At 54.9% G+C, this 57,275-nt stretch carries 53 protein-coding genes; 34 read left to right on the top strand and 19 right to left on the bottom strand.

Annotation, left to right across the window (positions count from 1 at the left end; all coding sequences use genetic code 11):
- Window positions 1-6 precede the first annotated feature (6 nt).
- Window positions 7-1,368 (bottom strand): lysine-sensitive aspartokinase 3, encoded by a 1,362-nt coding sequence (lysC, locus tag RT197_RS15725; RefSeq protein WP_312952090.1) that lies wholly within the window; start codon window positions 1,366-1,368, stop codon window positions 7-9.
- A gap of 497 nt (window positions 1,369-1,865) precedes the next feature.
- Between lysC and pgi the strand changes: the two genes are divergently transcribed.
- From pgi to psiE, 6 genes are all read left to right on the top strand, one after another.
- The gene (pgi, locus tag RT197_RS15720) at window positions 1,866-3,515 is read left to right on the top strand and encodes a glucose-6-phosphate isomerase (RefSeq protein ID WP_312952089.1); all 1,650 of its coding nucleotides are present in this window, start codon (window positions 1,866-1,868) and stop codon (window positions 3,513-3,515) included.
- A gap of 336 nt (window positions 3,516-3,851) precedes the next feature.
- A complete protein-coding gene (gene yjbE / locus RT197_RS15715) occupies window positions 3,852-4,094 on the top strand; it encodes an exopolysaccharide production protein YjbE (RefSeq protein WP_312952088.1) in 243 nt (80 codons plus the stop codon).
- 65 nt (window positions 4,095-4,159) lie between these two features.
- Window positions 4,160-4,798 (top strand): YjbF family lipoprotein, encoded by a 639-nt coding sequence (locus RT197_RS15710; RefSeq protein WP_312952087.1) that lies wholly within the window; start codon window positions 4,160-4,162, stop codon window positions 4,796-4,798.
- The gene (locus RT197_RS15705) at window positions 4,795-5,532 is read left to right on the top strand and encodes a capsule biosynthesis GfcC D2 domain-containing protein (protein WP_312952086.1); all 738 of its coding nucleotides are present in this window, start codon (window positions 4,795-4,797) and stop codon (window positions 5,530-5,532) included. Before RT197_RS15710 ends, RT197_RS15705 begins: the two co-directional genes overlap by 4 nt.
- Complete coding sequence (locus RT197_RS15700) at window positions 5,532-7,628, top strand: YjbH domain-containing protein (RefSeq protein ID WP_312952085.1); 2,097 nt, start codon at window positions 5,532-5,534, stop codon at window positions 7,626-7,628. Before RT197_RS15705 ends, RT197_RS15700 begins: the two co-directional genes overlap by 1 nt.
- Window positions 7,629-7,762: 134 nt before the next feature.
- Window positions 7,763-8,173, top strand: a complete 411-nt coding sequence (gene psiE, locus RT197_RS15695; RefSeq protein WP_312952084.1) for a phosphate-starvation-inducible protein PsiE — start codon at window positions 7,763-7,765, stop codon at window positions 8,171-8,173.
- An 84-nt stretch (window positions 8,174-8,257) separates the two neighbouring features.
- Here the strand turns inward: psiE and malG are convergent, their stop codons facing one another.
- The 3 genes from malG to malE form a co-directional block, all read right to left on the bottom strand.
- Window positions 8,258-9,148 (bottom strand): maltose ABC transporter permease MalG, encoded by an 891-nt coding sequence (malG, locus tag RT197_RS15690; protein ID WP_312952083.1) that lies wholly within the window; start codon window positions 9,146-9,148, stop codon window positions 8,258-8,260.
- A 13-nt stretch (window positions 9,149-9,161) separates the two neighbouring features.
- Window positions 9,162-10,706, bottom strand: a complete 1,545-nt coding sequence (malF, locus tag RT197_RS15685; protein WP_312952082.1) for a maltose ABC transporter permease MalF — start codon at window positions 10,704-10,706, stop codon at window positions 9,162-9,164.
- A gap of 119 nt (window positions 10,707-10,825) precedes the next feature.
- Window positions 10,826-12,016 carry a maltose/maltodextrin ABC transporter substrate-binding protein MalE gene (malE, locus tag RT197_RS15680; protein WP_312952081.1) on the bottom strand — a complete coding sequence of 397 codons (1,191 nt, stop codon included), beginning with the start codon at window positions 12,014-12,016 and terminating at the stop codon, window positions 10,826-10,828.
- A 368-nt stretch (window positions 12,017-12,384) separates the two neighbouring features.
- On the opposite strand from malE, the gene malK reads away from it, so the two are divergent.
- From malK to ubiA, 5 genes are all read left to right on the top strand, one after another.
- Window positions 12,385-13,494 carry a maltose/maltodextrin ABC transporter ATP-binding protein MalK gene (gene malK / locus RT197_RS15675; protein ID WP_312952080.1) on the top strand — a complete coding sequence of 370 codons (1,110 nt, stop codon included), beginning with the start codon at window positions 12,385-12,387 and terminating at the stop codon, window positions 13,492-13,494.
- A 74-nt stretch (window positions 13,495-13,568) separates the two neighbouring features.
- Window positions 13,569-14,903, top strand: a complete 1,335-nt coding sequence (locus tag RT197_RS15670) for a maltoporin (protein WP_312952113.1) — start codon at window positions 13,569-13,571, stop codon at window positions 14,901-14,903.
- Between the two features lie 107 nt (window positions 14,904-15,010).
- The gene (gene malM, locus RT197_RS15665; protein ID WP_312952079.1) at window positions 15,011-15,952 is read left to right on the top strand and encodes a maltose operon protein MalM; all 942 of its coding nucleotides are present in this window, start codon (window positions 15,011-15,013) and stop codon (window positions 15,950-15,952) included.
- A gap of 178 nt (window positions 15,953-16,130) precedes the next feature.
- A complete protein-coding gene (gene ubiC / locus RT197_RS15660; protein WP_312952078.1) occupies window positions 16,131-16,667 on the top strand; it encodes a chorismate lyase in 537 nt (178 codons plus the stop codon).
- Window positions 16,642-17,514, top strand: a complete 873-nt coding sequence (ubiA, locus tag RT197_RS15655; RefSeq protein WP_312952077.1) for a 4-hydroxybenzoate octaprenyltransferase — start codon at window positions 16,642-16,644, stop codon at window positions 17,512-17,514. The genes ubiC and ubiA overlap by 26 nt, the downstream gene beginning before the upstream one ends.
- A gap of 271 nt (window positions 17,515-17,785) precedes the next feature.
- Here the strand turns inward: ubiA and plsB are convergent, their stop codons facing one another.
- Complete coding sequence (plsB, locus tag RT197_RS15650) at window positions 17,786-20,206, bottom strand: glycerol-3-phosphate 1-O-acyltransferase PlsB (RefSeq protein WP_312952076.1); 2,421 nt, start codon at window positions 20,204-20,206, stop codon at window positions 17,786-17,788.
- A gap of 129 nt (window positions 20,207-20,335) precedes the next feature.
- Here plsB and RT197_RS15645 point away from each other — a divergent pair, with 129 nt between their 5' ends.
- The 3 genes from RT197_RS15645 to RT197_RS15635 all read left to right on the top strand — a co-directional run bounded on the left by RT197_RS15645 (window position 20,336) and on the right by RT197_RS15635 (window position 21,838).
- Window positions 20,336-20,704 (top strand): diacylglycerol kinase, encoded by a 369-nt coding sequence (locus RT197_RS15645; RefSeq protein WP_312952075.1) that lies wholly within the window; start codon window positions 20,336-20,338, stop codon window positions 20,702-20,704.
- A gap of 101 nt (window positions 20,705-20,805) precedes the next feature.
- Window positions 20,806-21,414, top strand: coding sequence for a transcriptional repressor LexA (gene lexA / locus RT197_RS15640; RefSeq protein WP_312952074.1), 609 nt, complete (start codon window positions 20,806-20,808; stop codon window positions 21,412-21,414).
- Between the two features lie 214 nt (window positions 21,415-21,628).
- A complete protein-coding gene (locus RT197_RS15635) occupies window positions 21,629-21,838 on the top strand; it encodes a CsbD family protein (protein WP_072570189.1) in 210 nt (69 codons plus the stop codon).
- A gap of 77 nt (window positions 21,839-21,915) precedes the next feature.
- Here the strand turns inward: RT197_RS15635 and zur are convergent, their stop codons facing one another.
- Window positions 21,916-22,431: a zinc uptake transcriptional repressor Zur gene (gene zur, locus RT197_RS15630; RefSeq protein ID WP_312952073.1), complete on the bottom strand. Its 516-nt coding sequence runs from the start codon at window positions 22,429-22,431 to the stop codon at window positions 21,916-21,918.
- A gap of 210 nt (window positions 22,432-22,641) precedes the next feature.
- Between zur and RT197_RS15625 the strand changes: the two genes are divergently transcribed.
- The 4 genes from RT197_RS15625 to pspG all read left to right on the top strand — a co-directional run bounded on the left by RT197_RS15625 (window position 22,642) and on the right by pspG (window position 24,942).
- Window positions 22,642-22,944, top strand: a complete 303-nt coding sequence (locus RT197_RS15625; RefSeq protein ID WP_312952112.1) for a type II toxin-antitoxin system RelE/ParE family toxin — start codon at window positions 22,642-22,644, stop codon at window positions 22,942-22,944.
- A 111-nt stretch (window positions 22,945-23,055) separates the two neighbouring features.
- A complete protein-coding gene (nadS, locus tag RT197_RS15620; RefSeq protein WP_312952072.1) occupies window positions 23,056-23,352 on the top strand; it encodes a NadS family protein in 297 nt (98 codons plus the stop codon).
- 199 nt (window positions 23,353-23,551) lie between these two features.
- The gene (gene dusA / locus RT197_RS15615) at window positions 23,552-24,565 is read left to right on the top strand and encodes a tRNA dihydrouridine(20/20a) synthase DusA (protein WP_312952071.1); all 1,014 of its coding nucleotides are present in this window, start codon (window positions 23,552-23,554) and stop codon (window positions 24,563-24,565) included.
- A gap of 134 nt (window positions 24,566-24,699) precedes the next feature.
- Window positions 24,700-24,942, top strand: coding sequence for an envelope stress response protein PspG (gene pspG / locus RT197_RS15610; RefSeq protein ID WP_312952070.1), 243 nt, complete (start codon window positions 24,700-24,702; stop codon window positions 24,940-24,942).
- 166 nt (window positions 24,943-25,108) lie between these two features.
- Here pspG and RT197_RS15605 read toward each other — a convergent pair whose 3' ends face one another.
- Complete coding sequence (locus tag RT197_RS15605; RefSeq protein WP_312952069.1) at window positions 25,109-26,092, bottom strand: quinone oxidoreductase; 984 nt, start codon at window positions 26,090-26,092, stop codon at window positions 25,109-25,111.
- 63 nt (window positions 26,093-26,155) lie between these two features.
- On the opposite strand from RT197_RS15605, the gene dnaB reads away from it, so the two are divergent.
- From dnaB to RT197_RS15575, 6 genes are all read left to right on the top strand, one after another.
- A complete protein-coding gene (gene dnaB / locus RT197_RS15600) occupies window positions 26,156-27,562 on the top strand; it encodes a replicative DNA helicase (protein WP_312952068.1) in 1,407 nt (468 codons plus the stop codon).
- A gap of 38 nt (window positions 27,563-27,600) precedes the next feature.
- Window positions 27,601-28,680 (top strand): alanine racemase, encoded by a 1,080-nt coding sequence (gene alr, locus RT197_RS15595; RefSeq protein WP_312952067.1) that lies wholly within the window; start codon window positions 27,601-27,603, stop codon window positions 28,678-28,680.
- Window positions 28,681-28,897: 217 nt separating this feature from the next.
- A complete protein-coding gene (gene tyrB, locus RT197_RS15590; protein WP_312952066.1) occupies window positions 28,898-30,091 on the top strand; it encodes an aromatic amino acid transaminase in 1,194 nt (397 codons plus the stop codon).
- A 179-nt stretch (window positions 30,092-30,270) separates the two neighbouring features.
- Complete coding sequence (gene aphA / locus RT197_RS15585) at window positions 30,271-30,984, top strand: acid phosphatase AphA (RefSeq protein WP_312952065.1); 714 nt, start codon at window positions 30,271-30,273, stop codon at window positions 30,982-30,984.
- Between the two features lie 109 nt (window positions 30,985-31,093).
- Entirely contained in the window at window positions 31,094-31,510 is a 417-nt protein-coding gene (locus tag RT197_RS15580; protein WP_312952064.1) for a secondary thiamine-phosphate synthase enzyme YjbQ, read from the top strand.
- Window positions 31,511-31,512: 2 nt separating this feature from the next.
- The gene (locus RT197_RS15575) at window positions 31,513-31,866 is read left to right on the top strand and encodes an MmcQ/YjbR family DNA-binding protein (protein ID WP_312952063.1); all 354 of its coding nucleotides are present in this window, start codon (window positions 31,513-31,515) and stop codon (window positions 31,864-31,866) included.
- Window position 31,867: 1 nt separating this feature from the next.
- On the opposite strand, the gene RT197_RS15570 is transcribed toward RT197_RS15575, so the two are convergent.
- The 3 genes from RT197_RS15570 to uvrA form a co-directional block, all read right to left on the bottom strand.
- The gene (locus tag RT197_RS15570) at window positions 31,868-32,206 is read right to left on the bottom strand and encodes a hypothetical protein (RefSeq protein WP_312952062.1); all 339 of its coding nucleotides are present in this window, start codon (window positions 32,204-32,206) and stop codon (window positions 31,868-31,870) included.
- Window positions 32,207-32,209: 3 nt separating this feature from the next.
- The gene (locus RT197_RS15565; RefSeq protein ID WP_312952061.1) at window positions 32,210-32,635 is read right to left on the bottom strand and encodes a hypothetical protein; all 426 of its coding nucleotides are present in this window, start codon (window positions 32,633-32,635) and stop codon (window positions 32,210-32,212) included.
- Window positions 32,636-32,783: 148 nt separating this feature from the next.
- Window positions 32,784-35,606, bottom strand: a complete 2,823-nt coding sequence (gene uvrA, locus RT197_RS15560; protein ID WP_312952060.1) for an excinuclease ABC subunit UvrA — start codon at window positions 35,604-35,606, stop codon at window positions 32,784-32,786.
- A 246-nt stretch (window positions 35,607-35,852) separates the two neighbouring features.
- On the opposite strand from uvrA, the gene ssb1 reads away from it, so the two are divergent.
- On the top strand, window positions 35,853-36,392 hold the full coding sequence (gene ssb1 / locus RT197_RS15555; protein WP_312952059.1) for a single-stranded DNA-binding protein SSB1: 540 nt from the start codon (window positions 35,853-35,855) through the stop codon (window positions 36,390-36,392).
- 56 nt (window positions 36,393-36,448) lie between these two features.
- On the opposite strand, the gene RT197_RS15550 is transcribed toward ssb1, so the two are convergent.
- Window positions 36,449-36,730 (bottom strand): YjcB family protein, encoded by a 282-nt coding sequence (locus tag RT197_RS15550; protein ID WP_312952058.1) that lies wholly within the window; start codon window positions 36,728-36,730, stop codon window positions 36,449-36,451.
- A gap of 850 nt (window positions 36,731-37,580) precedes the next feature.
- On the opposite strand from RT197_RS15550, the gene RT197_RS15545 reads away from it, so the two are divergent.
- A complete protein-coding gene (locus tag RT197_RS15545; protein ID WP_312952057.1) occupies window positions 37,581-39,170 on the top strand; it encodes an EAL domain-containing protein in 1,590 nt (529 codons plus the stop codon).
- Here RT197_RS15545 and soxS read toward each other — a convergent pair.
- A complete protein-coding gene (gene soxS / locus RT197_RS15540; RefSeq protein WP_312952056.1) occupies window positions 39,155-39,484 on the bottom strand; it encodes a superoxide response transcriptional regulator SoxS in 330 nt (109 codons plus the stop codon). The two genes, RT197_RS15545 and soxS, sit on opposite strands and share 16 nt — an antisense overlap.
- An 83-nt stretch (window positions 39,485-39,567) precedes the next feature.
- On the opposite strand from soxS, the gene soxR reads away from it, so the two are divergent.
- The 4 genes from soxR (at window position 39,568) to RT197_RS15520 (ending at window position 44,264) form a co-directional block, all read left to right on the top strand.
- Complete coding sequence (gene soxR, locus RT197_RS15535; protein WP_312952055.1) at window positions 39,568-40,026, top strand: redox-sensitive transcriptional activator SoxR; 459 nt, start codon at window positions 39,568-39,570, stop codon at window positions 40,024-40,026.
- A 51-nt stretch (window positions 40,027-40,077) separates the two neighbouring features.
- A complete protein-coding gene (locus RT197_RS15530; RefSeq protein WP_312952054.1) occupies window positions 40,078-40,746 on the top strand; it encodes a glutathione S-transferase in 669 nt (222 codons plus the stop codon).
- 379 nt (window positions 40,747-41,125) lie between these two features.
- Window positions 41,126-42,475, top strand: a complete 1,350-nt coding sequence (locus tag RT197_RS15525) for an NCS2 family permease (RefSeq protein WP_312952053.1) — start codon at window positions 41,126-41,128, stop codon at window positions 42,473-42,475.
- 142 nt (window positions 42,476-42,617) lie between these two features.
- Window positions 42,618-44,264 (top strand): Na+/H+ antiporter, encoded by a 1,647-nt coding sequence (locus tag RT197_RS15520; protein ID WP_312952052.1) that lies wholly within the window; start codon window positions 42,618-42,620, stop codon window positions 44,262-44,264.
- Window positions 44,265-44,298: 34 nt separating this feature from the next.
- Here RT197_RS15520 and RT197_RS15515 read toward each other — a convergent pair whose 3' ends face one another.
- Complete coding sequence (locus RT197_RS15515; RefSeq protein ID WP_312952051.1) at window positions 44,299-45,186, bottom strand: LysR substrate-binding domain-containing protein; 888 nt, start codon at window positions 45,184-45,186, stop codon at window positions 44,299-44,301.
- Window positions 45,187-45,291: 105 nt separating this feature from the next.
- Between RT197_RS15515 and RT197_RS15510 the strand changes: the two genes are divergently transcribed.
- Together RT197_RS15510 and RT197_RS15505 are read left to right on the top strand one after the other, a co-directional pair.
- Window positions 45,292-45,699 carry a CidA/LrgA family protein gene (locus RT197_RS15510; protein ID WP_312952050.1) on the top strand — a complete coding sequence of 136 codons (408 nt, stop codon included), beginning with the start codon at window positions 45,292-45,294 and terminating at the stop codon, window positions 45,697-45,699.
- Complete coding sequence (locus tag RT197_RS15505; RefSeq protein ID WP_312952049.1) at window positions 45,696-46,385, top strand: LrgB family protein; 690 nt, start codon at window positions 45,696-45,698, stop codon at window positions 46,383-46,385. Before RT197_RS15510 ends, RT197_RS15505 begins: the two co-directional genes overlap by 4 nt.
- Before the next feature lie 37 nt (window positions 46,386-46,422).
- Here RT197_RS15505 and RT197_RS15500 read toward each other — a convergent pair whose 3' ends face one another.
- Window positions 46,423-47,718 carry an ABC transporter substrate-binding protein gene (locus RT197_RS15500; RefSeq protein ID WP_312952048.1) on the bottom strand — a complete coding sequence of 432 codons (1,296 nt, stop codon included), beginning with the start codon at window positions 47,716-47,718 and terminating at the stop codon, window positions 46,423-46,425.
- 95 nt (window positions 47,719-47,813) lie between these two features.
- Window positions 47,814-49,106 carry a Gfo/Idh/MocA family oxidoreductase gene (locus RT197_RS15495; protein ID WP_312952047.1) on the bottom strand — a complete coding sequence of 431 codons (1,293 nt, stop codon included), beginning with the start codon at window positions 49,104-49,106 and terminating at the stop codon, window positions 47,814-47,816.
- A gap of 47 nt (window positions 49,107-49,153) precedes the next feature.
- Between RT197_RS15495 and RT197_RS15490 the strand changes: the two genes are divergently transcribed.
- The gene (locus RT197_RS15490; RefSeq protein WP_312952046.1) at window positions 49,154-50,716 is read left to right on the top strand and encodes a hypothetical protein; all 1,563 of its coding nucleotides are present in this window, start codon (window positions 49,154-49,156) and stop codon (window positions 50,714-50,716) included.
- A 283-nt stretch (window positions 50,717-50,999) separates the two neighbouring features.
- Here the strand turns inward: RT197_RS15490 and actP are convergent, their stop codons facing one another.
- The 3 genes from actP to acs all read right to left on the bottom strand — a co-directional run bounded on the left by actP (window position 51,000) and on the right by acs (window position 54,986).
- Window positions 51,000-52,649 carry a cation/acetate symporter ActP gene (gene actP, locus RT197_RS15485; protein ID WP_312952045.1) on the bottom strand — a complete coding sequence of 550 codons (1,650 nt, stop codon included), beginning with the start codon at window positions 52,647-52,649 and terminating at the stop codon, window positions 51,000-51,002.
- Window positions 52,646-52,960, bottom strand: coding sequence for a DUF485 domain-containing protein (locus RT197_RS15480; RefSeq protein ID WP_312952044.1), 315 nt, complete (start codon window positions 52,958-52,960; stop codon window positions 52,646-52,648). Before RT197_RS15480 ends, actP begins: the two co-directional genes overlap by 4 nt.
- A gap of 67 nt (window positions 52,961-53,027) precedes the next feature.
- On the bottom strand, window positions 53,028-54,986 hold the full coding sequence (acs, locus tag RT197_RS15475) for an acetate--CoA ligase (RefSeq protein WP_312952043.1): 1,959 nt from the start codon (window positions 54,984-54,986) through the stop codon (window positions 53,028-53,030).
- A 415-nt stretch (window positions 54,987-55,401) separates the two neighbouring features.
- On the opposite strand from acs, the gene gltP reads away from it, so the two are divergent.
- The gene (gltP, locus tag RT197_RS15470) at window positions 55,402-56,715 is read left to right on the top strand and encodes a glutamate/aspartate:proton symporter GltP (RefSeq protein ID WP_312952042.1); all 1,314 of its coding nucleotides are present in this window, start codon (window positions 55,402-55,404) and stop codon (window positions 56,713-56,715) included.
- A 62-nt stretch (window positions 56,716-56,777) separates the two neighbouring features.
- Here gltP and RT197_RS15465 read toward each other — a convergent pair whose 3' ends face one another.
- Window positions 56,778-56,930 carry a Hok/Gef family protein gene (locus RT197_RS15465; RefSeq protein WP_312952041.1) on the bottom strand — a complete coding sequence of 51 codons (153 nt, stop codon included), beginning with the start codon at window positions 56,928-56,930 and terminating at the stop codon, window positions 56,778-56,780.
- Window positions 56,931-57,275 lie beyond the last annotated feature (345 nt).

Below are 57,275 nucleotides of genomic sequence, written 5' to 3'. Positions count from 1 at the left end.
TTTTTATTATTCAAACAAATTGAAATGCAGCTTCTGGACTACCTGCTCGGCTTCGGCACCGGGGACAAGGAAGCACAGGTTATGGCTTGATGCGCCATAGCAAATCATGCGGATGTTAAACGGCTCCAGCACGCCAAATACCTCTTTGCCCACGCCGCAGGCTTTCGACAGGTCGTTGCCGATCAGCGCGACCAGCGCCAGGTTTTCTTCAACTTCCACCCGACACAGAGCCGACAATTCCATCAGCAGAGACTGGGTGAGCAGCGTATCGCCGGTGGAGGTCGATCCGGTCGTGTCGAGGGTTAACGCCACGCTGACTTCAGAGGTGGTGATCAAATCGACCGAAATGTTATGGCGTGCCAGAATGCCGAACAGCTCCGCCAGGAAGCCGCGCGAATGCAGCATATTCAGGCTGTGCAAGGTTAGCAGCGTTTGTTTCCGGCGCAGTGCCAGCGCGCGGAACAGCGGCGGGTTTTGCGTCTCATTGCAGACCAGCGTGCCGCCCGCTTTTGGATCTTTGCTGGAGCCGACAAACACCGGGATATCGCTGCGCACGGCGGGCAGCAGCGTCGCCGGGTGCAGGACTTTTGCGCCGAACGTTGCCATTTCCGCCGCCTCTTCAAAGGCGATTTCATCAATACGTTTTGCCGCAGGCACTACGCGCGGGTCGGTGGTGTAAATGCCCGGCACATCGGTCCAGATATCCACGCGGGTCGCGTGCAGCGCTTCTCCCAGCAGGGCGGCAGTATAGTCGCTGCCGCCGCGTCCCAGCGTGGTGGTACGGCCTTTGCCTTCGCTGCCGATAAATCCCTGGGTGATCACCAGACCTTCGTGCAGGCGCGGAGAGAGCAACTGGTTGGTCAGTTCCGCGAGCGCCGCCACGTCCGGCTCGGCACGGCCGAAACGGTCGCTGGTGCGCATGACTTTACGCACGTCAAACCACTGTGCCTGCACCTTGCGCTCACGCAGGATCTCGACGAACAACAGGGTAGACATCAGCTCGCCGTGGCTCACCAATTCATCGGTGAGGGCGGCAGAGGTCGCCAGCGACGCCGCCTCTGCCAGAGTGGTAATATTTTCCAGCAGGCGATCAATTTCTTCACGGATGATATTTGGCTGCGTCAGACGTTCGAGGATATCGAACTGAATTTTGCGGATCGCATCCAGTTTGACGAAGCGTTCGCTCGCCTCCAGCCCTTCGGCCAGCGCCACCAGCAAATTGGTCACTCCCGCCGACGCGGAAAGCACCACCAGATGTACGCTGGGATCGGAAAGCACCACGTCCGCGCTGCGGTTCATGGCATCAAAATTGGCCACGCTGGTGCCGCCAAATTTGGCGACAACAAGCGGGGAAACGGCAGTAGTCATAGCAACCTCGTGTCTGAGAATGAAAATAGCGACCCCGGCACAAGGGCAGAACGTTGACCGGTCCATGTGCAAGCACCTTATACCCGTAATATTTCACGTTGCCTGTGTGCTGGCTGCGCTCACTCACCCCAGCCACTTACTGGCGTAAGTTCCCGGGGCTTCCCTCGCTGCCGCGTTGATGCAACTCGAATTATTCAGGGTATATTCATAAATAAAAGGTGAGCCGGATGATGTCAACGCTGGGGTTATGCGGATTTTTCATGCAGCGCAGCCCATCAGAAAAAACACTTATATCCTCGTCATGCTTCAGGTTGCCCGATCGCCGTCTCCTTCGCCTGTCACTCGAATGATCCAGGGCATAAACGCTATACTTTCCCTGTTCTTTTGACCGTTATTGTCGCTCCACCAGGGCAATGGCATAAAAACCATCACAATTTTGCGTTACTGGCGCTACAATCGACCGCAGTTATAGTTCTCATATCTGAAGAGTATTGCTCATGAAAAACATTAATCCGACGCAGACTTCTGCCTGGCAGGCATTACAGAAACACTATGATGAAATGAAAGACGTGACGATCGCGGACCTGTTCGCGAAAGACAGCGATCGTTTCAGCAAATTCTCCGCCACGTTCAATGATTCCATGCTGGTGGACTTCTCCAAAAACCGCATCACCGAAGAGACGTTGGCAAAACTTCAGGATCTGGCGAAAGAGACCGATCTGGCTGGCGCGATCGCGTCCATGTTCTCCGGCGAAAAAATTAACCGCACTGAAGACCGCGCCGTGCTGCACGTCGCGCTGCGTAACCGCAGTAATACGCCGATTATCGTCGACGGCAAAGACGTGATGCCGGAAGTGAACGCGGTGCTGGAGAAGATGAAATCTTTCTCCGAAGCGATTATCTCCGGCGAATGGAAAGGCTACACCGGCAAGCCGATCACCGACGTCGTGAACATCGGTATTGGCGGCTCCGACCTCGGCCCGTTCATGGTGACCGAAGCGCTGCGTCCGTACAAAAACCATCTGAATATGCACTTTGTGTCTAACGTCGATGGCACCCACATCGCCGAAGTGCTGAAAAAAGTCAGCCCGGAAAGCACCCTGTTCCTCGTGGCGTCTAAAACCTTCACCACTCAGGAAACCATGACCAACGCCCACAGCGCGCGCGACTGGTTCCTGAAAACCGCCGGTGATGAAAAACACGTAGCGAAACACTTTGCCGCGCTGTCCACCAATGCGAAAGCCGTCGGCGAGTTTGGTATTGATACCGCCAACATGTTCGAATTCTGGGACTGGGTGGGCGGTCGTTACTCCCTGTGGTCGGCGATTGGCCTGTCAATCATCCTGTCCGTGGGCTACGACAATTTTGTGGAACTGCTGTCCGGCGCGCACGCGATGGATAAACATTTCTCCACCACCGCCCCTGAACAGAACCTGCCGGTACTGCTGGCGCTGATTGGCATCTGGTACAACAATTTCTTCGGCGCAGAAACCGAAGCGATCCTGCCGTATGACCAGTACATGCACCGTTTCGCGGCCTACTTCCAGCAGGGCAATATGGAATCCAACGGTAAGTACGTTGACCGTAACGGTAACGCCGTGGATTACCAGACTGGCCCTATCATCTGGGGTGAGCCGGGCACCAACGGCCAGCACGCGTTTTATCAGCTGATCCACCAGGGCACCAAAATGGTTCCGTGCGATTTCATCGCCCCGGCGATCACCCACAACCCGCTCTCCGATCACCATCCGAAGCTGCTGTCTAACTTCTTCGCCCAGACCGAAGCGCTGGCGTTTGGTAAATCCCGTGATGTGGTTGAGCAGGAATATGCCGATCAGGGTAAAGATCCTAAAACCCTGGAGCACGTGGTGCCGTTTAAAGTGTTTGAAGGCAACCGTCCGACTAACTCCATTCTGCTGCGCGAAATCACTCCGTTCAGCCTGGGGGCGCTGATCGCCCTGTACGAACATAAAATCTTCACCCAGGGCATCATCCTGAACATCTTCACCTTCGACCAGTGGGGCGTTGAGCTGGGCAAACAGCTGGCTAACCGCATTCTGCCGGAACTGAAAGAAGACGACGCTATCGACAGCCATGACAGCTCCACCAACGGTTTAATTAACCGTTATAAAGCGTGGCGCGGCTAAGATAATAGCCATAAAAAATACCGGCAAATTGCCGGTATTTTTTTATCAGATAATTCTTCTTGTGACCTAATATTCGCTATCGGTATTTGTGAGCATAATCTGAAAAAGAATTACGCTACGAGCGTCCCAAATCCAAATTTTAAGAAAATACGTATATTAGATTTTCTTTTACTCATTGAATTTTATCGATATTTTATTTTAAATATCCGTGCATTATTAAATTTAGTTAAATCCATTTTATATTTCCTCACGATATTCCTTGTATCGGGGTTGTGTATACTCGAACGCGCCTGGATATTTCAGGCACCTCCATTCATTCAATGAAGGGAAATTGATATGCGTAAAATCCTGTATGGCATTTTTGCCATTACCGCATGCGCGGCAACGTCCGCGTATGCAGCACCGGTTCAGGTCGGTGAGGCCGCAGGTTCGGCGGCGACGTCTGTTTCAGTGGGAAGCTCCACTGCAAGTAGCGTTAGCCCCGTAAGCTCGGCCGTGGGTGTCGCTCTGGCGGCTACGGGTGGTGGTGATGGTTCCAATACCGGGACCACAACTACCACGACCACCAGTACCCAGTAACAGCGGGTATTTTAACCATAACCACACTTCGGTGTGGTTATTTTGCCCCTTCGGAGAGAAGAGTCGTGAAGCGACCTGCACTCATTATGATTTGCCTGCTGCTCCAGGCCTGTTCGTCAACCACAAAAGGGTTAGGAGACTCATTGTGGGACAGCGTGTTTGGTACCCCTGGTGTTCACCTCACTGACGATGATATTCAAAACATGCCCTATGCCAGCCAGTATGTTCAGCTTAACGAGGGACCGCAGCTGTTTGTGGTGCTGGCCTTCGCCGAAAACGGGCAGCAAAAATGGGTGACGCAGGATCAGGCAACCCTGGTGACGCAGCACGGGCGTCTGGTGAAAACCCTGCTTGGCGGGGACAACCTGCTGGAAGTGAATAATCTGGCCGCCGATCCTCTGGCGAAGCTTGACCAAATTATTGACGGCGCGCAGTGGACGCGCACGATGGGCTGGACCGAATACCGCCAGGTGCGCTACGCCACCGCCCGCTCCGTCTTCCACTGGAACGGGACCGACAGCGTGACGCTGGGCGGTGAAACCACCCCAGTCCGCGTTCTTGATGAAGAAGTCGAAACCGACCAGGCCCGCTGGCATAACCGCTACTGGATCGATAGCGAAGGGCAAATTCGCCAGTCGATACAGTATCTCGGCGGCGATTACTTCCCGGTCAAAACCACGTTAATCAAGGCGGCGAAATCATGAAAAAACAGCTCATCGCCGCGCTGATGCTGGCGCTGACGTCCTCTCTGGCGACGGCAGCGGGAACGGTGCAGGTTTATTCGCCGCCCGGCGCGCAGCCGAAAACGCTGACCGGGGCTGAACATCTGATTGATCTTGTGGGCCAGCCCGCGCTGGCAAATAGCTGGTGGCCGGGCGCGGTCATCAGCGAGCGGCAGGCTACGGCGGTCGCGCAGCAACAGCATCAGGCATTGCTGGCGCGTCTGGCCGTTGCGGCCAGTGAAGAAGGCGGTGACGACGGCGCGGCGATTAATGCCCTGCGCCAGCAGCTACAAAACCTCAGCGTCACCGGCAGGCAGCTTATCAACCTCGACCCGGATCGCGTGCGGGTGAGCAGCAGCGGCAATCCGCCATTGCAGGGCGAATACAGCCTGTGGGCCGGGCCGCGCCCCTCCACGGTAACGGTGATGGGGCTGGTCAGCCAGCCGGGGAAAAAAGCGTTTACGCCGGGCCGCGATGTCGCCAGCTATCTCGAAGGCAACAGCCTGTTAAGCGGAGCGGATCGCAGCTATGCGTGGGTGATTTACCCGGACGGGCGCGCGCAGAAAGTCCCGGTGGCGTACTGGAATCATCGCCACGTTGAACCGATGCCGGGCAGCACGATTTTTGTCGGTTTAGACGGATCGTTATGGCGTCGCACCCCGGATGAACTCAATGCGGATGTTGTTCACTCCCTGACGCAGCGGATACCCGAATAATGAAAAAAACTTATCTTTATAGCCTGCTGGCGCTGGGTGTGAGCGCGGCCTGCCACGCAGAAACTTATCCGGCTCCCATCGGCCCGTCGCAGGGTGACTTTGGTGGCGTGGGGCTGCTGCAAACGCCAACTGCCCGCATGGCGCGTGAAGGCGAGCTGAGCCTTAACTACCGTGATAACGATCAGTACCGCTACTATTCTGCATCGGTACAGCTGTTCCCATGGCTGGAAACCACGCTGCGTTACACCGACGTGCGGACAAAACAGTACAGCTCCGTTGATGCGTTCTCCGGCGATCAGACCTACAAAGATAAAGCCTTTGACGTCAAGCTGCGCCTGTGGGAAGAGAGCTACTGGCTGCCGCAGGTTTCGGCGGGCGCGCGCGATATCGGCGGGACCGGGCTGTTTGATGCCGAATATCTGGTGGCGAATAAAGCCTGGGGACCGTTTGATTTCTCGCTCGGTCTGGGCTGGGGCTACCTCGGCACCAGCGGCAACGTCAGCAATCCGTTCTGCTCGTATAGCGATAAATACTGCCATCGCGACAACAGCTACAAGCAGGCGGGATCGATGGATACCGGCGAAATGTTCCGGGGTCCGGCATCCCTGTTTGGCGGCGTGGAGTACCAGACGCCGTGGCAGCCGCTGCGCCTTAAGCTGGAGTACGAAGGCAATAACTATCAGCAGGATTTTGCGGGCAGACTGGATCAGAAAAGCAAATTTAACGTCGGGGCCATTTATCGCGCCACCGACTGGGCCGACGTCAACGTCAGCTACGAGCGCGGCAACACGCTGATGTTTGGCGTGACCTTACGCACCAACTTCAACGACCTGCGCCCGAACTACAACGACAATGCGCGTCCGCAATACCAGCCGCAGCCGCAGGATGCGATCCTGCAACACTCGGTGGTATCGAATCAGCTCACGCTTTTGAAATACAACGCGGGCCTGACCGATCCGCAAATTCAGGTCAAGGGCGATACGCTGTACGTGACCGGCGAGCAGGTTAAATACCGCGATTCGCGTGAAGGTATCGAGCGGGCCAACCGCATCATCATGAACGATCTGCCGGACGGTATTCGCACGATCCGCGTGACCGAAAACCGGCTGAATATGCCGCAGGTCACTACCGAAACCGACGTTGCCAGCCTGAAACGGCATCTGGAAGGCGAGCCGCTGGGTCAGGAAACGGCGCTGGTACAAAAACGCACTGCGCCGATCGTGCCGGAAAATACCGAGCAGGGCTGGTATTTCGACAAATCGCGCTTTGATTTCCACCTCGATCCGGTGCTCAACCAGTCCTTTGGCGGGCCGGAAAGTTTCTACATGTACCAGCTTGGGGTGATGGGTACCGCCGATCTGTGGCTGACGGATCACCTGTTAACTACCGGTAGCGTGTTTGCCAACCTCGCCAATAACTACGACAAGTTTAACTACACCAATCCGCCGAACGATTCGACGCTGCCGCGCGTGCGTACCCGCGTGCGTGAATACGTGCAAAACGATGTCTACGTTAACAACCTCCAGGCCAACTACTTCCAGTACCTCGGCAATAACTTCTATGGTCAGGTCTACGGCGGTTATCTGGAGACGATGTATGGCGGCGCGGGTGCGGAAGTGCTTTATCGTCCGGTAGACAGCAACTGGGCGGTGGGTCTGGATGCCAACTATGTGAAGCAGCGTGACTGGCGCAGCGCGCAGGACATGATGAAATTCACTGATTACAACGTGAAAACCGGGCATCTGACCGCTTACTGGACGCCGCCGTTTGCCCAGGACGTGCTGGTGAAAGCCAGCGTCGGTCAGTATCTGGCCGGGGATAAAGGCGGCACGCTGGATATCGCCAAACGCTTCGACAGCGGCGTGGTGGTCGGCGGGTACGCCACTATCACCAACGTTTCGGCGGATGAATACGGGGAAGGGGACTTCACCAAAGGCGTGTACGTTTCTGTGCCGCTGGATATCTTCTCTTCCGGCCCGACACGCAGCCGCGCCGCGATCGGCTGGACGCCGCTGACGCGCGACGGCGGACAAATGCTGGGCCGCAAATACGAGCTTTACGGCATGACCAGCGACCGGAACATCAATTTCCGCTAACCCTGCCACGCCCGGTTTGCGCAATGCAGCCGGGCGCTTTACCTTCGCTGACGTAAACCAGGATAAAAAATGTAGATCTGGATCACACTTTTGCGCTATACAAGAGCCACGTCTCTTTAGCAAAAGGTGCTGCTATGACATCGCTACCCCGCCCGCGCGTTGAGTTTATCTCCACCATTCTTCAGACCGTGCTCAATCTGGGCTTGCTCAGCCTGGGGCTAATCCTGGTCGTGTTTCTCGGCAAAGAGACATTACATCTGGCGGATGTGCTTTTCGCACCTGAACAAACGAGTAAATACGAGCTGGTCGAAGGGCTGGTGGTGTATTTTCTTTACTTCGAGTTTATCGCGCTGATTGTGAAATATTTTCAGTCCGGTTTTCATTTCCCGCTGCGCTACTTTTTGTACATCGGGATCACTGCCATTGTGCGGCTGATCATTGTCGATCACACCTCGCCATCGGATGTGCTGATCTACTCCGGGGCGATCCTGATTCTGGTCGTGACCCTCTGGCTGTGTAACTCGAAACGGCTGAAGCGCGAATAAAAAAAGGGCGCTCCGAAGAGCGCCAAACAAAGGTCACAAGATCAATGATAAGTTGAGGGTTACAGCGGCTTCGAACGATGAAACTTAACCTTTTACCCCGCCTGCCGTCAGACCGTTGACCAGCCAGCGCTGGGCCAGCAGGAACACAGCAGTGATAGGGATGGCGGAGAGCACCGCCGCAGCGGCAAAGTCGCCCCACAGATAGTTTTGCGGGTTGAGATATTGCTGCATTCCGACCGCCAGGGTGTAGCTGTTCACGTCGCGCAACAGCAGCGAGGCGACCGGCACTTCAGTAATCGCGGCGATAAACGACAGAATAAAGACCACTGCCAGAATCGGCACCGACAGCGGCAGCAGTACCAGACGGAACGCCTGCCACGGCGTTGCCCCATCCAGCGCGGCGGCTTCTTCCAGCGAGCTGTCAATGGTTTCGAAATAGCCTTTAATCGTCCAGACGTGCAGCGCGATCCCGCCCAGATAGGCGAAGATCACCCCGCCGTGGGTATTCAGGCCGATAAACGGAATGTACTGACCGAGGCGGTCAAACAACGCGTACAGCGCGACCAGCGACAGCACCGCCGGGAACATCTGGAAAATCAGCATCCCTTTCAGCAGCGTCGCCTTGCCGGAAAAGCGCATCCGCGCAAAGGCATAGGCGCAGGTGGTGGAGAGCGCCACAATACCGACCGCCGTGATCCCGGCAATTTTTACCGAGTTCCACAGCCACAGCAGCACCGGGAAAGGCGGCGGCGTGACGCGACCATCCGCATGTTCCACGCTAAAACCGAGCGCCAGCCGCCAGTGCTCCCAGGAAATCTGTTCCGGGATCAGACTGCCGGTGGCGAAGTTGCCCTCGCGCAGGGAGATGGCGATCACCATCAGCAGCGGGAACATAATTGCGGCGATAAACGCCAGCAGTAGCAGGTGCGTCGTCAGCAGCCGCAGCTTTTGTGATTTGGGTTGAACCATAGCCATTGTTATTTCTCCCTTAATCAAACTTCATGCGCGTGGCTTTCAGATTCACAATGGCCAGTGCGCCGACCAGCAGGAAAATCAGCGTGGCGATGGCGGCCGCCAGGCCAAAGTCCTGACCGCCGCCGCCTTCAAAGGCGATGCGGTAGGTGTAGCTCACCAGCAGGTCGGTATACCCGGCCGGCGTGGTCGTACCAAGGCGATCCGGGCCGCCGTTGGTCAGCAACTGGATCAGCACGAAGTTATTAAAGTTAAACGCAAAGCTGGCGATCATCAGCGGCGTCAGCGGTTTGATCAGCAGCGGCAGCGTGATCTTAAAGAAGTTCTGGAACGGTCCCGCGCCATCCATTGCCGAGGCTTCGTACAGATCGTCAGGAATCGCTTTCAGCAGTCCCATGCACAGGATCATCATGTACGGGTAGCCCAGCCAGGTGTTAACGATCACAATCATCGAACGCGCGGTGGTCGGGTCGCTGAACCATGCCGGTTTCACACCGAACAGCGTGCCCAGCAGCATGTTGATTTCCCCAAAGCTCTGGTTAAACAGCCCTTTGAAAATCAGAATCGAGATAAACGACGGCACGGCGTAGGGCAGGATCAGCAGCACGCGGTAAATCGCTTTGCCTTTCAGCGATTCCCACTGCACCACACAGGCCAGCACCATGCCTACCGCGACGGTTAAAATGACGGTAAGTATGGAGAAGATCACCGTCCAGACGAAAATCGCGAAGAACGGCTTCTGAATGCCTTCGTCGGTAAAGACGCGCATAAAGTTGTCCCAGCCGATGGTCACGGTGTAGCCAGGGCTTAATTTTTCATCGCCCCAGGCGCCGTCCGCATTGATCGCCTGCCAGAAGCCTGCGTCGTTATTAGGGCGGTATTTCACGCCGCTCTGGTTGTTGGTCAGCGTGCTGTCATCCGCCAGCGAGTACAGAGGGCGCGTGCCGGAGAACTGACGCAGCGAACTCATGATCACTTTACTTTCGTCGGGCAGCACCGCCGTCAGTTGGGTCAGCGCCTGACGATTCTGGGTGATGATGCGTAAGTTAGCGCGCTCGCGGGTCGGCAGAGAGGCGATCTCTTTCAGCGCGACTTTCTGCTCGCCGCCAAAAGTGAAGGCGTCGGAGAGATAATTTTTGCCGGTTTCGCCGTCGGTCAGCGCCAGTTGCCATTGATTCTCCGCCGGATAGAGTCCGAAGTTATAGGTTTTACCCGCCTGATATGAGCGGTCCATCAGCACCTGCTGCGCGCGCTCCTGGGTGAGCTGGTTGGTGCTGCTGTAGTTGGTAAAGGCGATGGCGATGGTGCAGACCAGCGGGAAAAGGACAAACAGCCCCATCCCGGCCATGCCAGGGTAGACATAGCGCCACGCGTAGGCTTTGCGATTAGCGAAAATATACAGGCCAGCCGAGCTTAAAATCAGCGTCATGATGGCAAACAGGTACTCCCCCTGGGCGTACATTAAAACAACAAGGTAACCCACCAGCAGCCCCAGCAACCCTATCGCTGACCATTTCAGCGTGTCGCTTTGCCACCCGTGTTTCTTTTTAACGGCATCCATGGGGATTGTCCTCTACAACGATTAAACAACCCTCACCCCAGCCCTCTCCTCAAGGGAGAGGGGCGGTTTCTCCTTCTCCCTTAAGGGAGAAGGCCGGGATGAGGGGGTTACAACACGTCTTACTTGGTAATGCGGCCCTGCGCATCTTTCAGTGCGGCATCGACCGTCTGACGACCGCTGGCAGCGTTGATCACCGCCGTGCGTACTGCGTACCAGAAGGCAGCCATCTGCGGCACGTTCGGCATGATTTCGCCTTTCTGTGCGTTATCCATCGTGGCGGCAATACGCGGGTCTTTCGCTAACTGATCCTGGAAGGATTTCAGCGCGACCGCGCCCAGCGGTTTGTCCTTGTTCACTTCATCCAGACCCTGATCGGTCAGCAGGTAGTTTTCGAGGAACTCTTTTGCCAGTTCTTTGTTCGGGCTGGCGGCGTTAATACCCGCGCTCAGTACCCCAACGAACGGTTTCGACGCTTTGCCTTTAAACGTTGGCAGCAGCGCGACGCCGTAATTGATTTTGCTCTTGTCGATGTTCGACCATGCCCACGGACCGTTGATGGTCATCGCGGTTTCGCCTTTGTTAAAGGCCGCTTCGGCGATGGAGTAATCGGTATCGGCATTCATGTGTTTGTTTTTGATCAGATCGACCAGGAAGTTCAGGCCTGCTTTCGCGCCCGCGCTGTCCACGCCGACATCTTTCACGTCGTACTTGCCGTTGGCAAATTTGAACGCGTAGCCACCGTCAGCAGCGATTAACGGCCAGGTGAAGTACGGTTCCTGGAGGTTAAACATCAGCGCGCTCTTACCTTTCGCTTTCAGCGTCTTATCCAGCGCCGGGATCTCTTCCCAGGTTTTTGGCGGATTCGGTACGAGGTCTTTGTTATAGATCAGCGACAGCGCTTCTACCGCAATCGGATAGGCGATCAGCTTGCCGTTATAGCGCACTGCGTCCCAGGTAAAGGGATACAGTTTGTCCTGGAAGGCTTTGTCCGGGGAGATTTCTGCCAGCAGGCCAGACTGGGCGTAGCCGCCAAAACGGTCATGCGCCCAGAAGATGATGTCCGGGCCATCACCGGTCGCAGCAACCTGCGGGAATTTCTCTTCCAGTTTATCCGGGTGCTCAACGGTGACTTTAATGCCGGTGTCTTTCTCGAATTTCTTACCGACTTCCGCCAGGCCGTTATAGCCTTTGTCGCCGTTGATCCAGATTACCAGCTTACCTTCTTCGATTTTGGCGAGAGCCGAGGCGGAAAACATCATTGTTGTCAGTGCGGACAGCGCCAGAATGCGTGCGCCAGTTTTGATATTCATATATCCCGTCCTTATGGTCATTACGTGTGAATACGCTCAGGTGGCTTGACGATGCTCAGTCTCCGGGTTTGACAAGCCCTTTCCATCCTCCCCACCTCTACGCCCCACCGCTGCGTTATGTGATCCGCGTTGCATAAATCTGCGTTATGGGTTCTGGCGCACACAAAATCGCGACGAATTTTGTCGCTCGCATCACGAAAATAGCCTGCGGGCCGTGCCGCCCGTCTCAGCGGTCTCCTCCTCATCCTCCTGACTCCTCCCCCATAAAAAAGGCAGGGGGTGGAGGATTTATCGCTTCCGCGATTGGCACATAGTCAGCCCATCTTGAATGTTTCTGTTGATGACAGGTTGTAACGAAGGGAGTGGGCATGGCGAGCGTACAGCTACGGAATGTAACGAAAGCCTGGGGTGACGTGGTGGTATCGAAAGATATCAACCTCGACATTCATGAAGGGGAATTCGTGGTCTTTGTCGGACCGTCAGGCTGTGGGAAATCAACCCTGCTGCGCATGATTGCCGGGCTGGAAACTATTACCAGCGGAGAGTTGTTCATTGGCGAAACCCGCATGAACGACATCCCGCCCGCCGAACGCGGTGTGGGCATGGTCTTTCAGTCTTATGCGCTCTATCCGCACCTTTCCGTTGCTGAAAATATGTCGTTCGGCCTGAAGCTGGCGGGCGCGAAAAAAGAGGTCATGAATCAGCGCGTGAATCAGGTGGCAGAAGTGCTGCAACTGGCGCATCTGCTGGAGCGCAAGCCAAAGGCACTCTCTGGCGGGCAGCGTCAACGTGTGGCGATTGGCCGCACGCTGGTGGCGGAACCGCGCGTTTTCCTGCTTGATGAACCGCTTTCCAACCTCGACGCCGCGCTGCGCGTGCAGATGCGCATCGAAATCTCGCGCCTGCACAAGCGTCTGGGCCGCACGATGATTTACGTGACCCACGATCAGGTCGAAGCGATGACGCTGGCCGACAAAATCGTGGTGCTGGATGCCGGTCGCGTGGCGCAGGTGGGTAAACCGCTTGAGCTGTATCACTACCCGGCTGACCGTTTCGTTGCGGGCTTTATCGGCTCGCCGAAAATGAACTTCCTGCCGGTGAAAGTGACCGCCACCGCGATCGATCAGGTGCAGGTTGAGCTGCCTAATCGCCAGCACGTCTGGCTGCCGGTGGACAGCGCCAATGTTCAGGTGGGGGCCAATATGTCACTCGGCATTCGCCCGGAACATCTGCTGCCGAGCGATATCGCGGATGTCACCCTGGAAGGCGACGTTCAGGTCGTCGAACAGCTGGGCCACGAAACACAAATTCATATTCAGATCCCCGCCATCCGTCAGAACCTGGTTTACCGCCAGAATGACGTGGTGTTGGTAGAAGAGGGTGCCACATTCGCTATCGGCCTGCCGCCAGAGCGCTGCCATCTGTTCCGTGAGGATGGCTCCGCGTGTCGTCGGCTGCATCAGGAGCCGGGCGTTTAAGCATTCCCATTAAATACGCGGAGCCGGAAAAGGCGAGGCGTAAAAAAAGAAAAGCAATGATCTCAGGAGATAGAATAATGACTACTCTGCGCAAACTTCCACTGGCAATCGCCATCACTGCGGGCATTCTTTCTGCTCACGCCGGTGCTGTCGATTTCAAAGGTTATGCTCGTTCCGGTATCGGCTGGACGGGAAGCGGCGGCGAACAACAGTGTTTCCAGGCGACTGGTGCTCAAAGTAAATACCGTCTCGGTAACGAATGTGAAACCTACGCGGAAATTAAACTGGGCCAGGAAGTGTGGAAAGAGGGCGATAAGAGCTTCTACTTCGACACTAACGTCGCTTACTCCGTCGCACAACAGAATGACTGGGAAGCAACCGATCCGGCCTTCCGTGAAGCCAACGTGCAGGGTAAAAACCTGATCGATGCACTGCCGGGTTCAACCATCTGGGCCGGTAAACGCTTCTATCAGCGTCATGACGTCCACATGATCGACTTCTACTACTGGGATATCTCCGGTCCTGGTGCGGGTATCGAAAACATCGATCTCGGCTTCGGTAAACTGTCTGTTGCCGCAACGCGTTCTCAGGAATCCGGTGGTTCTACCTCCTTTAGCAACAACCATATTTATGACGCAACCAAAGACACCGCTAACGATGTCTATGACGTGCGTTTAGCCGGTCTGGAAACCAACCCGGACGGGATGCTGGAATTCGGTGTCGATTACGGTCGTGCCAATACTACCGATGATTACCGCCTGGCCGACGATGCGTCCAAAGATGGCTGGATGTTCACCGCTGAACATACCCAGAGCATGTTGAAAGGCTTTAACAAATTTGTTCTGCAATACGGCACTGACGCGATGACCGCGCAGGGTAAAGGTATTCCGCAGGGTTCCTGGACGGGTGACGACTTCGCCACCGACCGCCAGGTCAACAACGACGGTTCACTGTGGCGCGTTATCGACCACGGTGCCATCACTCTGGCTGACAAATGGGACCTGATGTACGTCGGTATGTACCAGAAAGTCGATCGTGATGATAACCGTGGTACTGACTGGTACACCGTGGGCGTGCGTCCGATGTACAAATGGACACCGATCATGAGCACCCTGCTGGAAGTGGGCTACGACAACGTGAAATCGCAGGAAACCGGCGATCGTAACAACCAGTACAAAATCACCCTGGCACAACAGTGGCAGGCTGGCGACAGCATCTGGTCACGTCCGGCTATCCGCGTATTCGCGACCTATGCGAAATGGGATGAAAGCTGGGGCTATGCCAAAAACAGCGACGGCGCAATTGGCCGCTCTGCCATCAGCGACTCAACCGGCAACGGTCAGTTCTCCAACAGCCGTGGTGATGACGATGAAATCACCTTCGGTGCACAGATGGAAATCTGGTGGTAATCACGCAGTAATCTGACACAAAGAGGGGCGCAAGCCCCTCTACTTCTTAAAGGTTGGCGCGCTATTGCCTGGCTACCGCTGAACCTATGCAATTTGAGGTGATAACAATGAAAATGACGAAAAGTTTTGTCGCCCTCTGCCTGACAGCGGGCCTGCTGGCAGCGGCTCCGGCCATAACGCTTGCTGAAGTAAACTACGTACCGCAGAACACCAGCGCCGCGCCGTCTATTCCTGCTGGCGCATTGCAGCAGTTGACCTGGACGCCGGTCGATCCATCGAAAGAGCAAAAGACGTCGCTCGCGACCGCCGGGCAGCGCCTGGACGTGGCGGGCATTACCGGTCCGGTTGTCGCTTATAGCGTCCCGGCCAACATCGGTGAGCTGACCCTGACGCTGACCAGTGAAGTGAATAAACAAACCAGCGTTTATGCGCCAAACGTGCTGATCCTCGATCAGAACCTGACGCCGTCCGCCTTTTTCCCCAGCAGCTACTTTACCTATCAGGAGCCGGGCGTGATGAGCGCCGACCGTCTGGAAGGGGTGATGCGTCTGACGCCTGCGCTGGGGCAGCAAAAAATCTACGTGCTGGTCTTTACCACCGAGAAAGATCTGCAACAAACCACCACCCTGCTGGACCCGGCGAAAGCCTACGCCAAAGGGATTGGTAACGCGGTGCCGGATATTCCCGATCCCGTTGCCCGTCATACCACCGATGGCCTCCTGAAGCTGAAAGTTAAAACCAATAACAGCTCCAGCGTGCTGGTTGGCCCGCTGTTTGGTTCATCCAGCCCGTCTACGGTGACGGTCGGCAATACCGCTGCGCCGGTTTACAGCGCGCCCGCCACAGCTACCACAACCGCCGCACCGGCACCCGCTGCGAAAAGCGAGCCGGTACTGAATGACACGGAAGCGTACTTTAATCAGGCCATTAAACAGGCCGTGGCGAAAGGCGATGTCGATAAAGCGTTAAAACTTCTTAACGAAGCAGAGCGTCTGGGGTCAACTTCAGCGCGTTCCACCTTTATCAGCAGTGTAAAAGGCAAGGGGTGATTGTTGCCCCACAATGCTGATGCTTAGGCTTAGCCTTTCGGTGCGCCCCCACGGGCGCACTCTTTTTTCCGGTGCCGCCTCTGTGTTGCATATCTGTTGCGTTTTTGGACGCTAACCCGCCCTCATCTCCTCGTTTCTGCGTTACAATACCTTCAGGTTATGTCCCGGAGAAACAGGCATGTCACATCCTGCGCTAACGCAACTGCGTGCGCTGCGCTATCTTAGTGCTATCCCCCCGCTGGAGCCTGCACTGCTGGAATGGCTGTTGCTGGAAGATTCGATGACCAAACGGTTTGAACAGCAGGACAAAAAGGTCAGCATCACGCTGGTGCGCGAGGCATTTGTCGGGCGGGAGGAGATAGCGGAAGAGCTGGCGCTGTTGCCGGACGAGTCGCGCTACTGGCTGCGGGAAATTATCCTCTGTGCGGATGGCGAACCCTGGCTTGCCGGGCGCACCGTTGTGCCTGAATCCACCTTAAGCGGCCCTGAGCTGGCGCTGCAAACGCTGGGTAACACGCCGCTGGGACGCTATCTGTTTACTTCATCGACGCTGACGCGCGACTTTATTGAGGTCGGGCGTCAGGCCCAACTGTGGGGACGCCGCTCGCGGCTGCGGCTGAATGGAAAACCCCTGCTGCTAACCGAACTGTTTTTACCTGCCTCACCGATATACCAGAAGGAAAGAAGAAATGGAGTGGAGTCTGACGCAGAATAAGCTGTTGGCGTACCATCGCCTGATGCGTACCGACAAACCCATTGGCGCACTGCTGCTGCTGTGGCCGACGCTGTGGGCGCTATGGGTCGCGACGCCAGGGCTGCCGCCGCCGTGGATCCTCGCGGTTTTTATCGCCGGAGTCTGGCTGATGCGCGCGGCGGGCTGCGTGATTAACGATTATGCTGACCGCAAAATTGACGGCCATGTGAAACGCACGGCTAATCGCCCGCTGCCCAGTGGTGCCGTCAGCGGTAAAGAAGCGCGCATACTGTTTGTGCTGCTGGTGCTGTGTTCGTTCCTGCTGGTGCTGACCCTTAATAAAATGACGATTTTCCTTTCGGTTGCGGCGCTGCTGCTGGCGTGGGTCTATCCATTTATGAAGCGTTATACCCATTTGCCGCAGGTGGTGCTGGGCGCGGCGTTTGGCTGGTCAATCCCGATGGCATTTGCCGCCGTCAGTGAAACGCTGCCGCTAAGCTGCTGGCTGATGTTTCTGTGCAACATTCTGTGGGCGGTGGCCTACGACACTCAGTATGCAATGGTCGATCGCGACGACGATCTGAAAATCGGCGTGAAATCCACGGCAATTTTATTCGGACAATACGATCGGTTAATTATCGGGATCTTACAAATAGCGGTACTCGCGCTGATGACGCTTATTGGCTGGCTGAATGGACTCGGCGGCGCATTTTACGCGGCAGTGGCGGTGGCAGGCGTGCTATTTGTCTGGCAGCAAAAACTGATTATTCACCGTGAGCGCGATGCCTGTTTTAAGGCTTTTATGAATAATAATTATGTCGGTCTGGCGCTTTTTGTCGGTCTGGCGGTAAGTTACTGGTATCTTTAATTATTTGCTCGGGCATCTGTGGTGGTTTATGCCATTTAAGCCTCCCGAGAAAAAGCCAAAGCGATGAAGAAGCTTTGGCTTTTTTCTTTCTGTAATAACGGCTTGCGAGTTAACTATCCTGCTAAATCCGTTCTTTTAATTCTCATCTGAAACCCAGTCATTAATAATGTTATCCTGGAGATCAGTTAGCCATAATCTGATAAAAAAAAGCGGGCCATATAGGTGACCCGCTTTTTTTTCTATAAAAACCTCCGGCGATGCCGGAAGATATTTATTCGCCCTGCGCCGCGCTCTCGATAGTCAGGCGCACATCCGACGTAATCAGCTCTGCCAGCATCTGATAAACCTTCATCGTTTGCTCTGGTTCGGCATCGCCGGTATCGCTGATATAGCCTTCATCGCGCAGGGTCAGCACCAGCGAACTGAATACCGCTTTATCGAAGAATTCCGGGGCGTTAATACCGTGCAGCACGGAGAGACGTTGCGCCACGGTACGGCTTTCTTTCTCCAGCGTGCCACGGTTAATCGACGGATTCGCGCTAAGCAGCCAGAAAGTGATGGCATAGCGTTGCAGCGTTTCGCGCGCGCCTGCGGCCAGCAGTTGCAGCGTGTGTGCGCGTGCCGGATTAATGCGGTACTCGGTTTCATTAAGGCTAATCAGCCCCTGACGCGTCATTTCTGCGGCCAGCGCATCAATAACGCCTGCGATTTCCGTGCTGTCCCAGCGCAGGAACAGTTCGGCCTTGAGCATCGGGTAAAGCAGTTCGATGTGATCCAGCAGCGCTGCACGCGAGATCTGCCGTTGCTGGGTAATAATCGCCGCGATCAAAGAAGGCAGCATCAGCATATGCGCAATGTTATTGCGATAGTAGGTCATCAGCACCGCCTGCTCGCGCGGCAGGATGATGATATCGCCGATGGTGTCTTTCTCAACCTCGAACTTATTCATCTGTAGCGCATGTTCGATAAGTTCGTTCGCGGTGGCAGACGGCGCGGTGGAATCCGGTGCGTAAGGCACGTTGCGCAGCAGATCCAGATAGCAATCCAGCTGTTGCGTAAGCTGCTCGCGGGTCAGCGAGCGCTGACGGGACGCCAGCAGCGCGGTACAGCACAGGTTCATGGCATTCGCCGCGCCTGCATTGTTGATGCGCACCATTAAATCGGCGGCGATGCGGTTTACCGTCGGCGTCAGCCACGCGGGACGCACGGCCTCGATAGGATCGATAGACTCGCGCCATTCAGGAACGTGATGATTCAGGTAAGTCATCAGCGGCATCGGCTCGCCAAAGTTCACGTAGCCCTGACCAAGATTTCGCAGCTTGCTCAGACCGCGCATCATTTGCAGCAGGTTTTCTTTCTCTTTCGTCGCGCCGCGCAGCTCTTTGGCATAGGTGCCCACTTCCATAACGTGCTCATAGCCGATGTAAATCGGCACCAGCGTGATAGGGCGAGTACCGCCGCGCAGCATCGCCTGAATGGTCATGGACAGCGTGCCGGTTTTCGGGTCCAGCAGGCGGCCAGTACGTGAGCGTCCACCCTCGACAAAATACTCCACCGAATAACCCCGGCTGAACAACTCGCCCAGGTATTCGCGGAACACCGTGGAGTAGAGTTTATTGCCCTTAAAGGTGCGGCGGATAAAGAACGCGCCGAGGCGGCGGAAGATTGGGCCTGCGGGCCAGAAATTCAGGTTGATACCGGCAGCAATGTGCGGCGGAACCAGCCCCTGATGGTAAAGCACATAGGACAGCAGCATGTAGTCCATGTGGCTACGATGGCAGGGCACGTAAACAATCTCGTGCCCGTCATGCGCCAGTTGGCGCACGCGCTCGGCGTTATGGACATTGATCCCCTGATAGAGACGGTTCCAGGTGAAACCCAGTATGCGGTCGGTCAGGCGGATCATTTCATAGGAAAAGTTGGCGGCAATCTCTTCCATCAGCGCAATCGCGTTTTGCTGCGCTTTTTCATGGGAGATTTTTTTGCTGCGCGCTTCATCTTCTACCGCGCGGGCAATGGCTTTCGATGCCAGCAGCTTATTAAACAGATCCTGACGAGCGGGCAGGCGCGGGCCTACGGCTGCCAGACGCTGGCGGGCAAAATGCATTCGTGCTACCCGCGCCAGCTTTTGGGCGATAATTTTGTCGGTGCCGTGCTCATCCGCCATCCGGCGCAGAGAAACCGACGGCGAGAAGCGGACAAAGCTGTCGCGCCCCAGCCAGGAGACGGCAAAAAACTTCTGCACGCCGTTCAGCATCCGCAGCGGCGGATTGACTTCCCCTTTTTCACGCCCCGGCGAGCGGCCAAACATGACCGAAACCGGGACCATTTGCACGTCCAGCGCGGGATTGCTGCGATGCAGATCCAGATAGTCATGAAAAAGTTTGATTGATTCTTCTTTTGGCGTGTAATACGTAAATACACGCGGGCCACCGTGAATGAATACGTAACGCGGCAGCAGGGTGCCGTCGACCTCCAGCGGCTCCAGTGGGTCAGGGAGATCGTGCGCCAGACACTGCTCGCGTAGCGTCAGCAGGTCCGCTTTCGAGTTGTACGGCAAAACGTACATAATCGGGCGGGAGGTATCCAGACCCAATTCCAGAGCGGGTTCCGCCGGAATAGACTTGCTCTTTACCAATACGCTTAATGGTAAATTCAGTAATTTGTAGTAAATTCGTGGCCAGCCGGACATAAACGATGTGAAGCCTCTGGTTAATAATGCAAATGCGCTGCAAGGATATCAGAAAGTACACAGATTTTCTGAGGTAACACAGGAAGCGCGTTATATCATTGACGCTAATAATGGAAAAAGGTTCTTTTAATGGCCAATAATACCACCGGATTAACCCGGATCATCAACGCCGCCGGTTATTCCTGGAAAGGATTTCGCGCAGCATGGCGCAACGAAGCCGCTTTTCGTCAGGAAGGCGTCGCCACCGTGGTGGCTATCATCATCGCCTGCTGGCTGGATGTCGATCCGATTACCCGCGTTTTGCTTATTGGATCGGTGCTGCTGGTCATGATTGTGGAGATCCTCAACAGCGCGATTGAAGCGGTGGTGGACCGCATCGGCCCGGAGCATCATGAGCTTTCCGGGCGCGCCAAAGATATGGGATCGGCAGCGGTGCTGTTGGCGATTGGCGTCGCGCTTCTCACCTGGGTGACGCTATTGTGGTCACATTTTCGCTAAAGATGGATAAAGCCTCCTGTTTTTTGTGCGATTTACGGTTCCAAAATCGCCTTTGACTGTATATACTCACAGCATAACTGTATATACACCCAGGGGGCGGAATGAAAGCGTTAACGGCCAGGCAGCAAGAGGTGTTTGATCTCATTCGGGATCACATCAGCCAGACAGGTATGCCACCAACGCGTGCCGAAATTGCGCAACGTTTGGGGTTCCGTTCTCCAAACGCGGCTGAAGAACACCTTAAAGCACTGGCGCGTAAAGGGGTGATCGAGATTGTCACCGGCGCATCGCGCGGTATTCGCCTGCTGGTGCAGGAAGAAGAAGGTATTCCGCTTATCGGTCGCGTCGCTGCCGGTGAGCCGCTGCTGGCACAGCAGCATATTGAAAGCCACTATCAGGTTGATCCGTCGTTGTTCAAACCCAACGCTGACTTCCTGCTGCGCGTTAGCGGTATGTCGATGAAAGACATCGGCATTATGGATGGCGATTTGCTGGCGGTGCATAAAACTCAGGACGTGCGTAACGGTCAGGTTGTCGTTGCACGTATCGACGAAGAAGTGACTGTTAAGCGTTTGAAGAAGCAGGGCAACGTGGTTGAACTGCTGCCGGAAAACAGCGAGTTCTCACCGATTGTTGTCGATTTACGCAAGCAAAGCTTCTCTATTGAAGGGCTGGCCGTAGGCGTGATCCGCAATGGCGAGTGGCTGTAAAAAAGACTATTCTTTCTGCGGTGCGCTTTGTGCCGCAGTCTTCTGTTCCCGCAAAATGATTCCCCGACCGTTTTTCCTCTGAGGGTTAAAAACTCTTAATTCTCCGCAGGGTGCAGGATACTCATCTACACTTATTCATACGTTCAGCACAAAAGACAGCTTTTCTGGACGACAGAATTCGAATGATTTGTACCCCAACAATGAGGACATAATTATGAATAAAGACGAAGTCGGCGGTAACTGGAAACAGTTCAAAGGTAAAGCGAAAGAACAATGGGGTAAGCTGACCGATGATGATATGACTGTCATCGAAGGTAAGCGCGACCAGCTGGTGGGTAAAATCCAGGAGCGCTACGGCTACCAGAAAGATCAAGCCGAGAAAGAAGTCGGTGACTGGGAAACCCGTCATGATTACCGTTGGTAGTGATGACTTCAGTTAACCCCTGAAATGCCTACCCGATGGTACAAGGAAGTACCACCCCTGAAGAGGCCGTGCTGCGATCAGCGCGGCTTTTTCTTTACCTGAACGCTGTGATCGTGGTGGCATTCACCAGGATGACGGCACGCTTCTACTTCTGCACACTCTGAGCAAAGCCCATGCGCTTCAATCACGTTATGACGTAAGGCAAAGCCCATTTTTGCCGCCAGCGCGTGCATAATATCTTCCACGCCGTCCGCACCCTGTTCTTTCACCACGCCGCAACGATCGCAGATAAACATCGCCGAGGTATGGGTTGGCTGATCGAACAAGTGGCACAGCACATAGCTGTTGGTGGATTCCACCTTATGCACGAAACCCTGCTCCAGTAAAAATTCCAGCGCCCGGTAGACCGTAGGCGGTTTGGCCTGCGGCTCTTTGTCGCGCAACAGGTCGAGCAAATCGTAAGCGCTGATGGCACCCTGTTGCAGGCTCATCAAACGCAGCACTTCAAGGCGCTGCGGAGTCAGGCGCACGTTGCGTTGCACGCACAGCTTTTCAGCATGCGCTAACATCTCCTGCGAAGTGGTCTTGTCCATAGCGTCCTCGGGTAGTGGGGGGTAACATCGCATTTTATCATGTTCTGCGGAAAGTCAGAAATGATGGCGGTAGCGGATTTCTGCAATGTGTAAACCTGAATGCCTTGTAAGGGCGCATACAGTGAAAAAGCCTGGTCAGGCAGCGTTAAAATGTACTGGGTACATAAATAGCTTGAGGAGTGTACTGTGTACACGTAAAATAAGCTAAAAATTACCAGGCATCAGGGATGTGAGACGTTAACTTTTATTGAGCTACAGGGGTTCAGTAAACGGCGGCAGGCATTTTTGCCAGATGACGAGTGTCGGACCTTCCAGGAGGTACTCATTGAAAACCCTGAGGCTGGAGACACCATTGCGGGAACAGGGGGATTTCGTAAGATCCGCTGGGGCCGTCCGGGAATGGGAAAGCGCGGTGGTGTTCGGGTAATTTATTACAACGTGACGAGCAAAGGGCGCATCTATCTGGCGCTGGTGTATCCAAAAAACGAGCTGGATGATTTAACCGAAGAGTAAAAGAAAGCGCTGAAACAGCTTTCTGACATACTGATATAACAGCAGGTTTTACATTCCAGCGGTAAGCAGTAAATCCTGTGCGCTATTGATGAGGTGAGAGAGGGGAATTAGATGAAAGACGAATTGTTTGCCGATCTGCTGGCGAGTGCAGAAGAAATGGTAAGAATTGAAAAGGGTGAACAAACGCCAGCACCTGAACATGTTCATACCTTTAGCGAGATTGATGTTAAAGCTATCCGCGAAGCTACCGGGTTAAAGCAGCAGGACTTTGCGGTAGCCGTTGGCGTCAGCTATGACCTCGTAAAAAGCTGGGAAACAAAACGGCGTCAGCCCACGGGAGCACCAAGAAAGCTGCTTCTGTTACTCGAAAGTAATCCATTTATTATTAATCAGCTTAAAGCTATTTAGCGCAGTGACACGTCCTGTCGCAGTCTCATCAAACGTCATCTTTTCTGAGATGAAAAAACGCCCTTCCTGTAGGTACAAATTAAGGGGACGCGCAGGATACCCGTAACCGCACGTCCCTGTGCTATAGTACCCCCATTACCCCCTCTGTCCGGGCACTTCCGCGTACCGGGGTCTCATTTTCGCCAACGACGTTTAAAACATGCACCTGAATTCAGACCCGAAAAAAGCCAACGATTCCGCTTTCCCCGCCCACCGTTTTTCCGTCGCGCCGATGCTCGACTGGACGGATCGCCACTGCCGCTATTTTTTGCGCCAGCTTTCCCGCCAGACCTTGCTGTATACGGAAATGGTGACGACCGGGGCGATTATTCACGGTAAAGGTGATTATCTGGCCTACAGCGAGGAAGAGCATCCGGTGGCGTTACAGCTTGGCGGCAGCGATCCGGCTGCGCTGGCGCACTGCGCAAAGCTGGCGGAAGCGCGCGGTTATGATGAGATTAACCTTAACGTCGGCTGCCCGTCTGACCGCGTACAGAACGGCATGTTTGGTGCGTGTTTAATGGGTAACGCCGCGCTGGTCGCGGATTGCGTAAAAGCCATGCGTGACGTGGTATCCATTCCGGTAACGGTGAAAACCCGCATCGGCATTGATGACCAGGACAGCTACGAGTTCCTGTGCCAGTTTATCGACACCGTTTCCGGGCAGGGCGAGTGCGAGATGTTTATCATCCATGCCCGCAAAGCCTGGCTTTCCGGCCTGAGTCCGAAAGAAAACCGTGAAATACCCCCGCTGGACTACCCGCGCGTGTATCAGCTTAAGCGTGATTTTCCGCACCTGACGATGGCGATCAACGGCGGTATTAAGACGCTGGAAGAGGCTAAAACGCATCTTCAGCATCTGGATGGCGTCATGGTTGGGCGCGAGGCGTACCAGAATCCGGGCATTATGGCAGCGGTGGATCGCGAGATATTTGGCATTGAAGGCGCGGATGCCGATCCGGTCGCGGTGGTGCGGGCAATGTATCCTTACATTGAGCGGGAGCTGGCTTTGGGCACCTATTTAGGCCATATCTCTCGCCATATGCTGGGCCTGTTTCAGGGCATCCCCGGCGCGCGCCAGTGGCGGCGTTATCTGAGCGAAAATGCTCATAAACCCGGTGCCGACATTGCAGTGCTGGAGCACGCACTAAAGCTGGTAGCCGATAAGCGTTAATCTTTCGCTAAAAAATCGTCAAATTCACCATGCCTCGCCGGTTTCGGCGGGGTATTTTGCTTTCTAATCAACAGGTTAATTCTGGCACGATTCTTGGATAGTAAATGTCATTCAGGCATTTTGGGGAGAGAGTCATGCTGGAACTATTATTTGTGATCGGATTTTTTGTCATGCTGTTGATGACCGGCGTGTCGCTGCTGGGCATTATCGTTGCGCTGGTCGTCGCTACCGCGCTGATGTTCGTTGGCGGGCTGTTTGCGATAGTTATCAAACTGCTGCCCTGGCTGGTGCTGGCCGTTGCGGTGGTATGGGTGATCCGGGCGATAAAAGCGCCAGAAGTCCCGCAATATCAGCGCAATAAGCGTCATCGTTTCTAAGGAGTGTGCAGGGGATCACAACCCCGACACTTTTGCTTAGAATCGAATAGGCTTTGCTTAGCAAATCTGTCACTATTGCCCGGTTAACGCATTCATCGAGCTGTACCCTACATACGGCCGAACTAAAAAAAAGTAAGGGCTTCCCTCGTGGAAGCCCTGAGCTTTTTCAGGGGATCAGCAGGCTTGAACCCTGCGTTGCCCGGCTTTCCAGCGCCTCATGTGCCTTCTGCGCATCCTTCAGGGCAAATTTCTGTGCGTCTGCCACATCCACCTTAATCACTCCGCTGGCGATCAGCGAAAACAGCTCATTGCTGGCTTCCGTTAACTCTTCGCGATTTGTGATGTAACCCTGAAGCGAGGGGCGGGTGGCAAAGAGGGACCCTTTCTGATTAAGGATCCCCAGATTGACGCCAGTCACCGGGCCGGAGGCATTGCCAAAGCTGACGATCAGCCCGTGACGTTGCAGACAATCCAGCGACGATTCCCAGGTATCTTTACCCACCGAATCGTACACCACGCGCACTTTTTTACCGCCGGTGATTTCCTTCACTCGCTCGACCAGATTTTCTTCGCGGTAGTTAATCACCTGCCATGCGCCCGCCTGTTTCGCGCGCTGCGCTTTTTCCGCCGAGCCGACGGTGCCAATCAGTTTTGCTCCCAGCGCTTTTGCCCACTGGCAGGCGATCAGCCCCACGCCCCCGGCTGCCGCGTGGAATAAAAACACTTCATCCGGTTTGATCTCATAGGTTTTGCGCAGCAGATAAAAGACCGTCAGCCCTTTCAAAAATGAGGCCGCAGCCTGCTCAAAAGAGATCGCATTCGGCAGAATGGCGACTTTATCGGCGGGAACGTTATGTACTGAACTGTAGGCACCCAGCGCGGAGGTGGCATAGACCACGCGGTCACCCGGTTTGATGTGCTCCACGCCGCTGCCGACTTTGCTCACCACGCCCGCCGCTTCAGTGCCTAAACCGCTGGGGAACGACGGCGGCGGATACAGCCCGCTACGCACGTAGGTATCGATGTAATTGATCCCTATAGCCTTGTTTTCAACCTGGACCTCATTTTCTGCCGGATCGGTCGGCGTAAACTCCACCGCCTGAAGCACTTCCGGCCCGCCGGGCTTGTGAAATTCGATGCGTGTAGCCATGCTTCCTCCTGAACAATGTGATAATCTTTCGACCCATTCATCATCTCGGTAACTCCATTCACTATGGCAGGAAATAAACCCTTCAACAAACAGACTGAACCTCGCGACCCACAGGTTGCCGGGTTAAAAATGCCCCCGCACTCGATTGAAGCGGAACAGTCGGTGTTGGGCGGTTTAATGCTGGACAACGAACGCTGGGATGACGTCGCCGAACGCGTTGTGGCGGACGATTTCTACACCCGTCCGCACCGGCATATCTTTACCGAAATGGGCCGTTTGCAGGAGATGGGCAAACCCATCGACCTGATTACCCTCGCCGAGTCGCTGGAACTTCAGGGCCAGCTCGACAGCGTCGGTGGCTTCGCCTATCTGGCAGAGTTATCCAAAAATACGCCAAGTGCGGCGAACATTAGCGCTTACGCCGACATCGTGCGAGAACGCGCAGTCGTGCGCGACATGATCTCCGTCGCCAATGAGATCGCCGACGCGGGCTTCGATCCGCAGGGACGCAGCAGTGATGAACTGCTGGATCTCGCCGAATCCCGCGTCTTCCAGATCGCCGAAAACCGTGCCAATAAAGACGAAGGGCCGAAGAGTATCGATCAGATCCTCGACGCCACCGTCGCGCGTATAGAAACGCTGTTCCAGCAGCCGCATGACGGCGTTACCGGGGTTGATACCGGCTATCAGGACCTGAATAAAAAAACCGCCGGTTTACAGCGCTCCGACCTGATCATCGTCGCTGCCCGTCCGTCGATGGGGAAAACCACTTTTGCGATGAACCTCTGTGAAAACGCGGCGATGTTGCAGGAAAAACCGGTGCTTATCTTCAGTCTTGAGATGCCCGGCGAGCAAATCATGATGCGTATGCTGGCGTCGCTGTCGCGCGTGGATCAGACTCGCATCCGTACCGGTCAGCTTGACGACGAAGACTGGGCGCGGATCTCCGGCACTATGGGAATTCTGCTGGAGAAGCGCAATATGTATATCGACGACTCCTCCGGCCTGACGCCCACCGAAGTCCGCTCCCGCGCGCGGCGTATTTTCCGCGAGCACGACGGCTTAAGCCTGATTATGATCGACTATCTCCAGTTGATGCGCGTGCCGTCGCTTTCCGACAACCGTACTCTGGAAATTGCCGAAATCTCCCGCTCGCTGAAGGCGCTGGCGAAAGAGCTTCAGGTGCCGGTGGTGGCGCTGTCGCAGCTTAACCGCTCGCTGGAGCAGCGCGCCGATAAACGCCCGGTTAACTCCGACCTGCGTGAGTCCGGCTCCATCGAGCAGGACGCCGACTTAATCATGTTTATTTATCGTGATGAGGTGTATCACGAAAACAGCGATCTCAAAGGCATCGCGGAAATCATCATCGGTAAACAGCGTAACGGCCCCATCGGCACGGTACGTCTCACCTTTAACGGACAGTGGTCGCGCTTTGATAACTATGCCGGGCCGCAGTACGATGACGAATAATTCAGGTAGTTAAAGCACACACTTATCAAGGAACACACATGCAAGCGGCAACTGTTGTTATTAACCGCCGCGCTCTGCGACACAACCTGCAACGCCTGCGCGAACTGGCTCCTGCCAGCAAACTGGTTGCGGTGGTGAAAGCGAACGCCTACGGACACGGTCTTCTTGAAACCGCGCGAACGCTCCCCGACGCTGACGCTTTCGGTGTCGCCCGTCTTGAAGAGGCGATGCGGCTACGGGCGGGCGGCATTAGCCAGCCTATTCTGTTGCTCGAAGGCTTTTTCAACGCCGCCGATCTGCCCACTATTTCGGCGCAGCATCTGCATACCGCCGTGCATAATCCTGAACAGCTCGAAGCGCTGGAAAACGCACAGCTGAGCGAACCGGTTACCGTATGGATGAAGCTCGACACCGGGATGCACCGTCTCGGCGTGCGCCCGGAAGAAGCTGATGCGTTTTATCAACGCCTGAGCCGCTGCAAAAACGTGCGCCAGCCGGTAAACATCGTCAGCCATTTTGCCCGCGCGGACGAGCCGGAATGCGGGGCCACCGAACGGCAGCTCGATATCTTCAACAGTTTTTGCGAAGGCAAACCGGGCCAGCGCTCAATTGCTGCTTCCGGCGGCATCCTGCTATGGCCGCAGTCGCATTTTGACTGGGCGCGTCCGGGAATTATTCTCTACGGCGTTTCGCCACTGGATCAAAAACCCTGGGGGCCGGATTTTGGCTTTCAGCCGGTAATGTCGCTGACCTCCAGCCTGATCGCCGTGCGCGAGCATAAAGCGGGCGAGCCGGTCGGCTACGGCGGCACCTGGGTCAGCGAGCGTGATACCCGGCTGGGCGTGGTGGCGATGGGCTACGGCGACGGCTATCCGCGCGCCGCGCCGTCGGGTACGCCGGTATTAGTGAACGGGCGCGAAGTGCCGATTGTCGGGCGCGTGGCGATGGATATGATCTGCGTTGACCTGGGGCCGGAAGCCTCTGACCGCGCAGGCGATACCGTGATCATGTGGGGCGAAGGATTGCCGGTCGAGCGTATCGCAGAGATAACAAAAGTAAGTGCTTACGAACTTATTACGCGCCTGACGTCGCGGGTGGCAATGCATTACATCGACTAATCAGCCATTTTCAGGGAGGAAACTCTGTCCGTACCAGAAATGGCGGTATGCCTGAGCTACGCCATCTCCGTCTGGCTGACCGCGCGCCGCAAGCGCGTCGCGCAAATGATGGCGCACCTTACGGCGGTGAATTCACCGCCGTAATCTTCCCTCGATCTCTGTTCGCTTCCAGTTTATTGTGTAGATCCCTCTGACCGTAAACCTGGAGACCCACCGCGTGTTTCAGAAAGTTGACGCCTATGCTGGCGACCCCATCCTCTCCTTAATGGAGCGCTTTAAAGAAGACCCGCGCAGCGACAAGATCAATCTGAGTATTGGTCTTTATTACAACGAGGACGGGATTATTCCGCAGCTCCAGGCGGTGGCCGATGCCGAGGCGCGGCTTAACGCCCAGCCGCACGGCGCGTCAATTTATCTGCCGATGGAAGGTCTGAGCACGTATCGTCATACCATTGCTCCGCTATTGTTCGGCGCGGATCACCCGGTACTTCAGCAAAATCGCCTTGCCACTATTCAAACCCTTGGCGGCTCAGGCGCACTGAAAGTAGGCGCGGACTTCCTCCGGCGTTATTTCCCGGATTCGGCCGTCTGGGTGAGCGACCCGACCTGGGATAACCACGTCGCCATTTTTGAAGGAGCCGGATTCGAAGTAAGCACTTACCCGTGGTTTGACGATATCACCAAAGGCGTGCGCGTTGAGGCATTGCTGGAAACGTTGCATACGCTGCCCGTGCAGAGCATCGTGCTGCTGCATCCATGCTGCCATAATCCCACCGGCTCCGATCTCACTCCTGCCCAGTGGGATGCAGTAATTGAAGTGCTGAAAGCGCGCGATCTCATTCCGTTTCTGGATATCGCCTATCAGGGCTTTGGCGCAGGCATGGAAGAAGACGCGTATGCTATTCGTGCCATCGCCAGCGCGGGTCTGCCCGCGCTGGTCAGCAACTCCTTCTCCAAGATTTTCTCTCTCTACGGCGAGCGCGTCGGCGGCCTGTCCGTGGTGTGCGAAGATGCAGAATCAGCGGCACGGGTGCTGGGACAGCTAAAAGCCACGGTGCGCCGTAACTACTCCAGCCCGCCTAATTTCGGTGCGCAGGTCGTCGCCACGGTTCTGGGCGATCCGGCGTTAAAAGCGGTATGGCTGGCGGAAGTCGAAGCGATGCGGGTACGCATTCTGGAAATGCGCCAGACGCTGGTGACGGTGCTGAAAGAGGCCATTCCGGGGCGAAACTTTGATTACTTCCTGCAACAGCAGGGCATGTTCAGCTATACCGGGCTTAGCCCGCGGCAGGTCGATCGCCTGCGCGATGAGTTTGGCGTGTATTTAATCGCCAGCGGTCGCATGTGCGTGGCCGGGCTGAATACCCGCAACGTACAGCGTGTAGCGCAGGCTTTTGCCACTGTAATGTAAGTGCTCACTTACTTTTCCCTCGCCCGGTGGCATCAGGCCGCCGGGCGTAGTCATCCTGATCCTGTCTGATAAAACCGCATAAAAACCTTTTCTTCCTTTGCCGTCAGGGTTAAGGTCGAAACGGTATTGACCTTTTACTCACCATAAAACGATAACGAACTGATAATTTAGGGAATAATATGCGTAAGATCGCAGTGGCATTCGGTGCCGCCTGCCTGGTGTTCGCACTAAATGGCTCCGTCGTTGCTCGTGCCTCCACACCTTCTCCGCTCTATACCGGCACTAACGTCGCAAAACTGGCTGAACAGGCTCCCATTCACTGGGTTTCCGTGGCACTCATTGAAAACAGCCTGACGGGTCGCCCGCCGATGGCCGTCGGTTTTGATATCGACGATACCGTACTTTTTTCCAGCCCGGGTTTCTGGCGCGGCAAAGACGTGTTCTCTCCAGGCAGCGAAGAGTATCTGCACAATCCGGCGTTCTGGGAAAAGATGAATAACGGCTGGGATGAATTCAGCATTCCGAAAGAGGTGGCACGCGCGCTGATCGCCATGCACGTAAAACGCGGCGACCGTATTTATTTCATCACCGGGCGCAGCCAGACGCGGACGGAAACGGTATCAAAAACGCTTCAGGACGATTTTTCTATTCCGGCGGCGAACATGAATCCGGTGATTTTTGCCGGGGATAAAGCCGGGCAAAATACCAAAACGCAGTGGTTGCAGGATAAGCAAATCAAACTGTTCTACGGTGATTCTGACAACGATATTACCGCCGCGCAGGAAACGGGCGCGCGGGCCATCCGTGTACTGCGCGCCTCTAATTCCACCTATAAACCGCTGCCGCAGGCGGGGGCGTTCGGTGAAGAAGTGATTGCCAACTCCGAATATTGATCCCTGCCGGGGAATTGCTGATTTTTTATCCAAAAAGACGTTAAAAGGTTTACCTTTTGGCGTCTTGCTGCACACTTAGAGAGATTCCTCTCTCACGACGGAGCAGTTTATGTGGCATCAGCAAACCCTGACGTTAAGGGCGCAACCGCGCGGATTTCATCTGATAACGGATGAAGTGCTGGGGCAAATCCGCGAGCTTTCACGCGTCAACATCGGTTTGCTGCACCTTTTGCTTCAGCACACCTCCGCCTCCCTGACCCTTAACGAGAACTGCGATCCGAGCGTGCGCCGCGATATGGAGCGTCATTTTCTCAGCACCATCCCTGATGACGCACGCTGGGAACACGATGATGAAGGCCCGGATGATATGCCGTCGCATGTCAAATCCTCCACGCTCGGTGTTTCCCTGCTGTTGCCGGTACAAAACGGGCGCGTGCAGTTAGGCACCTGGCAAGGGATCTGGCTGGGCGAGCATCGCATCCACGGCGGTTCACGTAAAATTATTGCGACCCTGCAAGGAGAATAACCATGACCGATTCGGAACTTTTACAATACTGTATGGCCAAGCCTGGCGCGGAGCAGAGCGTGCATAGCGACTGGAAAGCCACGCAGATTAAAGTCGCAGATGTTCTCTTTGCGATGGTCAAAATTGTGGAAGACCGTCCGGCGGTCTCCCTGAAAACCAGCCCCGAACTGGCGGATCTGCTGCGGGAAAAACATAAAGACGTGCGGCCCAGCAACCACCTTAACAAGGCTCACTGGAGCACGGTTTATCTCGACGGCACGCTGCCGGATTCGCAGATTTACTACCTGGTTGATGCCTCGTATCAGCAGGTATTAGGCACACTGCCGGAAGACAAACGCAGGCAGTTGCCGCTCTGAATCAAAGTATGCCGAGCAGCGAAATCAGCGCGAGGTCAATCATGCGGATGACGATCGACTGAATGCGGTTGCGCAGGGCAATCTGCGCGTTATTGGCCCGTATGCGCGCAATATCGCGCTGGCCTTCCAGCAGGATCACGATATCTTCCTGCGCCAGCCAGCCGCGTGCTTTTTCGCGCAGCGCCTCGGCAACCAGCGATCCGGTGCTGCGAATGCCGTCGTCTTCATCCCGCAACGCGAGACTCATCAGCGTCATAAATTCAGCGGCGACCGGCGTTTTCATCTGTTGCTGAGTGTCGGATTTCGCCAGCAGGGTATTCAAATCCTCCAGAAGTGCCATCGTCTACCTCTCTGCATGACAGTTTGAATAAGCGCGCAGGCATTCACCGGCGATCGCCAGCTGATAAGCCTGCTGCGCCTGCTTTTGATACAGTCGTAACTGAACGGGAGAAAAGGCGCGGTTTTGCTCCATCAGCCGGGCATGAATACGAAAATAGCCGGCTTCCAGGAGCGTCAGATTCTCTACCCGCAGCGAGTCGTTAACGTGGTTTGCCAGCTCAATAGCCTCGCTGAAACGCTGGCGGAGCTCGCGGTCGTCCCTGGCAATATCAATTTCGTTCAGCGGCGTGGTGGCGGCATCGGCGAGAAAATGCATATACGCCTTTTCCAGCGCGATAAACTGTTCATGCGCCTGGGCGTTGTAATTGTCGGTCAGGGTGCAGGCGGAAAGCACAATAATCCCTAACAGCATAAGGCAACGTTTTATCATCCTGATGTTTTCCTGGGAGAAGCAGTTGCCGCTATCTGATAACAGCTTCAGGGATGAGACAAATCACAAATGCTCACGCAGGAAAGATGAGGGAAAATGAGGAAGGAAAAGCCGCCTCCGGCTGAACCGGAAGGCGGCAGAGCGCTGTTTACAGCATAGGTTTGAGGAAGCGGGCAGTGTGCGATGCTTCGCACTCCGCCACCGTTTCCGGGGTGCCGGAGACGAGGATTTCCCCGCCGCCGCTGCCACCTTCAGGACCGAGATCGACAATCCAGTCGGCCGTTTTGATGACGTCCAGATTGTGCTCAATCACCACGATGGTATTCCCCTGATCGCGCAACTGGTGCAGCACTTCCAGCAACTGCTGAATATCCGCGAAGTGCAGGCCGGTGGTCGGCTCATCAAGAATATAAAGCGTTTGACCGGTGCCGCGTTTCGACAGTTCGCGCGCCAGCTTCACGCGCTGCGCCTCACCGCCGGAAAGCGTGGTTGCCGACTGACCAAGGCGGATATACGACAGACCCACGTCGATCAGCGTTTGCAGCTTACGCGCCAGCGCGGGCACGGCGTCAAAGAACTCGCGAGCTTCTTCGATGGTCATATCCAGCACTTCGTGAATGCTCTTGCCTTTGTACTTCACTTCCAGCGTTTCACGGTTATAGCGCTTGCCCTTGCACTGATCGCACGGCACGTAGATATCCGGCAGGAAGTGCATTTCTACCTTGATAACGCCGTCGCCCTGACAGGCTTCGCAACGCCCGCCACGCACGTTAAAGCTGAAGCGGCCCGGCGTGTAGCCACGCGAACGCGATTCCGGCACGCCAGCGAACAGTTCACGCACCGGCGTAAATACGCCGGTATAGGTCGCCGGGTTAGAGCGCGGGGTGCGTCCGATGGGGCTTTGGTCGATGTCGATGACCTTATCGAAATGCTCCAGCCCCTGCACGTCGCGATACGGCGCGGGTTCGGCAATGGTTGCGCCGTTTAGCTGACGCTGGGCAATCGGAAACAGCGTATCGTTGATCAGCGTCGACTTACCAGAGCCAGAGACGCCGGTAACGCAGGTAAACAGCCCGACCGGCAGCGTCAGCGTGACGTCCTTCAGGTTATTACCGCGTGCGCCGGTGAGCTTCAGCACTTTTTCAGGATCGGCTTTGACCCGCGTTTTCGGCACTTCAATTTTGCGTTTGCCGCTCATGAACTGACCGGTTAATGATTCCGGCACCGCCATGATCGCTGACAGCGGACCTTCCGCGACCACCTGGCCGCCGTGAACGCCAGCGCCGGGACCAATATCAATCACATGGTCCGCCGCGCGGATGGCGTCTTCATCATGCTCAACCACAATCACGGTATTACCCAGATCGCGCAGGTGAACCAGCGTGCCGAGCAGACGCTCGTTATCGCGCTGATGCAGACCGATAGATGGCTCATCCAGCACGTACATCACGCCGACCAGACCTGCGCCAATCTGGCTTGCCAGGCGAATACGCTGGGCTTCACCGCCGGAGAGCGTTTCCGCCGAGCGGGAAAGCGTCAGGTAATTCAGGCCGACGTTGACGAGAAATTTCAGACGATCGCCAATCTCTTTGAGCACTTTTTCGGCAATTTTAGCCCGCTGACCGGACAGCTTCAGGTTAGTGAAGAAGTCCATCGCGTGTCCGATGCTCATATCGGAGATGGTCGGCAGGGCGGTATTTTCCACAAATACGTGGCGCGCTTCGCGGCGCAGACGGGTGCCTTCGCAGGTGGCGCAAGGGCGGTTGCTGATGTACTTCGCCAGCTCTTCACGCACCGCGCTGGATTCGGTCTCTTTATAGCGGCGCTCCATATTGTGCAGCACGCCCTCAAAGGGGTGGCGGCGCACGGAGGTATCGCCCCGGTCGTTCACGTATTTGAATTCAATTGATTCTTTACCGGAGCCGAAGAGCACCACTTTCTGTACGTTGGCGTTCAGGCTACCCCATGGGGCGTCAACATCGAATTTGTAGTGATCCGCCAGCGAGCGCAGCATCTGGAAATAATAAAAGTTACGCCGATCCCAGCCGCGAATGGCGCCACCGGCCAGAGACAGTTCCGGGTTTTGCAGGACGCGATCCGGGTCGAAATATTGCTGTACGCCGAGGCCGTCGCAGGTTGGACAGGCACCCGCCGGGTTGTTGAATGAGAACAGGCGCGGTTCAAGCTCGCGCATACTGTAGCCGCAAATCGGGCAGGCGAAGTTTGCGGAGAAAAGCAGCTCTTCGGCTTTTGGATCGTCCATATCCGCGACAATCGCCGTCCCGCCGGAGAGATCCAGCGCGGTTTCAAACGATTCTGCCAGACGCTGCGCCAGATCTTCACGCACTTTGAAACGGTCAATCACCACTTCAATGGTATGTTTCTTTTGCAGTTCCAGCGACGGCGGATCGGAGAGATCGCAGACTTCGCCGTCGATCCTCGCGCGGATATAGCCCTGGCTCGCCAGGTTTTCCAGCGTTTTGGTGTGCTCGCCTTTACGCTCTTTGATGATCGGAGCCAGCAGCATCAGCCGCTTGCTTTCCGGCTGCGAAAGCACGTTGTCTACCATCTGGCTGACGGTCTGCGCCGCCAGCGGCACGTCGTGATCCGGGCAGCGCGGCTCGCCCACGCGAGCAAACAGCAGACGCAGGTAATCGTGGATTTCCGTGATCGTACCGACGGTAGAACGCGGGTTGTGCGACGTTGATTTCTGCTCGATAGAAATCGCAGGCGACAGCCCTTCAATATGGTCAACGTCCGGCTTTTCCATCAGCGACAGGAACTGCCGCGCATAGGCGGAGAGGGATTCGACGTAACGACGTTGCCCTTCAGCATATAACGTGTCAAAAGCCAGAGAAGATTTGCCAGAACCCGAAAGCCCGGTGACGACAATCAGTTTGTCGCGAGGGATAACGAGGTTGATGTTTTTGAGATTGTGGGTACGTGCGCCCCGAACTTCTATCTTATCCATTCACCTTTCCCGGTAGCCTGATTTGTTTGAAGGACAAACGGCGTTTTTGCAACTGAAACGGCTAATTATGACACAAATTAACCTGAATGAATATACAGTATAGGAATGCAACTTCCGCGTGGATGTGCAAAAATGTCGCCAGCAAGTTGTTTCCCGGAATCAACTTCACAAGGTATCAAAACGCGGTCTGGTAATGTTACAATCGCGCGTTTACACTCATTAAGAACGTTTTCAGGAGACACGATTATGGCCAGCAGAGGCGTAAATAAGGTGATTCTCGTCGGTAATCTGGGGCAGGACCCGGAAGTACGCTACATGCCGAGTGGTGGTGCAGTTGCCAACTTCACGCTGGCTACTTCCGAATCCTGGCGTGATAAGCAGACCGGTGAGACAAAAGAGCAGACCGAATGGCACCGCGTGGTGATGTTTGGCAAACTGGCAGAAGTTGCTGGTGAGTATCTGCGTAAAGGTTCTCAGGTGTATATCGAAGGCCAGCTGCGTACCCGTAAATGGACCGATCAGAGTGGTCAGGAACGCTATACCACCGAGATCAACGTCCCGCAAATTGGCGGCGTGATGCAAATGCTGGGTGGTCGTCCGCAGGGCGGCGCTCCGGCAGGCGGTGGTCAGCAGGGCGGTTGGGGTCAGCCTCAGCAGCCACAGCAGCAGCCTCAGGGCGGCGGCAACCAGTTCAGCGGCGGCGCGCAGTCTCGTCCGCAGCAGCAGTCCGCACCGGCACCGTCTAACGAGCCGCCGATGGACTTTGACGACGATATCCCGTTCTAAGAACACTATCATCGACCAGCTCCTTCACCGGGGCTGGTGCTTTCGCCCCGCGTCGATCAGGTAATGACTACTGGCCAGTCTGGCGGCATCTTACTCATGGTTTCGACCATCACCTCTTTAACATTATTCATAATCGCCGACATATCACCCAGCGTAATGCCCAGTAGCCCGGTGGCAAACCAGCAGGCTGCAACAAGCCCAAGCAGGGTACTGATCACCGCCAGACCAATGTAATCTGCTTTGCGGAACTGAACGTTTAGCGTACTGGCGATAAACATCAGCCCGGCGCTTACCAGCGGCCAGCGCAGCAAAACAACGCTGGTAGTAATGGTAGCCATGAAACTTCATCCTCAATCAAAAAATGACATGCCTTCGGCCTGACAGCCGATTCGTAAAAACGTGGGCGGTCATGGAGCAGGCGAGTAGTGTAATGAAACGGCGTTCCTGTTTCACAGGATGTGTGAACTATATCACATTTGTTCTTTTATTCACCAGTCAGCAGCGGGATTTTTGCCCGATTGCGGCCATGAAAAATTTTCATCCTTCACGCGGGACAAACTCAGCTATATTGTTTACTGACTTTTTTAACGGCAAGTAGCGGGTTCATCCTCATGGTTAAATTATGATTAAGATTTAAGCTACGTTAAAATGTACCGCTGTATAACTGTTTCTGAAAAAAAGCGAGTGGACAGTTAAATGTACGTATGATTAACTTTTGAACCCACCATTTTGCCTGGTCATTTAATTCTTTTGTCATTTTTTTTGTACAGATTTATTGCAGTGTGCAATCCCCTCTCGTTTTTTTTGAATTTAACGAGTACTTAATTATCACGCGGTTAATCTTCCGCTCATTTTGCCAAAAGTGGTATATGGAATTCAGCATATACTGTTTTCATGACACAACTCATCAACCAGTTGCTGCATAAATATACAGCGCACTATTGTAACTTCCCCGGCGACTCTCTCTTTTTACGGCATTATGCGCATTTTCTCCTCTCCTTAATAAAAACGTGACGTTCACTTTAAGTTTGGCTTACGGAAAAATATTATCTTCATAACCAAATATTAGGTTTTTACGATAAAAAGTCGGTTGCTAATGTCGTATGATTCATGCAACGTAATCACCTGTTTATCTAAAGTATCCGCTCTGGAGCGCAGGCACATAAAATGCAGGGACATTAGGCTGAAATGAATCATAGCGCGCAACGCAAGGTGCTGAGAGTTCTTGGGATCATCATGGTAGTTCTTCTGCCGGTGATGCTTGCGCTATGGTTTGCTCATTTAAGAGCCGTTTCAGAAACCCGCGATCAGCTCCGTTCATTTGCGCAACTTGCGCTCAATAAAACGGAGAAAGTAATTCGGCAGGCTGACATCGCGCGCGATGCGGCGGAACAATATCGCGGCGACATTTGTAGTCCACAGCATCAGCAGCGAATGCTTAATATTGTTCATGGCCGTCTGTATGTTGATGATTTAATCTACGCCACAGGCAATCAATTTATTTGTTCAACCACTACGCGTCCCGCTCAAGCCTACTTGATGCCGAAAGAAAATTACTCGCGTAAACCCGATGTGCATATTTATTATTATCGCGATACGCCGTTTTATCCTGGCTATAAAATGAACTATATGCGACGCGGTAATTATGTCGCCGTGATCAATCCGCTTTCCTACAGTGAAGTTATTTCTGAAGACCAGTCTCTGGCGTATGGTGTTTATGATACGGTGACCAATGAATTTTTCTCGGTCAGCGAGCAGGCCAATCCGACGATATTGAAAAAGCTTTTACTTAATAAAGATTATACCTTCCAGCATGACGGACGGTTTTATACCATTGCCCGCTCCGAACGACGGCCTATCGCCATTATTGTCTCCACCACCGCTTCACGCTTTCACGATAATTTCTACCATCAGGCTTCCTTAACCCTGCCGCTGGGGATAATTTGCAGCATTTTGATCCTGCTGGTCTGGTCGCGAACGCACCGGGAGTACAACTCCCCGCGCCGTCTGCTCCAGCGTGCGCTGCAAAAACGCCAGCTTCGCCTGCATTATCAACCCATTATCGATATTAAAAATAACCAGTGCGTCGGTGCTGAAGCGCTATTGCGTTGGCCAGGATTTGAAGGTCAGGTTATGGGGCCGGGAGAATTTATTCCGCTGGCAGAAAAAGAAGGGTTGATTGAACATGTCACGGATTATGTGGTTGATGAAGTTTTTTCTGATTTAGGCCATTTCCTTGCTGGACATCCAGAGCTCTATATTTCCATTAACTTATCGGCGTCCGATTTTCACTCTTCGCGCTTAATTGCTCTCATCTCGGATAAAGCACAAAAACACTCCGTGCTGGCGCAGCAAATCAAAATTGAAGTCACCGAACGCGGGTTTATTGATGTACCCAAAACGACCCCGGTTATTCAGGCATTTCGCCAGGCGGGCTATGAAGTGGCGATAGACGATTTCGGCACCGGTTATTCCAACCTGCACAATCTCTATTCCCTGAATGTCGATATTTTAAAAATTGATAAATCATTTATCGATACCCTGAGTACCAATAACCTGATCGCCGAGCATATTGTTGAGATGGCGCAAAGCCTGCGGCTGAAAACCATTGCAGAAGGGGTAGAGACGGCGGAGCAGGTGTCATGGCTGCTCAAGCGTGGGGTACAGTATTGCCAGGGCTGGCACTTCGCCAAAGCCATGCCGCCGCAGGAGTTTATCAACTGGCTCCAGCAGCCCATCAGGCTGTTGAAGCCGCGCAAGCATCACGCTGAAATCTGATGACGATAATCCGTTGGCGTGCGATCGAATTCGCGGCGGAAAACGCGGGAAAAGGTTTGCTGCGAGACGTAACCCAGATCCATGGCGATATCAAAAATAGGACGCTGGGTGGTGCGTAACGCTTCCGCCGCCAGCAGCAACCGACGCTGACGGATGTAATCGCCCAGAGTCTGGTGCATCACCGCGCGGAACATCCGCTGTAAATACCACTTCGAATATCCTGATTTTCTGGCGACCATATCAATGTTAAGCGGTTGATCGATATGTTCATCAATCCATTCAATCAGCGTTTGAATAATTTCGCGATGCGACATACAGCGGCCTCTTCTCATCTAAGATTCGTCATTTCTCTGCGGGCGAGTATAATTCCTCAAGTTAACTTGAGGTAAAGTGCTTTATGGAAAAGAGATCCCCACGTATAAAAGCGCTGCTGACGCCGGGTGAAGTCGCCAGGCGTAGCGGCGTGGCGGTATCGGCCCTGCATTTTTACGAGAGTAAGGGCTTAATTAAGAGTATTCGTAACAGCGGCAATCAGCGGCGCTACTCGCGCGACGTGTTGCGCTATGTGGCGATCATTAAGATTGCCCAGCGCATCGGCATTCCGCTGGCGACGATTGGCGAATCGTTCGGCGTCCTGCCGGAAGGGCATAACCTGAGCGCCAAAGAATGGCAGCATCTTTCCTCCCAGTGGCGCGAGGAGCTGGATCGGCGCATTCATACGCTGGTTGCACTGCGCGATCAGCTTGACGGCTGTATCGGCTGCGGCTGTCTTTCGCGGCGCGACTGCCCGCTGCGTAATCCCGGCGACAAACTGGGGGAAGAGGGTACCGGCGCGCGTCTGCTGGAAGAGGAGTAGAAAGGCGGAACCTCTCCTATAGTTAATCAGGTCAAACTACAGGAGAAATGTATGCTGAAGGTGCATCATCTTAACCAGTCGCGCTCGCAGCGCGTGCTCTGGGCGCTTGAGGAACTGAAGCTGCCGTATGAAATCGTGCATTATCAGCGCGAGAAAACCATGCTTGCCCCGGACGCGCTGAAGAAAGTGCATCCGCTGGGCAAATCGCCGGTGCTGGAGGATAACGGGCTGATTATCGCCGAATCCGGTGCGATCCTTGAGTATCTGGAAGAGTATTACGATCCCACCCACCAGCTTCAGCCGCAGGATAAAGAGCAAAAGCTGAAGTACCGCTTCTGGCTGCACTACGCCGAAGGATCGCTGATGCCGCTGCTACTAATGAAGCTGATTTTCGGGCGTCTCGGCAAGCCACCAGTGCCGTTTGGCCTGCGTACGCTGGGTAACGCGCTGGGGCAGGGCGTACAGAAAGCCTATCTCAATAAGCAGATCGAAACCCACGCGCGTTTTATTGAGGCTGAGCTTGCGCATACCCCGTGGTTTGCCGGAGAAAATCTGAGCATGGCCGATGTCCAGATGAGCTTCCCGGTTTTTGCCCTGCTCTCACGCGGCGGTATCGATAATCTCCCTAATCTGAAGGCGTGGAAAACGCGCGTGGAAATGCGCCCGGCCTGGCAGACGGCAATTGAGAAAGGCGGCCCGTTCACGCTGCCGGGCGAATAAAACCCGCGCGGTTGCAAATAATTCGCAGTTAAAACGTTGCCAGATTGCGCATAAACGATAACGTTTGCGCATCTGCTGGTGATTTCTTCATCACCCCCGGTGAATTTTCGTCAATCGTTGCAAAGTTCAGTTGAAAAAGGCGGGTTAAACGCTGGATAATCGTTTGCCTTTTATCTGCGGGCGCGGTTAAGGCGGTTTTTTCGTCCTTATTCGCATGAGCGGATAACTTTTAAAGCCGTTTTGTTTGCGCGGAGTTAAACGTTTGCTTTTTACGGTGCCTCTTTACCGTGATCCAGCACAGGGAGATGACGTTTAGCTGGCAGTGGATGGTCCACCACGCTTACCAACGAAAGATAAAAATTCTCAGGGGATGTTTTCTATGTCTACGCCTTCAGCGCGTACCGGCGGTTCACTTGACGCCTGGTTTAAAATTTCTGCTCGCGGCAGCTCCGTTCGTCAGGAGATTGTCGCCGGTCTGACCACCTTTCTGGCGATGGTCTACTCCGTGATTGTGGTGCCGGGGATGCTCGGCAAAGCGGGTTTTCCACCCGCAGCGGTGTTTGTGGCGACCTGCCTGGTCGCAGGCGTTGGCTCCATCGTGATGGGGCTGTGGGCTAACCTGCCGCTGGCGATTGGCTGCGCCATCTCGCTGACCGCCTTTACCGCATTTAGCCTGGTACTGGGTCAGCACATCAGTATTCCGGTTGCGCTTGGCGCGGTATTCCTGATGGGTGTGCTGTTCACCGTCATCTCCGCAACCGGCATTCGTAGCTGGATTTTGCGCAACCTGCCGCAGGGCATCGCGCACGGTACCGGGATTGGTATTGGCCTGTTCCTGCTGCTGATTGCCGCTAACGGCGTGGGTCTGGTGATCAAAAACCCGCTTGACGGTTTACCGGTCACGCTGGGCCACTTCGACAGCTTCCCGGTGATTATGTCGCTGATTGGTCTGGCGATGATTATCGGTCTGGAGAAACTGAAAGTGCCGGGCGGCATCCTGCTGACCATTATCAGCATTTCAGTGGTCGGCCTGCTTTTCGATCCTAACGTCCATTTTTCCGGCATTTTTGCCATGCCGTCGTTAAGCGACGCAAACGGTAATTCGCTGATTGGCAGCCTGGATATTATGGGCGCGCTGAATCCGCTGGTGCTGCCGAGCGTGCTGGCGCTGGTGATGACCGCCGTATTTGATGCCACCGGCACCATTCGCGCGGTCGCAGGCCAGGCCAACCTGCTGGATAAAGACGGGCAGATCATCAACGGCGGCAAAGCGCTGACCACCGACTCCCTGAGCAGCGTGTTCTCCGGCCTGGTCGGCGCGGCACCCGCAGCGGTGTATATCGAGTCTGCGGCAGGAACGGCGGCAGGCGGCAAGACCGGCCTGACGGCGATCACCGTTGGCGTGCTGTTCCTGCTGATCCTGTTCCTCTCTCCGCTCTCTTATCTCGTTCCGGCCTATGCCACCGCTCCGGCGCTGATGTACGTCGGCCTGCTGATGCTAAGCAACGTGGCGAAAATCGATTTTGCCGATTTTGTCGATGCCATGTGCGGGCTGATCACCGCCGTATTCATCGTGCTGACCTGTAATATCGTGACGGGCATTATGATCGGTTTTGCGGCGCTGGTGATTGGGCGCATCGTGTCCGGCGAATGGCGTAAGCTGAACCTCGGCACCGTAATTATCGCGCTGGCGCTGGTAATTTTTTACGCGGGCGGCTGGGCCATTTAAGTCTGCGTGCAGCATAAACGGGTGGCTTTAGCCACCCGTTTTTGTTTTTAAGCCACATCCTGTTTCCCTTCCGTTCATCTCAGTGTTCTACTATGAGAGATGCGCAGTGCGCTTGATTTCACACAAAGCAAACAGGGACAGCATGGAAATATTCTTCACAATACTGATTATGACCCTCGTGGTCTCACTTTCTGGCGTGGTAACACGCGTTCTACCTTTTCAAATCCCTTTACCGTTGATGCAGATCGCCATCGGGGCGCTGCTGGCCTGGCCGACCTTTGGTCTGCATGTTGAGTTTGATCCAGAACTCTTTCTGGTCCTGTTTATCCCGCCGCTTCTGTTTGCTGACGGCTGGAAAACGCCGACCCGCGAGTTTCTGGAGCACGGGCGGGAAATTTTCGGCCTCGCGCTGGCGCTGGTACTGGTGACGGTAGCGGGGATAGGATTCCTCATCTACTGGATGGTGCCAGGTATTCCGTTAATTCCGGCGTTCGCGCTGGCGGCCGTGCTGTCGCCGACCGATGCGGTAGCGCTCTCCGGGATTGTGGGCGAGGGGCGGATCCCGAAGAAAATTATGGGTATTCTTCAGGGCGAAGCGTTGATGAATGACGCCTCCGGCCTGGTGTCACTGAAGTTTGCCGTCGCGGTGGCGATGGGCACGATGGTCTTTACCGTCGGCGGCGCGACCGTTGAGTTTATGAAAGTCGCCATCGGCGGCCTGCTGGCGGGCTTTATCGTCAGCTGGCTGTACGGCCGTTCCTTGCGCTTTCTTAGCCGCTGGGGTGGCGATGAACCGGCCACGCAAATTGTTCTGCTGTTCCTGCTGCCGTTTGCCTCCTATCTGATTGCCGAACATGTTGGCGTCTCCGGCATTCTGGCGGCGGTGGCGGCAGGGATGACCATCACCCGTTCTGGCGTGATGCGCTCCGCGCCGCTGGCGATGCGCCTGCGTGCAAACAGCACCTGGGCGATGCTGGAATTTGTGTTTAACGGCATGGTATTCCTACTGTTGGGTCTGCAACTGCCGGGCATTCTGGAGTCCTCGCTGGCGGCGGCCGAAATCGATCCTAACGTTGAAACCTGGATGCTCTTCACCGACATCGTGCTGATCTACGCCGCGCTGATGCTGGTACGCTTCGGCTGGCTGTGGACGATGAAAAAGTTCAGCCTGCGCTTCCTGAAAAACAAGCCGATGGAGTTTGGGTCATGGAGTACGCGCGAGCTGCTAATCGCCTCCGTCGCCGGGGTGCGTGGTGCCATTACTCTGGCCGGTGTGCTCTCTATTCCGCTGTTACTGCCGGACGGCAACGGTTTCCCGGCGCGTTATGAGCTGGTCTTTCTCGCCGCCGGGGTAATCCTCTTCTCGCTGTTTGTTGGCGTGATTGTGCTGCCAATGCTGCTTCAGCAAATTGACGTGCGCGATCATTCGCAGCAGTTAAAAGAGGAACGGCTGGCGCGGGCGGCAACGGCAGACGTCGCTATCGTCGCGATTGAAAAAATGGAAGAGCGTCTGGCGACTAACGCCGAGGAAAACATCGACAATCAGCTGCTGCGTGAAGTCAGTTCGCGGGTGATTGGCAACCTGCGCCGTCGCGCTGACGGGCGTAACGATGTGGAAAACTCATTCCAGGAGGAAAATCTGGAGCGCCGCTTCCGCCTTGCCGCGCTGCGATCTGAACGTGCCGAGCTTTATCATCTGCGTGCCACCCGGCAAATCAGCAATGAAACGCTGCAAAAGCTGCTGCACGATTTAGATTTGCTGGAAGCCTTACTGGTTGAGCATAAATAACGGTCAGCCCTTCTTCTTTATGGAAGAAGGGCGGCTATTTCTCCGGTAGCCAGAACCCTTCACAGCACGTCAGCCACGCTCTGGCGCTGTGCGACAAATACACGCCTTCCCGCCAGATCATCCCTAACTGCCAGCGTAAATCGCTTTGCAGCGGTAGCCAGCGTACCGTGGCTTTATCCAGCCGCTGACATATCGGTTCCGGGAGAACGGCCAGCCCTACGCCCGCCTGCACCATCGCCGCCAGAAAATCCCATTGCCCGCTCCGCACCGCAATACGCGGCTTGACGTTATGCTGGCTAAAAAGCTGCATTAACTGGCGGCTGAGGGCAAAATCCTCGTTATAAATCAGCAGCGGATGCGCGGCGAGCTGGCGAGGAGAAATGGTTTCGCAGCTTAGCCAGTCGCCGGATCGCGGCACCAGCACGCAAAGCGGATGGCTGAACAACGGCTGGGTGGTCAGGCCGCTTTCTTCCTCCACCGGCAGCGCGGTCATCGCCACGTCCAGCTCACCGTTCATGACCGCCTGCTGCACGGTCAGGCCGCCGAATTCAGAAATCTTTAGCTCCACGCCCGGATAGCGCTGGCGAAACAGGCTAATCGGGCCTGCCATTAACACGCCCACCATCGGCGGAATGCCCAGCCGTAACAGCCCTTTATTGAGGTGGTTGATATCGCTTAACTCAGCTTCAAGCTGGTTAAACTCGCCGAGGATCGCCAGCCCCCGTTCAAAAACGACGCGCCCGGTATCGGTGAGCAGCAGCCTGCGCCCGTCGCGAATGAGCAGGGTACAGTTCAGCTCATCTTCCAGATTTTTTAGCATTTTGCTGATGGTTGGCTGGGTGACGAAAAGCCGCTCCGCCGCCCGCGTGAAACTCTGCTGGCGAACCACTTCAACAAAATAGCGCAGCGTTCTTAGATCCATCGTTATTCCTTCAGACTATGGGAGCGATGATTTTAATTCATTTCAGTCGCCGTCAGGCGCTCACTATAATGCCGCTTCTGTTTCATTTTCCCAGGAATTATTCAAATGGCTGTGGCCTCCGGGCGCGTGATGCCTGCCGTGGTGCGCTATCTTCAGATCCCGGTACAGGTATTACTTTACGCCGGGTTATTCGTGATCGCTGAGTACCTCGTCGCATGGTTACATTTACCGCTGCCCGCCAATCTGGTTGGAATGCTGATGCTGCTGGCATTAATTGTTTGCCGGGCGGTCCCGTTGCCGTGGGTCCGCGCCGGATCGCGCTGGCTGCTGGCCGAGATGCTGCTGTTTTTTGTGCCTGCGGTGGTGGCGGTAGTCAATTATAGCCAGTTGCTGAGGGTAGAAGGCTGGCGCATCTTCGCGGTGATCGCATTGAGTACGCTGATGGTGCTGGGCGCAACCGCCTGGGTTGTCGACAAAGTCTACCGCTATGAATTAACCCGAGAAAAACGATGAGTCAGTTTGCGCTTAGCCTGCTGTGCCTGGCAATCACCCTGGCGCTTTACTATGCCAATAAGCGGCTCTACCGACGCTTTCGCCGACTGCCCTTGATGCCGCTGGTGCTCACGCCGGTTTTACTGGTGCTGATGCTGGTCTTCGGCCATATCTCTTATCAAAATTATCTTGGTGAGACGCACTGGCTGCTGTGGCTGCTGGGTCCGGCGACGGTGGCGTTTGCCGTGCCGGTCTATGACAATCTGAAAATCATCCGTCGCCACTGGATGTCGCTTTCAGCGGGCGTCATCACCGCGACGGTGGTTGCCGTCACCAGCTCAGTCTGGCTGGCGCGGCTGTTTATGCTGCCCGATGAAATCCAGCGCAGCCTGGCGGTGCGTTCTGTGACCACGCCGTTTGCGCTGGCGGCGGCGCAGCCGCTGGGAGGCCAGCCCGATCTGGTGGCGCTATTTGTGGTGGTTACTGGCGTATTCGGCATGGCAGTGGGCGATATGCTGTTTTTGCGCCTCTCCATTCAGGCGGGAATGGCGAAAGGCGCGGGTTTTGGCGCAGCCTCGCACGGCGCGGGAACGGCGCGATCGTGGGAATTAGGCCCACAGGAAGGGGTGATTGCCAGTCTGGTGATGATGCTTTCCGGCATTCTGATGGTGCTTATCGCGCCGCTGGTGGCGTGGGTGATGTTCTGAAAGCTCCCCGGTCGCCTGGCCGGGGAGAACCGCGATTTTACCGATCTCTGGCCCGCGTCAGCTTACGCAGAATGCGTTCGGCCTGCTGTTTAAACGTCGCCGCCGCCTGCCCGGTGGTTTGCCTGCCGTAATCCATATTTTCCCAGGCCGTGGTGAACTGGTCCACGATTTGATTATCTTCAATCCACGGTGTGGCAACCATATTACTGGGCAATGCCTGCACCAGATTCAGCCCCGCGACCATAGGATCGTTTTTCTTAATCACCTCATGACGGGTGAGCGTCTCTACCGCCGTTTTGCCCAGCGGAATGCCGCGCTCCAGACCCAACGCCAGCGCCGCGTCTTTATCGTTTAGCAGGAAATTCAGCAGCATTGCCGCTTCGCGCGGGTGTTTTGTCGATTTCGCCACCGAAAACATCTGGGCGACTTTAAAATAGATACCGGCATCTTTAGCCTGCGGTAATACCGGATATTTCCCGGTGACCAGCGTTGCGGGCGGGGCAAGATTATTTATATACATTCGGACAGACACATTCCATGTATAGGCTCCGCCCCATTTATTATTGATCCACGGTTTCATTTCATAGTCGTAGCCCTTGCCGTAAGAAGCCAGCGTGCGGGGGCCAGGAATGACGTGATCGTCCTTCAGGCGCTGGAGAAAGCGAAAGGCATCCAGCCACTGCTCGTCGCTCCAGGGCATGATCTTTTTCTGCGCATCGAACATCGGCAGGTTATATTTTTGCATCATGTAGCTGTTGATCATCAGGAGCACATCCTGATTCACCATCACTAACGGGTAATAATCATTGCCCAGTTTTTCTTTAAACGTTTTTCCGGCAGCGAAAAGTGCCTCCCAGGTTTCAGGGTAAGCGATACCCGCCTGTTTCCACGTTTCTGTATTGTAATAAAACACTGGCGCATTAACGGAAATGGGCAAGCCGTTCAGTTTGTCATTGAGGGTTACAGGAAGCAGATCCCGCGCGTCGAATTGCGTGAGATCGACCCATTCCTTTAGCTGATAAATATCATAATAGCCGTTGCCGTCCTTCGAAAATATCGGTAGCCACGGCCAGTTAGTTTGCATGATATCCGGTTCCGTACCGCTGGCTATTTGCGTGCTGAGGCGGGACTGATGTCCTTCCCAGCCGGTATATTCGGCTTTCACTTTGATATCGGGATATTTCTTTTCAAAGGCCGCAAGCGCTTTTAAAGTGGCCTGATGACGGCTATTCCCGCCCCACCAGGACATGCGTAATTCAACAGGCTGGGCGGCAAAAACGGGCGGGCAAAGTAATAATAATGCTGAAAAGGCAACGGCAATTCTGGTTTTCATTGTGCTTCTCCTGGACAGACATACGCCGGTGAGTAACGGCAAAATACTCACCAGGAGACGACGCGGCGTCTTGCCGCGTCGTTAAAGGGCACGGGCTATATTTTCAGTCGGGCAACCAGCGTAAATTCACGGAAATTCACCGGACGCTGCTGCTGGATGGAGATATTGCTGGCAATTCCGGTCAGGATCGACATCGCCCCTGCCTGATGATCGGCTGCGCGCTGGAGCGGGTCATGTTCCGGCTCGCCGAACAGATCGGCCAGCATCGCGTTATCGCCGCCGCCGTGACCGCCTTCACCTGACGTGAATTCCACTTTCCACGGTGCGGCGAACATCGGGAATACGGTGATATCGCAGTGTTCCAGACTGCCTTCATTTTCGCGCTTCCCTCCGGCGTTAACATAAGATTTCTCAACGATTTTCATCTCCAGGCGACCTTCGCTGCCGTTGAAAACCACGTTCAGTCCTTCCCACGGCAGATAAGCATTCAGCGAGTAGGTCAGCTGCACCTGATTCTGATATTTCACCAGCACCGACAGAGTGTCTTCGATGGTAATGCCATCGCTGAACACGTTCTGGTCGCGAAAATAACCATCTTCATGTTCCGCATCGAGATACAGCGCTTTGAGCTGGGCGTTATCTTCCATATGCAGCGCAAACGGATCGTTCTGCGCCTGGCGATAACCGTGAGTGCGCGGATAAAAATCCGTTATGCCTCTCTTTTCCGCATTTTCTTTACCGTAAAAGCGCAGCCCGCCTTCGGCATAAACACGTTCTGGATAACTGTTCAGCCAGAAGTTCATCAGATCGAAATGGTGAGTCGATTTATGAACCAGCAGGCCGCCGCTATTCCGTTTTTCCCGGTGCCAGCGCCGGAAATAATCTGCGCCATGTTCGGTATTCAGCAGCCATTCAAAATGCACGGAATGGATGTGACCAATAACGTCTTCCATTAGCAGTTCACGTATTTTGCTATGGTGCGGCGCGTAGCGATAATTAAAGGCGACGCGCACGGTGTGCCCGGTTTCTTCAATCGCATCAAGAATACGCAGCGCGCGTTGTTCATCAATGGTCATCGGCTTTTCAGTGATGATGTCGCAGCCCGCGCGCAGGCCGCGGACAATATAGTCATCATGGGTGCGATCCATCGTGGTGACGATAATAATATCCGGCCGGGTTGTGCGGATCATCTCCTCAAACTGCGGCGCTTTCCACGTCGGCACTGGCTCTGCGCCTGCCTCTTGTAGCCGCTGGTTGGCGTAATCCATTCGCGTTTGGTTGGTGTCGCAAAATGCGACTAACTGAGTGTTATCCCGCCATTTGCCGCCGATGGCTGAAATATATAAACCTGCACGTCCGCCCGTGCCAACCAGCGCATATTTTTTCATAGCATCCTCGATTATGATAAAGCCATTAACGTTATCAGGACGAAACGATGAAACGCATCCCGCACCAGTTAATCGAATTAAACAGCACGTTTATCTGGCACTGGCCCTGGTTTATTCAGGGCGTGGAATGTGCGAAACAGCATGGTTTCACCGGGATCATCCTGCACCAACAGGAACTTTTTTCTATTCTGGCAACGCCTTCGCCATTAAGTCAGCGGGTAAATGTTGAAAATCTTATTCATCAACAGCATTACGCGTTGCATTATTTAAAACGGGTCGATCGTTATTTACAGGAAAATAATTTATCCTTTTGGTTACAGGGCGAAGCCGCGCCCACCGATGATATTATCCGGCGTAAATTCCCGGAGTTTGCTTTCGATGAAAACAGCACCCCGGATTTTTGGTCGCATTTTTATGCCACGATTTTTACGCCGCTACTGACGGCTTTGCCGCACCTTAGCGGAGTGATCCTCAGTCTGACGACGCCAACGTTTCAGGCAGAGAGCTGGCAGCAGGCACTGCATCATGCCTGGAGCCTGCTGCGCAGGCATGGCAAAAAGCTGGTGCTGCGCGATTTCATTGATGAAAGCTGGCCGCGTCAGCAACTGACCGGCGTACTTTCTGCGCTGCCTGCCGATGTCCGCGCCTCGATTAAAGCGACGGAACTCGACTACCACCCCGGTTTTGCGAATCATCCCGCTATCGCCACGCTTACCGGACATAAAAAATGGATCGAATACGATCTCTTCGGGATCGGCTACGGCTGGACGCTTCTCCCTTGCTATCTGGCCGACGACATTCGCGGTCGTTTAAGCTGGGCAATCAGCGTTGCCGGTGACGATATCGAAGCCATCACTTCCCGTATTAGCTGGCAGTGGCTTCCTGACAGCCGGGTGATGGACTCCGTCAACGACATCAACCTGCCAGGGCTTAGGGTCGCCAACCAGCGCACGCCCGATTCGGTGTTCGAACTGTGGTCGGAACAGCATCAGCTGCGTTTTCGCACCTCACAGGACAGGCAGCGTCTGGCGGAGGTGCTTCAGGCCAGTTATGACTGGCTGTGCAAAACGCCCAATATGCTTGGTCGTCGTTTGCATTATCAGAGCCAGATCCCGGCAAGCATCGCCCAGGCGCAGCAACTGCTGCATATGGACACGCGCAGCGCCAACTGGCTTCAGGCGTGGCAGCCGTTAATGCCGGTAGATGACATGGCCCTCGGTCTTGAGCAGCGGCAGCTAATCCGGCTGGAGAAAGAGAATGCCTGTTTTCTTGCCGCCCGCGCGGTCCAGTCCTTGCGCGAACTTCTTCCCCGCATTGCCTGCCCGAACGATACCCTGGAGCGACTGCTCAATGCCTGGCGAAGCGCGGAAATATATAGTCAGATGTTTGCCCAGGTCGCCGATGCCATTGCCGACGAGTTGTGGTGCGACCATTATGGCGACGCCTCGCTGCCCGCTGATACGCTGCGTCAGCATCAGGAGCGGCTTTTACGCTATGCCGACACCCTCGACCGCTGGCTGGAGCCCTCGACAGCACCGCCGTTTTTACCCTTGTTGATCAGTCCGCAGCGGCTAAGAGGGTTTGCCTGTAGTCTCGCTAAATCCGAATGAGATAAGAATAAAAAGCCGGGGCATAAAAGTCGCCATTTACCGTCGCGGCAGAAGGGAGAAGGCAGGGGAAGGGAGGAGAAGTGCTACCCGCGTCACGAAGTGAAAAAAAAGAGTGTGACGGAGGTCATTTTTTACCGCGCGCCGAATGTGACTTTAGTCACTTCGTGGTGGCCCGGAAAGCGATCCAGCGGCAGGAGCGGGAAAGACAATTCCTGACCTTACGCCGCCAGGATGTCTTTTAGCTGATTCATCCCCGGTCAGTTGACCGGGGAAAACGGTGAGATTAATGCGCGCGGCCCTGCTCGATGCCGATGCCGGTTTGCGAGCGGATAAACTGGGCGCGGAACTGTTCGCGCTCCAGCTTGCCTTCCGGCGTGTTATCGGTGGCGGAGAAGATCCAGATGCCGATAAACGCTACGGCGATGGAGAACAGCGCCGGGTACTCATACGGGAAGATAGCTGAGGTGTGACCGAGGATCTGCACCCAAATCGTCGGGCCGAGGATCATCAGGATCACCGCCGTTAATAAGCCCAGCCAGCCGCCAATCATCGCGCCTCGCGTCGTCAGCTTCGACCAGTACATCGACAGCAGAATAATCGGGAAGTTACAGCTCGCGGCGATTGAGAACGCCAGGCCGACCATGAAAGCGATGTTCTGGTTTTCAAACAGGATCCCCAGCAGGATCGCCACCACGCCCAGCACCAGCACGGTGATTTTCGACACCTTCAGTTCATCACGCTCCGATGCGCCTTTGCGGAACACGTTGGCGTAAAGATCGTGCGAAACCGCTGACGCTCCCGCCAGCGTTAATCCGGCGACCACCGCCAGAATAGTGGCAAAGGCCACCGCTGAAATAAAGCCGAGGAACAGGTTGCCGCCGACCGCATCCGCCAGATGTACCGCCGCCATATTATTGCCGCCAATCAGCGCGCCTGCGGCATCTTTAAACACCGGATTGGCTCCGACCAGCATGATAGCCCCGAAACCAATAATAAAGGTCAGGATGTAGAAGTAGCCCATAAAGCCGGTGGCGTAGAAGACGCTTTTACGGGCTTCGCGGGCATCGCTCACGGTGAAGAAACGCATCAAAATGTGCGGCAGACCGGCAGTACCAAACATCAGACCCAGCCCCAGCGACAGCGCGGAGATCGGATCTTTCACCAGTCCGCCGGGGCTCATAATCGCCGCCCCTTTCGGATGCACCGCCATCGCCTCGTTGAACAGGTTATTAAAGCTGAAACCGACATGCTTCATGACCATAAAGGCCATAAAACTCGCGCCGAACAGCAGCAGCACGGCCTTAATAATTTGCACCCAGGTGGTGGCGAGCATACCGCCAAAGAGTACGTACATCACCATCAGCACGCCCACCAGTACAACCGCGATATGGTAATTCAGACCGAACAACAGTTCGATGAGCTTACCCGCGCCGACCATCTGCGCGATCAGGTACAGCGCCACCACCACCAGCGAGCCGCAGGCGGAGAGGATACGAATCGGCCCCTGTTTCAGGCGGTAGGAGGCGACATCGGCAAAGGTGAAGCGTCCAAGGTTACGCAGACGCTCGGCGATGAGAAACAGAATAATCGGCCAGCCAACCAGGAAACCGAGCGAATAAATCAGGCCATCGTAGCCGGAGGTATAAACCAGCGCCGAAATGCCGAGAAACGAGGCGGCAGACATAAAGTCACCGGCAATCGCCAGCCCGTTCTGAAAACCCGTAATGTTGCCGCCTGCCGTATAGTAATCGCTGCGCGAACGTACCCGTTTGGAGGCCCAGTACGTGATGTAAAGGGTCAGCGCCACGAAAATCAGGAACATGATGATCGCCTGCCAGTTGGTCGGCTGGCGTTCGACCGCGCCGGTAATGGCATCGGCAGCATGGACGCTAAAAGGCAGCGTGGCGGCAAGCGCCGTCAGGACTCTTTTCATGGTGCATTTACCTCGCGGATAACGGCATTGTTCAGGCGATCAAATTCACTGTTGGCCCGCCAGACGTAAACGCCGGTCAGGACAAAAGAAATCACAATCACGCCGATCCCAATCGGAATGCCGCGCGTGACGCTGGTGCCTGCGTGCAGAGGCGTGCCCAGCCAGCCAGGTGCGAAGGCAATCAACAAAATAAAGCCGACGTAAATGACCAGCATGATCAGCGAGAGGATCACGGCGAAACGCTGCCGTTTATGAACCAGCTCCCTGAAATGCGCACTATGTTCTATCCGCTGATAAATGGTGTCATTCATCACAGAGTCTCCAGAGGGTTATTGTTGTTTTTCCCTCTCCCTGACGGGAGAGGGTAGGGGTGAGGGATTATGAAGGCATCGCCAGCGCCTGCTTTTCTTCGAGCAGTTTTTCCACCACGCCAGGATCGGCAAGCGTAGAGGTATCGCCCAGGTTGCTGGTGTCTCCGGCGGCGATTTTGCGCAGAATACGGCGCATGATTTTGCCGGAGCGCGTTTTCGGCAGCGAGTCGGTCCAGTGCAAAATATCTGGCGTCGCCAGCGGGCCGATCTCTTTACGTACCCAGTTGCGCACTTCGGAATACAGCTCCGCCGAAGGTTCTTCACCGTGGTTGAGGGTCACATAAGCATAAATGGCCTGACCTTTGATGTTGTGCGGAATGCCGACCACCGCCGCTTCGGCGATTTTCGGATGCGCAACCAGCGCGGATTCAATTTCGGCCGTGCCCAGTCGGTGACCGGAAACGTTAAGAACGTCATCCACGCGTCCGGTGATCCAGTAGTAGCCGTCTTCATCACGGCGCGCGCCGTCACCGCTGAAATACTGGTTTTTAAAGGTCGAGAAATAGGTTTGCTCAAAGCGATCGTGATCGCCAAACAGCGTGCGTGCCTGACCGGGCCAGGAATCAGTAATCACCAGATTGCCTTCGGTCGCGCCTTCCTGCGGATTGCCTTCATTATCGACCAGCGCAGGCTGCACGCCAAAGAACGGGCGGGTGGCGGAACCGGCTTTGAGTTCAATTGCGCCGGGCAGCGGGGTGATCATAAAGCCGCCGGTTTCGGTCTGCCACCAGGTATCCATGACCGGGCATTTTTCATTGCCGATTTTTTTCCAGTACCACTCCCACGCTTCCGGGTTAATCGGCTCGCCCACCGAACCAAGAATGCGCAGCGAGCTACGGTCAGTGCCTTCGGTCGCTTTATCGCCTTCCGCCATCAGCGCGCGAATAGCCGTCGGCGCGGTGTAGAGAATATTGACCTTATGCTTGTCCACCACCTGCGCCATACGCGCCGGGGTCGGCCAGTTTGGCACGCCTTCAAACATCAGCGTTGTCGCCCCGCAGGCCAGCGGACCGTACAGCAGATAGCTATGCCCGGTGACCCAGCCCACGTCGGCGGTACACCAGTAAATTTCACCGGGATGGTAATCGAAGACGTATTTAAAGGTGGTTGCGGCATAAACCAGATAACCGCCGGTCGAATGCAGTACGCCTTTAGGCTTGCCGGTGGAGCCGGAGGTATAAAGGATAAACAGCGGATCTTCTGCATTCATCTCTTCCGGCGGGTGTTCGGCGCTGGCCTGCTCAATCAGATCGCTCCACCACAGGTCGCGTCCCTCATGCCAGTCAACCTTACCGCCGGTCCGCTTCAGCACCACAACGTGCTCCACGCTGTTAACGTTCGGATTTTTCAGCGCGTCATCGACATTTTTCTTCAGGGGGATGCTGCGCCCGGCGCGGATGCCTTCATCCGCCGTGATCACCAGCCGCGAACTGGAGTCGATGATACGCCCGGCCACCGCTTCCGGGGAGAATCCGCCGAAGATCACCGAATGCACCGCGCCAATACGCGCGCAGGCCAGCATTGCCACCGCCGCTTCCGGCACCATCGGCATATAAATTGCCACCACGTCGCCTTTTTTGATCCCCAGATCCTGCAAGGTATTGGCAAAGCGGCAGACATCGCGATGCAGTTCCCGGTAAGAAATATGCTTGCTTTGGCTGGCATCGTCGCCTTCCCAGATAATTGCGGTCTGGTCACCGCGCGCCTGCAAATGGCGATCGAGACAGTTGGCCGCCAGATTCAGCGTTCCGTCTTCATACCATTTAATAGAAATATTGCCGGGAGCGAAGGAGGTGTTTTTCACCTTCTGATAAGGCTGGATCCAGTCAAGGATTTTGCCCTGCTCGCCCCAGAAGGTGTCGGGATCGGTAATGGACTGTTGATATTTTTCTTCGTACTGCTCCGGGTTGATCAGGCAGTTTTCCGCAATATTTGCGGGAATGGCATGTTTGTGTATTTGGCTCATGGCTTTTTTTCTCCTTGTAAGATGTTAATGATATGTCACATAAACGTTAATTACAGGAGGGCGGGAAGCTTTGTTTATTTTTTGGGCGGCAGATCACGCATTAAATGTACTGTTTGAAAAACCAGCAAACGAATCTTTGAAGCGTAATAGTTTGAAATGATGATTATTATAATTATCGTGCAATATTATTTATTTATAACAAAAGGTTATAGAACGTAACTGCCTATAACTCTGTTTACCACCTGCATTTTTCATCAACAACGCCGTTGTGAAAGGGTTGCGCAGGATACCCGGCAAATGGTACTGATTATGCGCGACAAAAAATCCTAAAAAAGGACGCGACACAATTTCATACCTTTCACCAGGCATCATTCACATTTGTGGATGACGCAGTTCGTTAAGGAAGTCCGTTGTTATGAAAAACATAAAACTCAGCCTGGCATGGCAGATTTTGCTGGCCCTTGTGCTGGGCATTCTGCTGGGCAGTTACCTCCATTACCACGCGGATAATCGTGAATGGCTGATTGCGAACCTGCTCTCTCCGGCAGGGGATATCTTTATCCACCTTATAAAAATGATAGTCGTCCCTATCGTTATTTCCACGTTGATTGTGGGGATCGCGGGTGTCGGCGATGCAAAACAGCTTGGCCGTATTGGCGCGAAAACCATTCTCTATTTCGAAGTGATCACTACGGTCGCCATTATTCTGGGGATCACGCTGGCAAACGTCTTCCAGCCGGGAGCCGGGATTGATATGGCGCAACTGGCGACGGTGGATATTTCGAAATACCAGAGTACGACGGCGGAAGTGCAAAGCCATGCGCACGGTTTGATGGGGACTATTCTGTCGCTGGTGCCGACGAACATCGTTGCGTCAATGGCGAAGGGCGATATGCTGGCGATTATCTTCTTCTCCGTGCTCTTTGGCCTTGGGCTTTCCTCACTGCCTGCCACCCACCGTGAGCCGCTGGTGACGGTGTTCCGCTCCATCTCGGAGACCATGTTTAAAGTCACGCATATGGTGATGCGCTACGCGCCGGTCGGCGTCTTTGCGCTGATTTCGGTGACGGTGGCGAATTTTGGTTTTGCTTCGCTGTGGCCGCTGGCGAAACTGGTTCTGCTGGTGCATTTCGCGATTGTCTTCTTTGCGCTGGTGGTGCTGGGCTGCGTCGCGCGGCTGTGTAAACTCAGCATCTGGACGCTGATCCGCATTCTGAAAGACGAACTGATCCTCGCCTACTCAACCGCCAGTTCCGAGAGCGTGCTGCCGCGCATTATCGAGAAAATGGAAGCCTACGGCGCACCGGCGTCAATTACCAGCTTTGTGGTCCCCACCGGTTATTCCTTTAACCTCGACGGCTCCACGCTGTACCAGAGCATCGCGGCCATCTTTATCGCCCAGCTCTACGGGATCGATCTCTCGCTGGGTCAGGAGATCATCCTGGTGCTGACGCTGATGGTGACGTCAAAAGGGATTGCGGGCGTGCCGGGCGTTTCCTTTGTGGTGCTGTTGGCGACGCTGGGCAGCGTAGGTATTCCGCTGGAAGGGCTGGCGTTTATTGCAGGCGTCGACCGTATCCTCGATATGGCACGTACCGCGCTTAACGTGGTCGGTAACGCGCTGGCGGTACTGGTGATCGCCAAGTGGGAACACAAATTTGACCGCAAAAAGGCTCTGGCCTATGAGCGTGAAATGCTGGGCAAATTTGATAAGACCGCGAATCAATAATTTAAGGGCGCATTAAGACCTCTGCTCCTCACAAGCCAGGCGGGTTTCCCCGCCTGGTGAGTTTAACCGGCTTTACAGGCCAGCTTCGCCGCCACCTCCTGATGCTCACTCTTTATTGACAGCTCGCAGAGTCTTCCGCGATTAATAAAGGTAAAAATCACTATTGTTAGACAAACCACTAATAAGACCGCTAACACATATTTCAATGGCGTCATGCCTTTTACTCCTTGCAAAAAAAAGGGTAAGAGGCTAATCTCAACTTGTGTGGAGTTGAGGGATAGCCTCGGGTTAATGGAAACATTGCCCGGGGCTTTCTGCTTTCTATCCCTCACTTATTATGCTCAAGACAGAAAGCCTTAAGCACCCGCCGGATATCATATTCGTTCTGGCTGAAAATTAAAGAGAAAACGGCATGTAATTCTGGCAGGTAATTGCATTATTTCTGGAATGAAGATCACATGGCTGGTTTATATATAAATGCAGTCAATAATAATAGCGTGAAAAGTTTAAGGGCGCATTAAGACCTCTGCTCCTCACAAGCCAGGCGGGTTTCCCCGCCT

It is taken from the genome of Superficieibacter sp. (assembly GCF_032071645.1).
Classification (GTDB): domain Bacteria; phylum Pseudomonadota; class Gammaproteobacteria; order Enterobacterales; family Enterobacteriaceae; genus Superficieibacter.
Note: the sequence above shows the minus strand (reverse complement) of the source record. Positions and strands in the feature narration are given on the sequence as shown.

Bases quoted from the DNA above. Each gene is read 5' to 3' on its own strand.
- lysC (WP_312952090.1), bottom strand. From the start codon at position 1,368: ATGACTACTGCCGTTTCCCCGCTTGTTGTCGCCAAATTTGGCGGCACC.
- pgi (WP_312952089.1), top strand. From the start codon at position 1,866: ATGAAAAACATTAATCCGACGCAGACTTCTGCCTGGCAGGCATTACAG.
- yjbE (WP_312952088.1), top strand. From the start codon at position 3,852: ATGCGTAAAATCCTGTATGGCATTTTTGCCATTACCGCATGCGCGGCA.
- RT197_RS15705 (WP_312952086.1), top strand. From the start codon at position 4,795: ATGAAAAAACAGCTCATCGCCGCGCTGATGCTGGCGCTGACGTCCTCT.
- RT197_RS15700 (WP_312952085.1), top strand. From the start codon at position 5,532: ATGAAAAAAACTTATCTTTATAGCCTGCTGGCGCTGGGTGTGAGCGCG.
- psiE (WP_312952084.1), top strand. From the start codon at position 7,763: ATGACATCGCTACCCCGCCCGCGCGTTGAGTTTATCTCCACCATTCTT.
- malG (WP_312952083.1), bottom strand. From the start codon at position 9,148: ATGGCTATGGTTCAACCCAAATCACAAAAGCTGCGGCTGCTGACGACG.
- malF (WP_312952082.1), bottom strand. From the start codon at position 10,706: ATGGATGCCGTTAAAAAGAAACACGGGTGGCAAAGCGACACGCTGAAA.
- malE (WP_312952081.1), bottom strand. From the start codon at position 12,016: ATGAATATCAAAACTGGCGCACGCATTCTGGCGCTGTCCGCACTGACA.
- malK (WP_312952080.1), top strand. From the start codon at position 12,385: ATGGCGAGCGTACAGCTACGGAATGTAACGAAAGCCTGGGGTGACGTG.
- malM (WP_312952079.1), top strand. From the start codon at position 15,011: ATGAAAATGACGAAAAGTTTTGTCGCCCTCTGCCTGACAGCGGGCCTG.
- ubiC (WP_312952078.1), top strand. From the start codon at position 16,131: ATGTCACATCCTGCGCTAACGCAACTGCGTGCGCTGCGCTATCTTAGT.
- ubiA (WP_312952077.1), top strand. From the start codon at position 16,642: ATGGAGTGGAGTCTGACGCAGAATAAGCTGTTGGCGTACCATCGCCTG.
- plsB (WP_312952076.1), bottom strand. From the start codon at position 20,206: ATGTCCGGCTGGCCACGAATTTACTACAAATTACTGAATTTACCATTA.
- RT197_RS15645 (WP_312952075.1), top strand. From the start codon at position 20,336: ATGGCCAATAATACCACCGGATTAACCCGGATCATCAACGCCGCCGGT.
- lexA (WP_312952074.1), top strand. From the start codon at position 20,806: ATGAAAGCGTTAACGGCCAGGCAGCAAGAGGTGTTTGATCTCATTCGG.
- RT197_RS15635 (WP_072570189.1), top strand. From the start codon at position 21,629: ATGAATAAAGACGAAGTCGGCGGTAACTGGAAACAGTTCAAAGGTAAA.
- zur (WP_312952073.1), bottom strand. From the start codon at position 22,431: ATGGACAAGACCACTTCGCAGGAGATGTTAGCGCATGCTGAAAAGCTG.
- nadS (WP_312952072.1), top strand. From the start codon at position 23,056: ATGAAAGACGAATTGTTTGCCGATCTGCTGGCGAGTGCAGAAGAAATG.
- dusA (WP_312952071.1), top strand. From the start codon at position 23,552: ATGCACCTGAATTCAGACCCGAAAAAAGCCAACGATTCCGCTTTCCCC.
- pspG (WP_312952070.1), top strand. From the start codon at position 24,700: ATGCTGGAACTATTATTTGTGATCGGATTTTTTGTCATGCTGTTGATG.
- RT197_RS15605 (WP_312952069.1), bottom strand. From the start codon at position 26,092: ATGGCTACACGCATCGAATTTCACAAGCCCGGCGGGCCGGAAGTGCTT.
- dnaB (WP_312952068.1), top strand. From the start codon at position 26,156: ATGGCAGGAAATAAACCCTTCAACAAACAGACTGAACCTCGCGACCCA.
- alr (WP_312952067.1), top strand. From the start codon at position 27,601: ATGCAAGCGGCAACTGTTGTTATTAACCGCCGCGCTCTGCGACACAAC.
- aphA (WP_312952065.1), top strand. From the start codon at position 30,271: ATGCGTAAGATCGCAGTGGCATTCGGTGCCGCCTGCCTGGTGTTCGCA.
- RT197_RS15580 (WP_312952064.1), top strand. From the start codon at position 31,094: ATGTGGCATCAGCAAACCCTGACGTTAAGGGCGCAACCGCGCGGATTT.
- RT197_RS15575 (WP_312952063.1), top strand. From the start codon at position 31,513: ATGACCGATTCGGAACTTTTACAATACTGTATGGCCAAGCCTGGCGCG.
- RT197_RS15570 (WP_312952062.1), bottom strand. From the start codon at position 32,206: ATGGCACTTCTGGAGGATTTGAATACCCTGCTGGCGAAATCCGACACT.
- RT197_RS15565 (WP_312952061.1), bottom strand. From the start codon at position 32,635: ATGATAAAACGTTGCCTTATGCTGTTAGGGATTATTGTGCTTTCCGCC.
- uvrA (WP_312952060.1), bottom strand. From the start codon at position 35,606: ATGGATAAGATAGAAGTTCGGGGCGCACGTACCCACAATCTCAAAAAC.
- ssb1 (WP_312952059.1), top strand. From the start codon at position 35,853: ATGGCCAGCAGAGGCGTAAATAAGGTGATTCTCGTCGGTAATCTGGGG.
- RT197_RS15550 (WP_312952058.1), bottom strand. From the start codon at position 36,730: ATGGCTACCATTACTACCAGCGTTGTTTTGCTGCGCTGGCCGCTGGTA.
- RT197_RS15545 (WP_312952057.1), top strand. From the start codon at position 37,581: ATGAATCATAGCGCGCAACGCAAGGTGCTGAGAGTTCTTGGGATCATC.
- soxS (WP_312952056.1), bottom strand. From the start codon at position 39,484: ATGTCGCATCGCGAAATTATTCAAACGCTGATTGAATGGATTGATGAA.
- soxR (WP_312952055.1), top strand. From the start codon at position 39,568: ATGGAAAAGAGATCCCCACGTATAAAAGCGCTGCTGACGCCGGGTGAA.
- RT197_RS15530 (WP_312952054.1), top strand. From the start codon at position 40,078: ATGCTGAAGGTGCATCATCTTAACCAGTCGCGCTCGCAGCGCGTGCTC.
- RT197_RS15525 (WP_312952053.1), top strand. From the start codon at position 41,126: ATGTCTACGCCTTCAGCGCGTACCGGCGGTTCACTTGACGCCTGGTTT.
- RT197_RS15520 (WP_312952052.1), top strand. From the start codon at position 42,618: ATGGAAATATTCTTCACAATACTGATTATGACCCTCGTGGTCTCACTT.
- RT197_RS15515 (WP_312952051.1), bottom strand. From the start codon at position 45,186: ATGGATCTAAGAACGCTGCGCTATTTTGTTGAAGTGGTTCGCCAGCAG.
- RT197_RS15510 (WP_312952050.1), top strand. From the start codon at position 45,292: ATGGCTGTGGCCTCCGGGCGCGTGATGCCTGCCGTGGTGCGCTATCTT.
- RT197_RS15505 (WP_312952049.1), top strand. From the start codon at position 45,696: ATGAGTCAGTTTGCGCTTAGCCTGCTGTGCCTGGCAATCACCCTGGCG.
- RT197_RS15500 (WP_312952048.1), bottom strand. From the start codon at position 47,718: ATGAAAACCAGAATTGCCGTTGCCTTTTCAGCATTATTATTACTTTGC.
- RT197_RS15495 (WP_312952047.1), bottom strand. From the start codon at position 49,106: ATGAAAAAATATGCGCTGGTTGGCACGGGCGGACGTGCAGGTTTATAT.
- RT197_RS15490 (WP_312952046.1), top strand. From the start codon at position 49,154: ATGAAACGCATCCCGCACCAGTTAATCGAATTAAACAGCACGTTTATC.
- actP (WP_312952045.1), bottom strand. From the start codon at position 52,649: ATGAAAAGAGTCCTGACGGCGCTTGCCGCCACGCTGCCTTTTAGCGTC.
- RT197_RS15480 (WP_312952044.1), bottom strand. From the start codon at position 52,960: ATGAATGACACCATTTATCAGCGGATAGAACATAGTGCGCATTTCAGG.
- acs (WP_312952043.1), bottom strand. From the start codon at position 54,986: ATGAGCCAAATACACAAACATGCCATTCCCGCAAATATTGCGGAAAAC.
- gltP (WP_312952042.1), top strand. From the start codon at position 55,402: ATGAAAAACATAAAACTCAGCCTGGCATGGCAGATTTTGCTGGCCCTT.
- RT197_RS15465 (WP_312952041.1), bottom strand. From the start codon at position 56,930: ATGACGCCATTGAAATATGTGTTAGCGGTCTTATTAGTGGTTTGTCTA.